Source organism: Halovenus amylolytica (assembly GCA_004015825.1).
In the GTDB taxonomy this organism is placed as follows: Archaea; Halobacteriota; Halobacteria; order Halobacteriales; family Haloarculaceae; genus Halovenus; species Halovenus amylolytica.
The window spans coordinates 112,428-156,813 of sequence record SAYS01000010.1 but is presented as its reverse complement, the minus strand read 5'-3'; the positions used below and the strand labels follow the sequence as shown (position 1 = coordinate 156,813).

General features: G+C 61.8%; 40 protein-coding genes and 1 pseudogene (1 of these 41 running past the window's edge). 21 read left to right on the top strand and 20 right to left on the bottom strand.

The features are described from left to right. Window positions 1-414 precede the first annotated feature (414 nt). The 5 genes from EOW68_RS10625 to EOW68_RS10605 form a co-directional block, all read right to left on the bottom strand. Entirely contained in the window at window positions 415-816 is a 402-nt protein-coding gene (locus tag EOW68_RS10625) for a DUF8055 family protein (RefSeq protein ID WP_128225134.1), read from the bottom strand. A gap of 3 nt (window positions 817-819) precedes the next feature. After that, the gene (locus tag EOW68_RS10620) at window positions 820-2,478 is read right to left on the bottom strand and encodes an FAD-dependent monooxygenase (protein WP_128225133.1); all 1,659 of its coding nucleotides are present in this window, start codon (window positions 2,476-2,478) and stop codon (window positions 820-822) included. After that, window positions 2,471-3,646 carry an electron transfer flavoprotein subunit alpha/FixB family protein gene (locus EOW68_RS10615; protein ID WP_431358865.1) on the bottom strand — a complete coding sequence of 392 codons (1,176 nt, stop codon included), beginning with the start codon at window positions 3,644-3,646 and terminating at the stop codon, window positions 2,471-2,473. The genes EOW68_RS10620 and EOW68_RS10615 overlap by 8 nt, the downstream gene beginning before the upstream one ends. Window positions 3,647-4,125: 479 nt before the next feature. Continuing rightward, window positions 4,126-5,007: an electron transfer flavoprotein subunit beta/FixA family protein gene (locus EOW68_RS10610; protein ID WP_128225131.1), complete on the bottom strand. Its 882-nt coding sequence runs from the start codon at window positions 5,005-5,007 to the stop codon at window positions 4,126-4,128. 171 nt (window positions 5,008-5,178) lie between these two features. Further along, on the bottom strand, window positions 5,179-5,517 hold the full coding sequence (locus EOW68_RS10605; RefSeq protein WP_128225130.1) for a 4Fe-4S dicluster domain-containing protein: 339 nt from the start codon (window positions 5,515-5,517) through the stop codon (window positions 5,179-5,181). Window positions 5,518-5,936: 419 nt separating this feature from the next. On the opposite strand from EOW68_RS10605, the gene EOW68_RS10600 reads away from it, so the two are divergent. The 8 genes from EOW68_RS10600 to EOW68_RS10565 all read left to right on the top strand — a co-directional run bounded on the left by EOW68_RS10600 (window position 5,937) and on the right by EOW68_RS10565 (window position 16,638). After that, window positions 5,937-7,229, top strand: a complete 1,293-nt coding sequence (locus EOW68_RS10600) for an RNA-guided endonuclease InsQ/TnpB family protein (protein WP_128225129.1) — start codon at window positions 5,937-5,939, stop codon at window positions 7,227-7,229. Window positions 7,230-7,296: 67 nt separating this feature from the next. Further along, window positions 7,297-7,821, top strand: a complete 525-nt coding sequence (locus tag EOW68_RS10595) for a DUF7549 family protein (protein ID WP_128225128.1) — start codon at window positions 7,297-7,299, stop codon at window positions 7,819-7,821. Between the two features lie 121 nt (window positions 7,822-7,942). Further along, window positions 7,943-9,589: a type II/IV secretion system ATPase subunit gene (locus EOW68_RS10590; protein ID WP_128225127.1), complete on the top strand. Its 1,647-nt coding sequence runs from the start codon at window positions 7,943-7,945 to the stop codon at window positions 9,587-9,589. A 9-nt stretch (window positions 9,590-9,598) separates the two neighbouring features. Next, the gene (locus EOW68_RS10585; protein WP_128225126.1) at window positions 9,599-12,064 is read left to right on the top strand and encodes a type II secretion system F family protein; all 2,466 of its coding nucleotides are present in this window, start codon (window positions 9,599-9,601) and stop codon (window positions 12,062-12,064) included. 66 nt (window positions 12,065-12,130) lie between these two features. Next, window positions 12,131-13,492, top strand: coding sequence for a bifunctional hydroxymethylpyrimidine kinase/phosphomethylpyrimidine kinase (thiD, locus tag EOW68_RS10580; RefSeq protein WP_128225125.1), 1,362 nt, complete (start codon window positions 12,131-12,133; stop codon window positions 13,490-13,492). An 87-nt stretch (window positions 13,493-13,579) separates the two neighbouring features. Next, on the top strand, window positions 13,580-14,275 hold the full coding sequence (locus EOW68_RS10575; RefSeq protein ID WP_128225124.1) for a P-loop NTPase family protein: 696 nt from the start codon (window positions 13,580-13,582) through the stop codon (window positions 14,273-14,275). Beyond that, on the top strand, window positions 14,262-14,561 hold the full coding sequence (locus EOW68_RS10570) for a DUF8156 family protein (protein ID WP_128225123.1): 300 nt from the start codon (window positions 14,262-14,264) through the stop codon (window positions 14,559-14,561). The genes EOW68_RS10575 and EOW68_RS10570 overlap by 14 nt, the downstream gene beginning before the upstream one ends. Next, window positions 14,545-16,638 carry a type B DNA-directed DNA polymerase gene (locus tag EOW68_RS10565; RefSeq protein WP_128225122.1) on the top strand — a complete coding sequence of 698 codons (2,094 nt, stop codon included), beginning with the start codon at window positions 14,545-14,547 and terminating at the stop codon, window positions 16,636-16,638. The genes EOW68_RS10570 and EOW68_RS10565 overlap by 17 nt, the downstream gene beginning before the upstream one ends. A gap of 15 nt (window positions 16,639-16,653) precedes the next feature. On the opposite strand, the gene EOW68_RS10560 is transcribed toward EOW68_RS10565, so the two are convergent. Then, window positions 16,654-17,307 (bottom strand): lactate utilization protein, encoded by a 654-nt coding sequence (locus EOW68_RS10560; protein WP_128225121.1) that lies wholly within the window; start codon window positions 17,305-17,307, stop codon window positions 16,654-16,656. 168 nt (window positions 17,308-17,475) lie between these two features. Between EOW68_RS10560 and EOW68_RS10555 the strand changes: the two genes are divergently transcribed. The 3 genes from EOW68_RS10555 to EOW68_RS10545 all read left to right on the top strand — a co-directional run bounded on the left by EOW68_RS10555 (window position 17,476) and on the right by EOW68_RS10545 (window position 21,896). Further along, on the top strand, window positions 17,476-18,465 hold the full coding sequence (locus EOW68_RS10555) for a ring-cleaving dioxygenase (RefSeq protein WP_128225120.1): 990 nt from the start codon (window positions 17,476-17,478) through the stop codon (window positions 18,463-18,465). A gap of 116 nt (window positions 18,466-18,581) precedes the next feature. Then, entirely contained in the window at window positions 18,582-20,726 is a 2,145-nt protein-coding gene (gene katG / locus EOW68_RS10550; protein ID WP_128225119.1) for a catalase/peroxidase HPI, read from the top strand. A gap of 141 nt (window positions 20,727-20,867) precedes the next feature. Then, window positions 20,868-21,896, top strand: coding sequence for a zinc-dependent alcohol dehydrogenase family protein (locus EOW68_RS10545; protein ID WP_128225118.1), 1,029 nt, complete (start codon window positions 20,868-20,870; stop codon window positions 21,894-21,896). On the opposite strand, the gene pyk is transcribed toward EOW68_RS10545, so the two are convergent. Next, complete coding sequence (pyk, locus tag EOW68_RS10540; protein ID WP_128225117.1) at window positions 21,893-23,662, bottom strand: pyruvate kinase; 1,770 nt, start codon at window positions 23,660-23,662, stop codon at window positions 21,893-21,895. The two genes, EOW68_RS10545 and pyk, sit on opposite strands and share 4 nt — an antisense overlap. 237 nt (window positions 23,663-23,899) lie before the next feature. Between pyk and EOW68_RS10535 the strand changes: the two genes are divergently transcribed. Beyond that, on the top strand, window positions 23,900-24,646 hold the full coding sequence (locus tag EOW68_RS10535) for a P-loop NTPase (protein ID WP_128225116.1): 747 nt from the start codon (window positions 23,900-23,902) through the stop codon (window positions 24,644-24,646). On the opposite strand, the gene EOW68_RS10530 is transcribed toward EOW68_RS10535, so the two are convergent. After that, window positions 24,643-25,089 (bottom strand): hypothetical protein, encoded by a 447-nt coding sequence (locus EOW68_RS10530; protein WP_128225115.1) that lies wholly within the window; start codon window positions 25,087-25,089, stop codon window positions 24,643-24,645. The two genes, EOW68_RS10535 and EOW68_RS10530, sit on opposite strands and share 4 nt — an antisense overlap. 152 nt (window positions 25,090-25,241) lie before the next feature. On the opposite strand from EOW68_RS10530, the gene idi reads away from it, so the two are divergent. Then, window positions 25,242-25,838, top strand: a complete 597-nt coding sequence (gene idi / locus EOW68_RS10525) for an isopentenyl-diphosphate Delta-isomerase (RefSeq protein ID WP_128225114.1) — start codon at window positions 25,242-25,244, stop codon at window positions 25,836-25,838. Between the two features lie 3 nt (window positions 25,839-25,841). On the opposite strand, the gene EOW68_RS10520 is transcribed toward idi, so the two are convergent. The 3 genes from EOW68_RS10520 to EOW68_RS10510 form a co-directional block, all read right to left on the bottom strand. Then, complete coding sequence (locus tag EOW68_RS10520) at window positions 25,842-27,536, bottom strand: histidine kinase N-terminal 7TM domain-containing protein (RefSeq protein ID WP_128225113.1); 1,695 nt, start codon at window positions 27,534-27,536, stop codon at window positions 25,842-25,844. 157 nt (window positions 27,537-27,693) lie between these two features. Further along, complete coding sequence (locus tag EOW68_RS10515; RefSeq protein ID WP_128225112.1) at window positions 27,694-28,020, bottom strand: DUF7977 family protein; 327 nt, start codon at window positions 28,018-28,020, stop codon at window positions 27,694-27,696. Then, window positions 28,013-29,059 (bottom strand): zinc-binding dehydrogenase, encoded by a 1,047-nt coding sequence (locus EOW68_RS10510; RefSeq protein ID WP_128225111.1) that lies wholly within the window; start codon window positions 29,057-29,059, stop codon window positions 28,013-28,015. The genes EOW68_RS10515 and EOW68_RS10510 overlap by 8 nt, the downstream gene beginning before the upstream one ends. Window positions 29,060-29,298: 239 nt before the next feature. On the opposite strand from EOW68_RS10510, the gene EOW68_RS10505 reads away from it, so the two are divergent. Next, on the top strand, window positions 29,299-29,502 hold the full coding sequence (locus EOW68_RS10505) for a hypothetical protein (protein ID WP_128225110.1): 204 nt from the start codon (window positions 29,299-29,301) through the stop codon (window positions 29,500-29,502). Between the two features lie 76 nt (window positions 29,503-29,578). Continuing rightward, window positions 29,579-31,309 carry a glutamate--tRNA ligase gene (locus tag EOW68_RS10500; RefSeq protein WP_128225109.1) on the top strand — a complete coding sequence of 577 codons (1,731 nt, stop codon included), beginning with the start codon at window positions 29,579-29,581 and terminating at the stop codon, window positions 31,307-31,309. 63 nt (window positions 31,310-31,372) lie between these two features. Here EOW68_RS10500 and EOW68_RS10495 read toward each other — a convergent pair whose 3' ends face one another. The 6 genes from EOW68_RS10495 to EOW68_RS10470 form a co-directional block, all read right to left on the bottom strand. Further along, a complete protein-coding gene (locus tag EOW68_RS10495) occupies window positions 31,373-32,134 on the bottom strand; it encodes a histidine kinase (protein ID WP_128225108.1) in 762 nt (253 codons plus the stop codon). A 47-nt stretch (window positions 32,135-32,181) separates the two neighbouring features. Further along, a complete protein-coding gene (gene phoU, locus EOW68_RS10490; protein ID WP_128225107.1) occupies window positions 32,182-32,856 on the bottom strand; it encodes a phosphate signaling complex protein PhoU in 675 nt (224 codons plus the stop codon). A gap of 56 nt (window positions 32,857-32,912) precedes the next feature. Next, window positions 32,913-33,401 (bottom strand): SRPBCC family protein, encoded by a 489-nt coding sequence (locus tag EOW68_RS10485; RefSeq protein WP_128225106.1) that lies wholly within the window; start codon window positions 33,399-33,401, stop codon window positions 32,913-32,915. Window positions 33,402-33,454: 53 nt separating this feature from the next. Further along, entirely contained in the window at window positions 33,455-33,874 is a 420-nt protein-coding gene (locus EOW68_RS10480; RefSeq protein ID WP_128225105.1) for a universal stress protein, read from the bottom strand. Window positions 33,875-33,915: 41 nt separating this feature from the next. Further along, a complete protein-coding gene (locus EOW68_RS10475; RefSeq protein WP_128225104.1) occupies window positions 33,916-35,172 on the bottom strand; it encodes a Glu/Leu/Phe/Val family dehydrogenase in 1,257 nt (418 codons plus the stop codon). Between the two features lie 133 nt (window positions 35,173-35,305). Next, window positions 35,306-36,145 carry an HpcH/HpaI aldolase/citrate lyase family protein gene (locus EOW68_RS10470; protein WP_128225103.1) on the bottom strand — a complete coding sequence of 280 codons (840 nt, stop codon included), beginning with the start codon at window positions 36,143-36,145 and terminating at the stop codon, window positions 35,306-35,308. Window positions 36,146-36,596: 451 nt separating this feature from the next. On the opposite strand from EOW68_RS10470, the gene EOW68_RS10465 reads away from it, so the two are divergent. Both EOW68_RS10465 and EOW68_RS10460 read left to right on the top strand, forming a co-directional pair. Next, window positions 36,597-37,061, top strand: coding sequence for a MaoC family dehydratase (locus EOW68_RS10465; RefSeq protein ID WP_128225102.1), 465 nt, complete (start codon window positions 36,597-36,599; stop codon window positions 37,059-37,061). A 47-nt stretch (window positions 37,062-37,108) separates the two neighbouring features. Then, the gene (locus EOW68_RS10460) at window positions 37,109-38,050 is read left to right on the top strand and encodes a CARDB domain-containing protein (protein ID WP_128225101.1); all 942 of its coding nucleotides are present in this window, start codon (window positions 37,109-37,111) and stop codon (window positions 38,048-38,050) included. Here the strand turns inward: EOW68_RS10460 and EOW68_RS10455 are convergent. Together EOW68_RS10455 and EOW68_RS10450 are read right to left on the bottom strand one after the other, a co-directional pair. Next, window positions 38,047-38,841 carry a class I fructose-bisphosphate aldolase gene (locus EOW68_RS10455; RefSeq protein ID WP_128225100.1) on the bottom strand — a complete coding sequence of 265 codons (795 nt, stop codon included), beginning with the start codon at window positions 38,839-38,841 and terminating at the stop codon, window positions 38,047-38,049. The two genes, EOW68_RS10460 and EOW68_RS10455, sit on opposite strands and share 4 nt — an antisense overlap. Window positions 38,842-38,979: 138 nt before the next feature. Next, a complete protein-coding gene (locus tag EOW68_RS10450; protein WP_128225099.1) occupies window positions 38,980-39,348 on the bottom strand; it encodes a DUF5518 domain-containing protein in 369 nt (122 codons plus the stop codon). A 213-nt stretch (window positions 39,349-39,561) separates the two neighbouring features. On the opposite strand from EOW68_RS10450, the gene EOW68_RS10445 reads away from it, so the two are divergent. From EOW68_RS10445 to EOW68_RS10430, 4 genes are all read left to right on the top strand, one after another. Beyond that, on the top strand, window positions 39,562-40,425 hold the full coding sequence (locus EOW68_RS10445; RefSeq protein WP_128225098.1) for a 3-hydroxyacyl-CoA dehydrogenase family protein: 864 nt from the start codon (window positions 39,562-39,564) through the stop codon (window positions 40,423-40,425). A gap of 57 nt (window positions 40,426-40,482) precedes the next feature. Then, window positions 40,483-42,390: an SLC13 family permease gene (locus EOW68_RS10440; RefSeq protein WP_431358864.1), complete on the top strand. Its 1,908-nt coding sequence runs from the start codon at window positions 40,483-40,485 to the stop codon at window positions 42,388-42,390. 65 nt (window positions 42,391-42,455) lie between these two features. Then, window positions 42,456-42,647: a hypothetical protein gene (locus EOW68_RS10435; RefSeq protein ID WP_128225097.1), complete on the top strand. Its 192-nt coding sequence runs from the start codon at window positions 42,456-42,458 to the stop codon at window positions 42,645-42,647. 136 nt (window positions 42,648-42,783) lie between these two features. After that, entirely contained in the window at window positions 42,784-42,975 is a 192-nt protein-coding gene (locus EOW68_RS10430; protein ID WP_128225096.1) for a hypothetical protein, read from the top strand. A gap of 388 nt (window positions 42,976-43,363) precedes the next feature. Here EOW68_RS10430 and EOW68_RS10425 read toward each other — a convergent pair. Beyond that, a pseudogene (locus EOW68_RS10425) lies at window positions 43,364-44,386 on the bottom strand (LAGLIDADG family homing endonuclease); its annotated part runs 4,377 nt beyond the window's last position; the annotation flags it as partial.

Below are 44,386 nucleotides of genomic sequence, written 5' to 3'. Positions count from 1 at the left end.
TGCTGGCGACGTGGCGCCAGCAGGGACGCAATCCCTACGACGAACTCAAGCGAGTCGCCCAAAACAACGAGATGCTTTCACGAGATCAGGCTGTGCCGGCCGTTGAGTCCTCGGAGTAAACACGTACTCTGCAACAATAGCCGACACACCGCCAGTGATGCCAGCTATCCCGAGAACGATAGTAAAGACGGCAAACGGCACCACCCCTGGTTCGTCCCACCGCCGATAGCAGTACACGGCGAGTGCACACAGCAACACGCCCGCGAGTGCAGCCACCCCGAACAGCCCGTCCACGAGAGGCGAACCCATTGTCTGCCAGTTCTATATCACGACTCAAAAAAGTGTAGTACGGTCTCTCTCTGTGAAACGCTGTCCACAGGAGTGAAACCTGCGACAGCCCGCTCCGACTGTTCGCTATGCAGTGCGATCCGGAACACCGGTCAGGATCTGTGCGACATCCCTGATGTTGTGGGTATCGACGAGCAGTTCCGCAGCTTCACGGACGGTGTACTCGGCCGTGATATCGACACCGTAACAGGCCGCGTACAGCTCCAGCCAGTCGTTCATCGCGCCTTCGAGAGCGTGATACTCGTCGGGGGGGAAATGCACCATCATCCCACCAGTCCGGGCCTCGACGTACAGCGAGATCGCCGGCCCGGCCCCATCCTGGAGATACGTCATCGCCCGCTCGTCGTCGGGAACCGACTCGGGCACCTCGAACGCTGCACAGTCCGCTGTTGCCCGGTCGGCGAGCTGGTGGATGCGCGCGGCGAACCGCTGTTCCGGATCTGTTTCCTCCGATTGTCCGTCCTGCATCGCTTAGCCTTGCTTGAACTCGACACCCTTGCCGCCGCTCGGGTGTTCCCAGTGCGTATCGGCGACGACCGCACAGGTGCCACACTCCACGCAGGGCTGGGTGTCGAGACTGACTTTCTTCTTCTCGCTACCGTTTGTCTTGATCGTCTCCTCGCGATAACAGCCGCCGCCGAAGCCTTGCGCGCTGACCGGGCAGGCCGTGACTGCTGTGCCGCTGGCCTCGAAGCTGTTGTCCAGCACCTCGATATGTGGGTCGTCGACGTTGTAGGTGAGATCGCCGATCCGGTCGTCGAGTTCCGGTGGCTCGATCTCGTTTTCGTCGACGACCTCGCTGCCGAGTACCTCGCCGATGCGGGTGGGGACGTCGACGTAGGTGAGCCGCGTATCGGGGATCATGCCGAGCAGGTACGGCGAGTTGTACGCCTTCTCGACGACGCTGCCGAACAGTTTGAGTCCGACACCGCCGACCGGGGAGTCGAGCAGTTTGCTGCCGATATTGCTCACAGCGTCGCTCTCCGAGAGCGCACGGGTCGCTCGATACCGCGGCGGTCGGAGTTTCTCCATGACGCCCTCAGCGTCGAGTTTCTGCTCGTACAGGTTACCAGCCGCGTCGGGGTTGCCACGCGCTTTCGCCTCGGCAAAGGCCTCGGCTGCCAGCCCGCCGGCGGTGACGGCGTGGTTCATCCCCTTGATGACCGGCCCCTGTGCCTGCATCTGGCCGGCGGCGTCGCCGACCAGCAGGAGTCGACCGCGGTGGGGTGAGGGGTGTGCGACCTTCTTCGAGTCCGGCACCAGTTTCGCCGAGTACTCCCGTTCCTCGTACTCGCCTTCGAACCACTGGTCCATCAGCGGATGCGTCAGGAGGTTATCGAGCAGTTCGTGGGGCTCGGCTCGTTCGTCGGCGATCGAATCCAGGTGGAAGACGGTCCCGATCGACAGCGACGACTCGTTCGTGTAGAGGAAGCCACCACCCCGGACACCGTCGAACAGATCGCCCGAAAAGAGGTGTGCGTCACCCTCGTCGTCGCTAATATCGAAGCGGTCGTTGATCGTCTCGGGGTCCATCTCGACGACGGCCTTGACGCCCTGGAACCACTCTTCTGGCTCGTCCCAGTCCATCAGGCCGGCGTCGCGTGCCAGTTCGGAGTTGACGCCGTCCGCGGCGATGATGATGTCGGCTGTGATCGGATCGAGTTCGTCCAGCGTGACGCCGACGATCTGGCCGCCCTCGCGGAGGAGGCCATTCACACGGACCTCCGTCAGCAGTCCGCCGCCGGTTTCGCGCGTTTTCTCGTGGACGCGCTGGGCGAGCCAGGAGTCCATCTTCCGTCGAAGGACGGCGTCACACCACTCCGTATCGTGGTGGTGAAGTTCGCCCAGATCGAACGTCTTCACCTTGTTGCCCGAGATGTTGTGGATGTAGTGGTCGTCGACCGGCCGCTCGGTCGCCGCCTCGCGGATGCCCGGGAAGACGTTGTCGATGGTGTAGGGTGCGGACTCCTCGGCGTAGAGCAGTCCGCCGGAGACGTTCTTCGAGCCGGCGTCGACACCACGTTCGAGCACCAGTGTTTCGACGCCCTGTTCTGCCAGCGTTGCTGCCGCCGTAGCGCCGCCGGGGCCGGCCCCGACGACGACTGCTTCGTAGTGTTCGTACTCAGTCATCGCTTACCTCCGCAACTGCACTCGCAAGCTCACCGTTTTCCAGTGCCTGTGTCAGCCGTGGCAGTACCTCGAACAGATCTCCCTCGATGAAGTAATCCGAGAAATCCCGGATATCCGCATCGGGGTCGGTGTTGATCGCCACGATGGTGTCGGATTCGTCCATGCCGACCTTGTGCTGGACGGCACCGGAGACACCCGCGGCGATGTACAGATCGGGCTCGACGACCTGTCCGGACTCGCCGATCTGGCGTTCCTCTGTGATGTACTGCTCGACGTGACCCTCGAACTCGTAGGAGGCCGTGATCACACCACGGGTGAGCCCGAAGGCCGCATCCTCGAAGGCATCCCGGAGTTCGAGGCCGAGTTCGATCCCCTCGGTCGGATCGACCCGGTCGATCCCGCGCCCCATGCAGACGACGACGTCGTGCCCGGAGAGGTCGACACCCTCGTCGAGCTGGTCGTACTCCGTCACTTCGATCTGGAACCACTCGGCGGGGAGGTCGATATCGTGTTCGACGATCTCACCCTCGCGCTCGTAGTCGGGCTCGGGCATGTCGAAGGTGCCCGGGATGACGCTCGCACCCTGTGGGTGGAAATCCCGGTGTGGCTTGTCGATACAGAGGATCGTCGAGTACTCGAAGCCGGAGAAATCCGGCCGGGGCATGTGGAGGACGCGTTCGAACTCCTTGCTCTCGCCGGCGGTCCCGGTCTTCGCCGGGTTCGAGATCATCGCCTCGTCGATGTACAGATCCGAACAGTCCGAGGCCAGCCCGCTGTCGAGTTCACCCTGGACGAGCGCCGAGAGGTCCCGACCGTTGTTTGTGGCCGGGAAGATGGCGTACCGAGGTTCGTGGTAGTCGCGCCACTCCTGATCGAAATTCCGGCACATGTGCACGACGATCTCGGTGTACGGTTTGTGCCTGAATCGGTGGAGACGGTCGTCTTCGTGGTAGACGACGCGGTCGGCACCGTAGGCAATCGCCTCCTCGGCGAGGTCACCGATGTCGTCGCCGACGATGACCGCGACGACATCCTCGGGGTTGCCGTCTTCGTCGCCGCCGTAGCCCTCGTCGCTGTTGTACTCGTCCATCAGCGTTCGTGCCTGGCCGAGCATCTCCTTCGAGACGTCCAGCAGTTCGCCCTGCTGGGTCTCGCAGTAGACCCACATGTCGCGGTATGTCTCCCCGGAGACGCCCTCGACGTACTGTTTGTCCGCGGTCGGATGGTCGAGTTCGGGATATTTCTCCTCCGGCGGGACGTACTTGACTTCCTCGGTGTCTTCCTCGTCCGTCCCGGCGACGGATTCGATCCGGCTCTCGATCTGCGAGACCGCACCCTTCCGTTCTTTCTCGTCTTTTTCACGCTCGAGGAGGTCTTCGAGCAGGTCGATATCGTCGATCTCGCGGACCATGTTCGCGATATCGGCGATCGTCATCTCTGACAGATCTGCCTCGCTGGGATCGACTTCCTCGTCGTCGTCTTCGAGACTCTCGATACGGCTCTCGATGAGCTGTTTGACCGGCATCCGATCCTCGTCGTCCTCTTCGAGGGCGAGCATCTCTTCGAGTTCGTCGAGATCCTCGATATCTTTGATCTTCGGTCCGAGTTCGGCGATTTCGTGTTCAGTTGGATCGAGTTCGACCATTATCAGTCACCTGCCGCGTACTGGTTCAGTTCTTCGAACACCGATTCCATCCCCGCCTCGTCGTCGGGATCGATCATCGTCGCCTCCCGCTCGGAGGGACCTTTCGGGATCGGATCGACGCCGGAGACGATCGTCGGCGAGCCATCCAGCCCGATGAAGTCCGGATCGAGGTTCAGATCCTCGTGGTTCCAGACGGTCACGTCCTCGTCGAGGTCGAGGTTCTCGGCGCGTTCCTGGGTCTCCTCGCGGAGATCCTTGTACTTCAGCCGGTGGTCGGCTTTCCTGTAGCTCGGTTCGAACTCCGGATCGGTGACGATAAACGCCGGCAGATCGGCTTCGACGGTTTCGATCTCCGAGATATCCCCTTCGACGAGTCGCTTCGCCCTGACGGTCTCCTCCTCGTCGTCGATCTCCAGCGAGATGACGTGGGTGATGATCGGCCGGTCGGTCAGATCCTCGTTGATGTCGATACACCAGTTGGTCTGGGGCCCGGTGTGGCCGGTCTCCCCGTCTGCGGTCTTGAAGCCGGCGAAGATGAGATCCGGCTCCTCCTCTAGCTGGTCGATCCCCGTCGCAATCGTCATCGCCGTCGCCCACGTATCGGCTGCCCCCATCTCCCGGTCCGAGAGGAGATACAGATCGTCGGCGTAGACGTCTTCCATCCCCTCCTGCAGTACTTCCTTGTAGCCCGGCGGCCCCATACTCATCAGCGACACCGTACCACCCTGCCGGACCTTGGTCTGGAGGGCGGCCTTGAGTGCAATCTTGTCGTTCGGATTCATCACCGTCGGTGTTTTCCCTCGTTCGAGGTGGCCATCCTCGTCGAAGGAGACTTTCCCCTCACGAAAGTCGGGAACGCCTTTGGTTAAAGTTACCATGTGCATTTTTATCACTACCCTAGTTGTGTTGCTGTCCCAGGGATTCCTAAGTGTTTTGTTAGCTACTTGACGGTCGACGAACAGAAGCGAATCGGTGGGGAAAACGGGCCGCTATATCGGGGGTTGGTAGTCGGACGGGAGCCGAGCTGGGCGGTCGTCAGATAGCCAGGTGGCCAGTCAGATCCGGCCCGCGCGGCTCGGGTCGACGTCGATCGCGTCGACCGGACAGACGTCGACACAGAGCATGCAGTCGATACACTGGTCCTCGTGGGTCGGGTCCGCCTTGATCTCGCTTTCCGGGTGGCCCGGTGTGTCGACCCACTCGAAGACGTCGACCGGGCAGTCTTCGAGGCAGGCGCCGTCTGCGAGACAGATGTCGAAATCGACGGCGACGTGTGTGCCGTGGATCCCCTGTTTCTCGGTCGTCGGCTCCTCACCATCCGGTGTCCAGACGCGGTGTCCCTCGTGGCGGTCAACTTCCTCGTAGTTCGTTTCGAACTCTGGATCGATAGCCATAGTTACATTAACCCACTTCTGGAGGGCACTTAAGTTTTGGAGTCGGGCTAGAAGTTTGTGGAATTTGGGGTGAAGATTCTTCTACTGGGAGGACAAAATGGGAGGAAATTTCACGAGGTGACGATATCCAGATTACCGCTCCGAACAGCCAGAAAGCCCCACCCGTATCGGTTGGCCAACCAGGCTACGGGTGGGACTGAAAGCGGACGGGGGCTTTCTTGCTGTTCGTAGTGGCGTTCTTGGGTTCGGTTCGAGCGAGCGCAAAGAGAGATAAATCGAACTATCAAACACAGCTAGCAGCGTCCGGGAGGTTTTATACTGGTCAGCGAAGCGAATACCCCGCGACCGTGGTCGGGGATGAAGCCGACACTCGCTGATACAAATCATTAAGTAAGCATATCTCTAATCAAGAGACAGCGATGGAATACAGTCACCGCTACCGCGCCTCCCCGACCGAGGAGGTAGCGGTCGGACTGGAACACCATCTGAACGTTCATCGCCAACTCTACAACCACGTCCGCTGGGACTACGAACAAGCCCCCGAGGACGACAAGCCAAGCGAGTACGACCAGAACAACAAACTCACCGAGTGGAAACGCAAGTGGTCAGTGTTCAGTGAACTGCACTCAAAAGCCGCACAAGCCACCGTCGCTCGCTTCCACCGCAACCTCTCGAACCTTCGCAAGAAGAAAGAGAAAGGGTACAACGTCGGTCGGCTCAAACGGCAAACACCCACCGATTACCGAAGCGTAACGTACAACCAGTCTGGCTTCAACCTCGATGAAAAGAGGGGCCACGACAAGTACGCCTACGTCCGCTTCAGCAAAATCGGCTGGGTCAAAATCCGGTACTCACGCCCGATTCCTGACCACGCCACCATCAAAGAGGTCACATTCAAGAAGGAACGAACTGGCGAGTGGTTCGTCTCGTTCGGTCTTGAAACCGACGACGCCAACCTACCCGAGAAACCCGGCGTGGACTCACTCAATACGAGCAACAGCGTCGGAATCGACCTCGGCATTCTCAACTACATCCACACCAGCGATGGCAAGACCGTGGATTGGCTCGACCTCCAAGACGACTACAAGCGTCTTCGCCGTGAGCAACGCAAGTTGTCTCGGAAAGAGAAGGGGTCGAACAACTACGAGAAGCAACGCCGAGAGGTGGCGAAGGTGAAGCGCCACATCAAGCGGAAACTGCTGGACTACCAGCACAAAATCACAACATGGCTGGCCAAGGAGTACGACGCCGTGTTCGTGGAAGACCTGAACGTCCAGAGTATGCTTCAGGGCGACGGCAACGCTCGGAACAAGCAGGACACGGCGTGGCGACAATTCATCACCCTGCTCGAATACAAAGCCGACCTGCACGGAACGCACGTCGTTCAGGTCGAAGCGCGAGGCACCACGAAAGAGTGTGCGTCGTGCGGTGTGGAGACAGCGAAACCCATCTGGGTCAGGGAACACTCCTGTCCGAGTTGTGGATTCGAGACGGATAGAGACGCAAACGCGGTCGTCAGACTACGTCTGACGGGCAGCAAAATCGCACGCGATTTTGCGACGGCGATGAACGTCCTCAAGCGTGGTTTTTCTGAATTAGGGCTGGGATGGCCCGAATCAACGCCTGTGGAGACTGTGGCCGCTACGGACACCGCTGATTTCCAGCGCGTGTCTGCACGTCACGTCGTCGAAACAGGAAGCCTGCTATCGTGAGAGCAGGATTCCCCGCGCCGCCGTGCGCGGGGTAACATTCAAACGGGTCGGCCTCTCCGGTGGAAGTATGTGGGTTCGATCGGAGTACGCGGGCGAACTCGCCGTACTCTCGACGTGGCTGTGTTCGCTGTTACCGTGGGCAGTCACCTACGGCGAGACAGAGGTGCTCGCACAGGAGACGAGTGTGTGGATTTTCTGGTTTCTCCCCCGCCGGTTCCTCTTTCTCCCGAGCATCGAGTTCGAGAGTGGCAGCGGCGTCCCCAACTGGCTCTGGGAGTTTCTCACCTCCGATATCGGGCTATACGGCGGCGAAACCTACGCGGTACTGTTCTGGGCTGCCGGAATGGTCCTCTTTCTCGCAGCACTGATCTTCAGCCTGCTGTATTACTTCGTAGAAGACCGAATCGAGGCGCTACAGTTCGACCCCGTCCGAGTGCTCGGTACTCTCCTGGTCGCGTCCGGCCTGCTACTCTCGGTCACCTTCCTCGGCCTCTGGCAGAACCACCCCGGAATTACGCTACCCGTCGGTGTCCTCTTCCAGCTCGTCTTCGGTGTGCTCTTGCTGAAAACCGAGCGTGTCGAACGGACGTGAACGCTGGCGGTCGTCACCCAGTTTTCATTTCTAGTTTTCACCGGGTGCCATTTAAGTAGTTGGCTGCGTTAGCAGCCTATTAACCGCACAGAGGCAGGGCGTTTGCTGTCAGAGGCAACCTATGGCAAAACAGGAACCGGACGAGGGTAGCAAGGAAATCACGAGTGTCGACGGAGAACGGAGCGGACTCCGTGGCTGGCTCTCACAGACAGCACGGGCACTGACTGGCTCGAACGTTGCCGTCACGGATTACGACCCGAAACGGCACGACCGCCTCGTCTCTTTCGACGGCCTCGATGGCTACGAAGAGATCGAACGCTACTGGGTCGACGCCCCCTTCGCGTTCGTTTCGATCAACTACAACCCAGAAGAGACTGAACACCTCTACCACGTCGTCGAACCCCAGCTCACCGAGTTCGAACAGGAGCTACTGGATCGACTGTTCGAGGACATCCGTGGCCCACTTCTCTACCGGGAGACCATCGCCGAGAACCCCGAGGCTGCACTCCGGGAAGAGCTGACCGACCGCCTGGAGGAGTACGGCGTCACGATTACTGACGAGACGTTCTACCGGCTGCTGTACTACCTCCACCGGTCGTTCCAGGGCTACGGCAAACTCGACCCACTGATGTACGATCCACACATCGAAGATATCTCCTGCGATGGGCCGGGCGTCCCCGTCTTCGTCTACCACGACGACTACACCGATATCGAGACGACGGTCCGCTACGAACGTGACGAACTCGCCGATTTCGTCATCCAGCTCGCACAGCGCTCGGGTCGACACGTCTCGGTCTCCGATCCGGTCGTCTCGACGACGCTGCCCGATGGCTCGCGGATCGAACTCGCCCTCGGTGAGGAGGTGACGCCGAAAGGCTCGGCCTTTACCATCCGGAAGTACGCCGACGAGCCGTTCACGCCGATCGATCTGCTCGAATACGGCACAGTCAACCGGAAGCTGCTCGCGTTCATGTGGCTGGCAATCGAGAACAACCGGTCGCTGATCTTCGCTGGCGGGACCGCGGCCGGGAAGACCACCTCGATGAACGCGATGTCGATGTTCATCCCGCCGCGGGCGAAGGTACTCACCATCGAGGATACCCGCGAACTCTCCCTGTATCACGACAACTGGCTGTCCTCGGTCACTCGCGAGCGGATGGGCGACGCCGACATCACGATGTACGATCTGCTCCGGTCGGCACTCCGCCACCGCCCGGAGTTCATCATCGTCGGCGAGGTCCGTGGTGAGGAGGCGATCACCCTCTTCCAGGCGATGAACACCGGCCACACGACGTTTTCGACGATGCACGCAGACAGCGTCCAGACGGTGATCAACCGGCTGGAAAACGAACCGATCAACGTCCCGCGGCCGATGGTCACCTCGCTGGATATCCTCTGGGTACAGGTACTCGGTCGCTCCGACGAAGAGCGTGTCCGGCGGGCGAAAACGATCGCCGAGATCGAGGGGATCGACCAGCGGACCGGTGAACTCGACTACTCGAACACCTACTCGTGGAACTCGACGGGCGATAGCTTCTCCGAGAACAACTCCGAACTGCTCGAAGAGATCCGCGAGGAGCGTGGCTGGAGCCAGTCCGAGTTGCTCACCGAACTCCGGAACCGCCAGCGGTTTCTGAAGTACCTGCAGGAAAACGGCGTCAACGATTACCGCCGATTTACCGCGATGGTCAACAAGTACTACGCGGACTCGGAGGCGGTCATGGATCGGATCGAACAGAACGATATCAGCGTCGACACCGGAGGGTAACCCCGTCGTATGAATCCGATCTGGGCGCTTCCACCACTGCTCCCGGTTCTGATCACTGGTGTGTACCTCGTCGCGAAGAGCAACGAGCGACTCGACCGGTCGCTCAACCGGATCGCACGCGTGCTGTTCGGACAGTTCGTCTCGGAGAACAGCGAGCGCGAACGCCGCCTCGAAGCCGCCTACATCAACACGACCTACCGGACCTACGCGGCGAAGACGCTACTTTTCACGCTACTTGCTTTCGCCGCCGGCGTCGTCGCCGGTGGCTATCTCGTCGCCGGCGTCCTCGCGGTGTTCGAGCCACTCGTTCGCGCACTCGCCGGCCTCCCCCGGACGATCACTCGCCCGTTCGGCATTCGACCTGACTACATCTTCGTGATTTCCTCGCAGGCGCGACTGTTCGTCATCGTCGCTGGCGGGTTCGTCATCGGTATCGTGTCGGCACTGCTCGCGTACGTCTTTCGCTGGCAACTCCCGGCCAGTACGGCCACTGTTCGGTCCCGTGGGATCGAGGAAGGGCTCCCACGAACGGCTGCATTCATGTACGCACTCTCACGCGGCGGGATGGAGTTCCCGGAGATTCTGCGCACACTCGCCCGAAACAGGGACGTCTACGGTGAGGCGGCAAACGAGATGAGCGTCACCGTCCGCGAGATGGATCTGTTCGGCCGGGATATGATCACCGCCCTCCGGCGGATGGCCAGCCGGACCCCCAGCGAGCAGTTCAAGACCTTCGCAGAGAACACGACGAGTGTCCTCCAGAGCGGGAGCGATCTCCCGGTCTTTTTCAGCGATCAGTACGAGCGCTTCCGCGACGAACAGGAAGAACGACAGGAGGAGATCCTCGAACTGCTCGCGACGATCGCGGAGGCGTACGTGACCGTCCTCGTCGCGGGAATGCTCTTTTTGATCACGATCTTGCTCGTCTTCGGGCTGTTGATCGCGGATACGCTCATGTTTCTGATGTTGTTGATCTACCTGATGATCCCACTCGGGAACGCGGGGTTCGCACTCATTCTCCAGCAGAAACTCGACGAACTCGGCATCGCCGAAAAAAGCGGGGCAAATCTGCTCTCGCATCTCACCGTTTCGACACCAGTTCGTGCCAGCCCATCGACCGACAGCCACCGTCCTGACGGCGGATTGCAGAACGAACAGGATAACCGCCGGATGCTCGAACTGTACGACAGGGTAAGCCGGCTCAAACGCTTCCTCCGGAACCCGCTTCGAGTCTTCCTCTGGAATCCGACGAAACTGCTGTGGGTGACCGTTCCGGTCGCACTCGTCGTCTTTCTGTTCCGACTCCCCACGGCGTTTCAGGCCGAAGGGATCGCTATTCGCACCTTCGACGACCTCGTCATCCAGTCGTCACTGTTCGTTCTCGTCGCCTACGCTATCGTCCGGGAGTACTACAAACGACGGATCGACCGGATCGAGGCCGCAACGCCGGAGTTCCTCCAGCGACTCGCGAGCCTGAACGAGGCCGGGATGTCCGTCGTCGAAGGGCTTGACCGCCTCCGGGAGAGTGATCTCGGTATCCTCTCGCCGGAGATCGACCGGATCTGGCGCGATATCCAGTTCGGCTCGAACGTCGACGACTCGCTCGTCAGGTTCGGTCGGCGCGTCCGGACGCTCGCTGTCACCCGTGTCGTGACGCTTCTGGCGAACGCGATGCGTGCGAGCGGGGATCTGGGCCCGGTGTTGCGGGTCGCAGCCGAGCAGGCCCGCGCCGAGGTCAAACTGAAACGCCAGCGCAGCCAGAAGATGATGACCTACCTCGTCGTCATCTACGTCTCCTTTTTCGTCTTCCTGGTGATCGTGATGGCGGTCAACGAGGTCCTCATTCCGAGTCTCCCCGAAGCCGTCCCGACGCCGGACGACGACGCTGCTGCCCGCATCCCCGGCGGTGCCAGTGCCTTCTCCCAGCTTGGAAACGTGAACAAGGCCGCCTACTCGCTCGTCTTCTTCCACGCGGCGATCATCCAGGCCCTCTTTGCGGGCTTTATCGCGGGACAGCTCGGCGAGGGCTCGGTCCGGGACGGCGCGAAGCACGCAGCTGTCATGGTGACGATTGGCTACGTTCTGTTTTTGCTCCTCAGTTCGCCGGTCGCCTCGATCGCGATCGCAGACACGGACACCGACGGCCGGAACTTCGAGGTCCAGGAGGTGTCCCTCTCCGAGGGTGGCTACGTCGCCATCTACGACTCGGACGGCGTCGAAGGCGAACTCCTCGGCTACTCCGAGTATCTCGCACCCGGCACCCACAGCAACCTAAATATCGCGTTACAGGAGGGCAGTATCTCCCGCGATCAGTCGATCCGGATCGTCACACACCAGGAGACGAACGGAAACGACCGATTCGACTTCCGCCCTGGCGGGAACCAGGCCGACCAGCCGTATCCATCACTCGGGCAGGCCGACCAGCCCGGTGTCGAAGTCGAGGCGACGCTCAACCAGACTGCTGCCTCCGCCTGACTAACCGGCCGTGCGACAGTGAGTGACTCCATCACTGATTTATAATACGAAGTGGTATTCTCGCCCATGACGCGACAGCAGGCACCAGTGACACCACCAGTCGTCTTGACGATCGCAGGCAGCGACTCCGGCGGTGGCGCGGGGATACAGGCCGATCTCAAGACGATCGAGGCAGGCGGCGGCTTCGGCACCAGCGCGATCACCAGCGTGACCGCACAGCACACGCGCGGTGTCGAGAGCACGCATCTGCTCCCACCCACCGAGATCGAAGCCCAGTGCGATGCGGTGACCGGCGATTTCGACGTCGCCGCGGTGAAGACGGGGATGCTCGCCACCAGCGAGATCGTCGAACTCGTCACCGAGCAGGTCGCCGACCTCGCCGCGCCGGCCGTCGTCGATCCGGTGATGGTCGCGACCTCGGGTGATCGGCTGCTCGACGAGGGTGCGGAGGCCGCCTACGAAGCGCTCGCCAGCGAGGCGACGCTGATCACGCCGAATGCAGACGAGGCGACCGTCCTCACCGGGATCGAGATCGAGTCGACCGCCGACGCCGAACGCGCCGGCGAACAGCTGGTCTCGGAGGGCGTCGAGGCCGCGCTGATCAAGGGCGGGCACGTCTCCGGCGAGGCAGTCACAGATCTGCTCGTCACCGAGACAGGGATCGAGAAAATCAGTCACCCGCGTGTCGACACCGAGGCGACGCATGGCTCGGGCTGTATGCTCTCGGCTGCGATCGCGACCCGCCTCGCCCACGGAGATGAGCTCTCCGAAGCGGTCCGGTCCGGCATCGACCTGCTCGGCCAGGCCGTCCGGTACGGCATCGACGTCGGCGAGGGTCCGGGGACGGTCCACCACATGGTGACCGCCAGAAACGACGCTGCACGCGAACCGACTGCCGAGGCGGTTACGGGCATCGTCCAGCAACTCGTCGAGGCGGATATCTCGCCGCTCGTGCCGGAAGTCGGGACGAACGTCGTCGGCGCGACGCCACACGCCGAAACCCCGACAGAGTGTGCCGCAGTCGAGGGCCGGATCGGCCGAACACTCGACGGCGTTGCTCCCACGGGTGGTGTCCGGTTCGGCGCGTCGAGTCACGTCGCTCGTTTCCTGCTCGCAGCCCGGGAGTACGAACCGGCGTTTCGGTTCGCGCTCAACTGCCGGTTCGACGACGACATCCAGACTGCACTCGATTCGCTCGACTGGGCGGTCGGCTCCTACGACCGCGGGAACGAACCCGACCCGGTGAAATCGGAAGCGGAACGGACGATGCAGTGGGGCGCAACGCAGGCCTTCGAGCATGTGGACGAACCGCCGGTCGCGGTGTTCGACCGCGGCGACCACGGCAAAGAACCGATCACCAAGATTCTCGCGACCGATCCGGCGACGCTCGTCGACCGGACGACGACGCTTCTCGACGCTGTGGCGTAGGCGGATGCGTTTCGACGCTGTGGCCGAACCCGGAAACCCGGAAGCGACCGCCTCTTGCTTTTCCCCCATCGGTCCAACTGCGTCCACATGGAACCGACCAACACGATTGCCACAGGAAATCTCACACCACAGCTGCCGGATCTCGACGGGGGCCTGGTCCTGCTCGAACTCGACGGCGCTGTCGAGCGTGCCGTCCACGCGCTTGCCGTCGATCACGTCCTCCAGTCCGGTGGCGACGCCTGCTGGATCGACCCGGGAACGAACGCGCAGACCGATCCGCTCGTCGAGCTTGCACCGTCGGATCGCATCCTCGACCGGATCGCCGTCGCTCGCGGGTTCACTGCCTTCCAGCATCTCGAACTGCTCCGCTCGCTTCCGGAAATCTGTCCGGCCAGCACCGAACTGATCGTCGTTCCGGCCATCGACCGCTACTACCGGGACGACGGACTGCTCGCAGACGAAGGCCGGGAGATGTTGCTCTCGGGGATCGCTGCACTCGCAGGAATCGCCAGAGAACGAGCGATTCCGGTCGTGCTCACCCGGACCGTGAGCGACGAGTTCAGCCAGCCTGTCGAATCGGCTGCCGACCACACGATCGCCTGCGAGAGGACACCGTTCGGTCCACGCTTCCGGACTGACGGGGAGGAGACACTGATCTACCCGGTCGACGGCGGCCGGTGGGTCCAGACGACGATCAGCTTCTGGGAGCGGATTCTCGCTGTCCGTGCGTCCGCCGCCAGCGAGCGCGCACAACCGGAGGTGACTGCGCGTGGGGCGAACTAACCCGACCTACCGGGACCGACTCGACAGCCTCGAACGGGAATGGCAGCCGTACCGCCGCGGGCTGCGAGTCAGCGAGCAGACCCAGTTCGATCAGCTGTTCGAACACGGTCGGACGTACGCGCACGCGGCGGGCCATCTGAACCACCCGAACCCGGAGATCCCGTTTCTCCTGTCGGTGCTGCTCGCCCAGCAGCGCCAGCTCGCGGAACTGACCAGCCGTCTGGGGGAGCTAACCAGCCGCCTGAACGAACTGGACGCGGACACCAGCCATGGCGTTCAAGATTGACTTCGAAGACGGTAACGCCGTCGAGTGGACAGCGACAGAGACAGGCCTTCGAGCCGAAACGCAGACCGACTACACACCGACGATCTACGCGAACGCGGATGCACCGACGCTCGACGAACTCGCGGCCGAACTCGCGGCCCGCTGCGATGTGGTCGCGACGGCTCGGGAGCACTTTCGGCCCGCGTTCCGGCGCGAGCCCACGACAGTGCTCCGGATCGACGTCGACTCGATCGACCGCATCCGCCCGCTCGGCGGCTGGCTCCGCCGGTCGCGCCGGCCCGGCGAGATCCGGCTGTTCAACGTCGACTTCTCACCGCAGTTCCGGTACTGTCTCGAAGAAGGCGTCGAGCCGGTCCCCGAGCGACCGCTTCGCGTTCTCGAACTGACCCATCCTGGACCCGGCGCACCCACCACACCTGTCGAACAGCTTCAGGTCGACGGTGAGCGAGTTTCTGCCGGACCCGCTGAACTTCTCGCACGACTCCAGGAGCGACTGGACGCGACCGATCCGGACGTGCTCGCGCTCTCGACGGGTGAACTCGTCCCGGCGCTGGTCGAGACCGCCGAGAGCGTCGATCAACCATTTCAGCTCGGCCGCCGTGCAGGGTACGAGCAACTCGCGAGCGCGTCGACCTACGGGAGCTACGGGCAGGTCGGCCACTCGCCAGCCCGGTACGACGTGCCCGGCCGAGTGCTCGTCGACCACTCGAACACGTTTTTCTACCGCGAGACGAATTTGGATGGTTGTCTCGACCTCGTCGCGCGCTCCCAGAAACCCCTTCAGGAGCTGTCCTGGGCCTCGATCGGCAACGTCCTGACGGCGATCCAGATCCGCGAAGCGCTGGACCGGGGCGTACTCGTCCCCTGGAAGAGCTGGCGACACGAGTTCCCGAAGAGCATGCGCCAGCTCCACGAGGCCGACCGCGGCGGCTTCACCTTCGCGCCCCAGGTCGGCGTCCACGAGGACGTCCACGAACTGGATTTCTCCTCGCTGTACCCCAACATCATCCGAACACGGAATATCAGCCCGGAGACGATCCGCTGTGACTGCCACGATAGCGCGGACGTGCCCGGACTGGGCTACAGCATCTGTGACGAGCCCGGCTATCTCCCGGACGTGCTGGGGCCGATCATCGACGACCGCGACGCGATCAAAGCCGAGATCAAGGCAACCGACGACCCCGAGCGGGAAGCAACCCTGGCGGGCCAGTCGGCGGCGCTGAAGTGGATTCTCGTCTCCTGTTTCGGCTACCAGGGCTTCTCGAACGCGAAGTTCGGTCGGATCGAGTGCCACGAGGCGATCAACGCCTACGCCCGCGAGATCATCCTGGACGGAAAAGAACGACTGGAAGCCACGGGCTGGCAGGTCGTCCACGGCATCGTCGACAGCCTGTGGGTGACCGCCCGCGAGGGGGCCGAGCAGACACCGCTCGATTCTGTCACCGCGACGGTGACCGACGAGACGGGGATCAGACTCGAACACGAGGCGGTCTACGACTGGATCGCCTTCGTCCCGCTTCGAAACAGCGAGAGCGGTGCGCTGACCAAATATTTCGGCCGGCGGCGCGATGGCAGCTACAAGTATCGCGGCATCGAGTGTCGCCAGCGCAGTACGGCACCGTTCGTCGCCGACTGCCAGCACGCGTTAATCGAGACCTTCGACCGGACCCGCGATCCCGAGGCCGTCTGTGGAGAACTCGCCCGCTGGATCGACAGACTCGACGCCGACGCTGTCGATCCGGACCGACTCACAATCACCAGCCGCACGTCGAAGGAACTCGACGAGTACGACCAGCGAACACGGACGACCGCCGCGCTCGAACGCCGACTCGCCGCGGGCTACGATCAGTTCCCCGGCCAGGACGTCTGCTACGTCGTCGTGGACGACACGAAGGCAGGTCGTGACCGGGTTCGGCTCGCACACGAGAAGGGAAGTGGCTACGACAGCGAGTTCTACCGAAATAGACTCCTCCGCGCGGCGGAATCCGTGCTCTCGCCGATTGGGTGGCGCGTCGCCGATATCGACGCCTACCTCGATGACCGCGAGGCGGCGACGCTCGGACGGTTCAGAACGTGAACTGCAGATAGGGAATTAGTAGCCCAGCTGTTCGCGGACGAGCACGACTGTCGTCCGGTCGTCTTCGAGTTCCCGTCGGAAGATGAGCTGTTTCGCGATGGCGCTCTCGACGCCGTAGGCCTCCTTGGCGCGTTCGTTCTCCAGCGGGTAGGCGACGGATTCGAGGCGGTCGAGTGCGTCCGAAAGCGTCGGCACGATCTTGTTCACGCCGCTGACGATGACGACGTTGCTGGCGGCGAAGGGGTAAGCACCGATCCGACTACCCGAGCGGTCGGCCGCGACGAGTTCGCCCGTCGCTGCGATAGCGTTGATGCCACCGAGGAAGTAATCGGCCGTCTGGGACTCCCGACGAGCAGCCTGCCGTTTTGCGTCGTCGTCGATACTCCAGATCTGGTCGGGGAGACTCTCCCAGTCGTGGTCACCCTCGGTGAGATACTCGGCGAATCCGATCTCTTCGAGCGTCGTCGAGTGGCCGTTCATCACGGAGGAATCGGCCGGGATGTGTGACTGGATCGTCTCCAGTGCGTCTGCCGCCGAGTCGACGACGACGACGTCGAACCCGTTCGCTTCGAGATTTTCGACGGCTTCGTCGATGGTCTCCTCGTCCGGTTGTTCGTCCAGTTCGTGCGCTACTTCAGCGTCGTCGATAAACTCTGATTTCTGAGACATTGTGGTGAAATTGTCGACAGTGGATAGTGGAGCGGATCGATGTTAAGCGCTCCTGGACACCGATGTCTGGTAGTTACATCAGTGATACTACTGTGAATTATCCAGCCGAAACGAAGGTGACATCGATGATAGCTCGAAGTGAAGTAGCCACAATCCATCTATTCTATAATGACAGATCCTACGCCAACACCGGGTATTCATCACGTCACCTGTGTCGCCGGTGACCCACAGCAAAACATGGATTTCTGGGTCGAGACGCTCGGACTCCGCCTCGTCAAGCGCTCGATTAACCAGGACGACCCCAGCACGTATCACTTCTTCTTCGCCGACGCCGAGGGGACGCCTGGCACGAGCATGACCTTCTTCCCGTGGGAGGATCTCTCCCAGGGCAAGGTCGGCTCGGGACAGGTCTCCCGGACGGCCTTCCGCGTTCCCGAAGGAAGTCTCGATTACTGGGAGGATCGCTTCGACGAGTTCGGTGTCGAGTACGACGACCGGGTCGAACGGTTCGGCGAGACTGTGCTTCCGTTCCGCGACCCCGACGGACTCCCGATCGAACTCGTCGCAGTCGAGATTCCCGACGACGATCCGACCGTCCCGTGGACGGAGTTCGTCCCCGCGGAGTATGCGATCCGTGGCTTCCACTCGGTAACCCTGTGGCTCGCAGACCCCCAGCAGACCGAGGATCTGCTCCGGACGATGGGACTGGAGGAGATCGGGACGGAGCAAGCGCAAGGCGACACACCGGGAGACGAGCGCACCCGCTTCGCGGCGACTGGCTCCGTGGGCAACTACGTCGACGTGCTGCCGACGATCCAGAGCGGTCGGCAGGGTCACGGGACGGTCCACCACGTTGCGTTTCAGACGCCGACCGACGAGGACCAGCAGGCGATGCGCGAGGCCGTCCAGTCGAAGGGACTGCGCCCGACGGCACAGATCGACCGCCACTGGTTCCGATCTGTCTACTTCCGGGAGTTCAACGGGATTCTCTTCGAACTCGCGACGAAGGGCCCGGGATACACGAGCGACGAACCGCTCGACGAACTCGGCGAAAAGCTCGTCCTCCCCGGGAAGTTCGAGGGCCAGCGCGACCAGATCGAGGCAGGGCTGACCGACGTGACGATCCCCCACGCCGAACCGATCGAGAGTGACGACTAGTCTTTTGTTGTATTGGCGCTGGTAAGTTGCTGGGTGGCGATAAAATCGAGCTTCGTCTATCAGTTCACACGGTAAAGTAGATAAATTTAATATGCAAAAATGACAACTTATTGGTGATGAGCAAGTCCAATCAAGACTGGTGGCCTGACTTGCTTGACTTGGCCCCACTCGACCAGAACGCACAGCAGTACCCTCTCGGTGAAGACTTCGATTACGCAGAGGAGTTTCAGAAACTCGACTTGGAAGCGGTGAAAACGGACCTGGAGGAGCTGATGACCGACTCCAGGGACTGGTGGCCCGCTGACTACGGCCACTACGGTCCGCTCTTTATCCGGATGGCCTGGCACAGTGCCGGAACCTACCGTACCACCGACGGTCGCGGTGGTGCATCCGGTGGTACCCAGCGGTTCGAGCCGCTGGGAAGTTGGCCGGACAACGCCAACCTCGACAAGGCACGACGCCTGCTGTGGCCGATCAAACAGAAATACGGTCGACAGCTCTCGTGGGCAGACCTCATCGTCCTGGCGGGCAACGTCGCCATGGAGTCGATGGGCTTCGAGACGTTCGGTTTCGCGGGTGGCCGCACAGATGCCTTCCAGCCCGACGAGGGCGTCGACTGGGGTCCCGAACAGAAGATGGAGTCGTGGGACCGTTTCGACGAGGACGACGAGCTCGCCGACCGCCTCGGCGCGACAGTTATGGGACTCATCTACGTCAACCCCGAGGGACCCGAGGGCGAGCCTGACCCCGAGTGGTCGGCCCAGCGTATCCGCCAGTCCTTTAGCCGGATGGCGATGAACGACAAAGAGACCGCGGCACTCATCGCTGGCGGGCACACCTTTGGAAAGGTCCACGGCGCCGACGACCCGGAGGAGTATGTCGGCCCCGACCCTGCGGCTGCCCCCATCGAGAACATGGGGCTTGGCTGGGAGAGCGACTACGGGTCCGGAAAAGGCGACGATACCATCACCAGCGGCATTGAGGGCCCCTGGAACGCCACGCCGACGATGTGGGACCTGTCCTACGTCAACAACCTGCTGGACTACGAGTGGGAACCCGAGAAAGGCCCAGGCGGCGCCTGGCAGTGGACGCCGACAGCGGAGAGCAAAATCGAGGACGCGCCTGCCGCCCACGACCCCGAAGACACGCAGACACCGATGATGCTGACGACTGACATCGCCCTGAAGAAAGACCCCGACTACCGCGAGGTCATAGAGGAGTTCCAGGACGACCCCATGGAGTTTCTGGACGCCTTCGCGCGGGCCTGGTACAAACTCATTCACAGGGACATGGGGCCACCCGAGCGGTTCCTCGGCCCCGAAGTCCCCGAGGAGACGATGATCTGGCAGGACCCGCTCCCGGACCGCAACTTCGCACCCATCGGCGACGACGCAGCCGAGTTGCTCAAAGCGGAGATTCTCGATTCGGACCTCTCGTGCTCACAGCTCGTCAAGACTGCCTGGGCCTCCGCATCGACCTACCGTGACAGCGACAAGCGCGGCGGCGCAAACGGCGCCCGCATCCGACTGGAACCCCAGCGTAGCTGGGAGGTCAACGAGCCGGACCAGCTGGAGATGGTCCTCTCGACGCTCGAAGAAATCAAGACGGAATTCAACGAGTCACGCTCCGATGGCACGGCCGTCTCGCTCGCTGATATCATCGTTCTGGGCGGCAACGCAGCCATCGAGCAGTCCGCGGCCGACGCCGGGTACGATATCTCCGTACCATTCGAACCGGGTCGCGTCGACGCCGAAGCGGAGTGGACCGACGAGGACTCTTTCGAGGCACTGAAACCCGCAGCTGACGGCTTCCGGAACTACGTCGGCGAGGAGTTCGAGAACCTCGACCGCAAGCCCGAAGAGCAACTGGTCGACATGGCGGACCTCCTGGATCTCACTCCCGAAGAGATGACGGTGCTGGTCGGCGGACTGCGCCAGCTCGGCGCAACCTATCAGGACACTGATTTGGGCGTGCTCACTGACGAGCCCGGTGTGTTGGCCACTGATTTTTTCGACAACCTGCTCAGCATGGACTACGAGTGGAAGGAAGCCGACGACGAGTACGTCTACGAGGGATACGACCGCGAGACGGGCGAACAGGTCTGGGAGGCGAGTCGTTTCGACCTCATCTTCGGGTCGAACTCGCGTCTACGGGCCATCGCGGAAATGTACGCCGCCGAGGACGGTGAAAAAGAGTTCGTCGAAGACTTCACCGACGCCTGGCACAAAGTCATGACCGCGGACCGTTTCGACCTGGAGTAGTAATTGTCGGAAAAACTAGTCAGATTATACCGGCAAGAACGTCCCACAGAGGTGTCGAATACGAGGATTGCCATTCTCGACGAACCACCCAGCAACTCATACTGGCGAAAGCGGCTTTTCTCGTCGGCCAGAAGATGAGGTATGCGCGCAGCAGTGTTCCGCGGCCCCGGCGAGATCGAGATCGAAAAGCGACCGAAACCCGAAGTCGAGTCACCACGCGAGGCAGTAATTCAGGTCACCCACACCGCGGTCTGTGGCTCCGATCTCTGGTTTTACCGCGGCGAGAGCGACCGCGAGGTCGGCTCACGTGTCGGCCACGAGCCGATGGGAATCGTCGAGGAGGTCGGCTCGGCCGTCCGGTCGGTCGAGCCGGGCGACCGCGTACTGGCTCCATTCCTCGTCAGCTGCGGTCGCTGTGAGTTCTGCCGCAAGGGACTGCACACCTCCTGTGTCAACGGCGAGTCCTGGAACGGCGCACAGGCCGAGTACCTCCACGTCCCCGAAGCCGACGGCACGCTCGTCCGAGTGCCGGATCGGTACGCCGACGACGAATCCGCGCTCGAATCACTGCTCCCACTGACGGACGTGATGGGGACGGGTCACCACGCCGCAGTCAGCGCGGGGGTCGACGCGGGTGACACCTGCGTCGTCGTCGGCGACGGCGCCGTTGGGCTCTGTGCCGTCCTGGCAGCCCGCCGACTCGGAGCCGAACGCATCGTCGCGATGGGCCACCACGAGGACCGACTCGAACTCGCCGAGGAGTTCGGCGCGACCGAGACGATCGCAAAGCGAGGCGAGGATGCAATCGAGCGAGCACAGGAACTGACCTACGGCGGCGCAAACCACGTCATGGAGTGTGTCGGCGCAGCCTCGGCGATGGAGACGGCAATCGAGGTCTGCCGACCGGGCGGCACCGTGGGCTATGTCGGCGTCCCACACGGCGTCGACGACGCAGGGCTAGAGCTGTACTCGCTGTTCGGCGACAACATCACGCTTCGCGGCGGGGTCGCACCGGTCCGAGCGTACGCCGACGACCTGATGGCCGACGTACTCGGCGGAACGCTCGATCCGTCGCCGATCTTCACAAAAACAGTCGATCTCGACGGCGTTCCCGAGGGCTACCGCGCGATGGACCAGCGGGAGGCGATCAAAGTGATGGTCCGACTCTAGCGGCCCTTTGCTCGATCCACGTCTGATTCGTCTTCCAGCCGATCCGCGTAGATGACGCCACGCTCGCCATCGAGCGTGATGACTTCTCCGTCCTCGATATCCTCGGGGACAGTCGCGTTGCTGATCATCGGGATTTCGAGTTCCCGGGCGACGATCGCTGCGTAGCCAGTCATTCCTTCGTGGGCATCGACGATGCCAGCGACTTTCGAGAGTTCTCCCGTGAACTCGCCATCGAAGGACTCCGGCACTGCGACGAGCGCGCCGTCCGGTACGTCAGAGAGATCCCCGTCCGAGACGCGATGGAGCGGGCCAGTTGCGAAGCCGGAGACGACCGAGCGGCCGGCAGCGAGGCGCTCGGAGGCGACGTGGACTTTCAGCATATCGGCCGTGTCGTAGCCGCCGTGGTCGGTCATCATCCCGGAGAGGACGACGACCGTGTCACCGCTTTCCGCACTCCCTGCGTCCAGTGCCGACTGAACCGTATTCCGGATCAGGGAGTCGGTGTCGTCGACGTACTCGACCTTTCGCGGGATGATCCCCCAGGCGAGCGTCAACTGCCGTTTGACACGCTCTGTCGGTGTCGCGGCGACGACGGGGATGTTCGGGCGGTACTTCGCGGCTTTCCGTGCCGTGTAGCCGGACTCACTCGCGACGGTGATGGCGGATGCACCGGTGTCACGGGCCAGATACCGGGCGGAGCGAGCCAGCGCGTCAGTGCGCGTCTCACCTGCTGGTGGCACTCGCTGTTCGAGCGTCTCGGCGTACTCGTCGCTCTCTTCGACGTCACGGACGATCCGATCCATCGTATCGACGACCTCGGCGGGGTGATCACCGATCGCCGTCTCACCCGAGAGCATGACAGCGTCGGTCCCGTCGAGGACGGCATTCGCCACGTCAGAGGCCTCTGCACGGGTCGGACGGCGGTTGTGGATCATCGAATCCAGCATCTCCGTCGCCGTGATGACCGGCACACCACCGCGCTGGCATTTCCGGATGATCTGTTTCTGGATGATCGGCACGTCTTCGAGCGGGATCTCGACACCGAGATCACCTCGTGCGACCATGATCCCGTCGGCGGCGTCGATGATCTCGTCGATGTTCTCGACGGCCTCGACGCGCTCGATCTTCGCGATGATCGGGATGTTCGCGTCGCGGTCTTCGAGTTCGGAGCTGATCTCGTAGATGTCGGCCGCAGAACTGACGAAACTCGCCGCCATGAAGTCGACCTTTTTGTCCGCAGCGACGTCCATCTCCTGGCGGTCTTTCTCCGTCACTGGCGGCAAGCCGAGATCGACACCGGGGACGTTCACCCCCTTCCGGCTCTCGAGGGTCCCACCAGTTTCGAACCGCGCGTACACCGTCTCACCGTCGACCCTGGTCACGGTCGCCTCGAGCCGTCCGTCGTCGAGCAAGATTCTGTCGCCGGCTTCGGCCGCGGAGAGATCCTTCGAGACACCGACCTGCTCGGGTGTCGTCTCCCCGCCCGGGACGAACGGGACTTCGTCACCCTCGTCGAAGACGGTCCCCTCTTCGGACTCTGCTGTCCGGATCTCGGGGCCCGGCATATCGTGCATGATCCCGATCGGCGTGCCGATCTCTTCGTCGACCGATCGGATCCGGTCGATCAGTTCCCGGCGCTGGTCCGGTGAGCCGTGGCTGGCGTTGAGTCTGGCGACGGACATGCCGCTGTTCGCGAGCGCGGCGATCGATTCTTTGTCGTCCGAGGCAGGGCCGAGCGTGCAGACGATCTTCGCACGTCGACTCACAGTCTACCCTCCAACTTCATTCTACAGATCATATGCTATGTTCTTCCCTCGGGTATAAAGAAAGTTTGTAGGAAGCGCTGACCGATCTGTCCACCCTCGTTGCCGATCAGTCGTCGGACCGTCCCGTCTTCTGGACTGGTTCGGCCAGTTCGTTCAGTTCTGATGGAGAGCACGGACTGTTCGTCTCTCGGCCCGTCTACGTGCCATATATATTGTTCGACCGCTTCGCTATGAGTGATGGGTAGTTACGTGTGTACGATTGCAGGCGGCAACGGCGGCGTTGGCAAGACGACAACAGCGATCAATCTCGCCGCGGTACTGGAATCTCGGGGGTACGATACGGCCATTATCGATGCGGATCTGGCGATGCCGAACGTCGCCGAGATGCTCGGTGTGGACTCCGACGCGTATCTGCACGACGTGCTCGCCGGCAACGCGACCGTCAGTGAGACACTGACTGACACACCGGCTGGTATGTCGATCATCCCGGGCGAACCGAGTCTCGACGCGTACGCGCAGACGGATCCGGACAAACTTCGACGGGTCGCGAGCACACTGAGCAACACCTACGATGTCGTTCTGATCGACACCGCTGCGGGACTCAGCAAGGAGACGACGGTCCCGCTGGAGCTGGCCGATGGCGTCGTTCTCGTCACGACCCCGGATCACGTCTCGCTGACTGATACCGGCAAAACCGGGACGATCGCCGAACTCGTCGACAGCGAGATCCTGGGGGCACTGCTCGTTCGCGCCACCGAAGAGACGCCGATCGCGGACATCGACGAGGAGTTCGCGTTCCCGATTCTCGGCGGGATTCCGAGCGATCTCGACGCTGCCGGAGACGAACCGCTCGTCAACACCAGCCCGGAGAGTCCTGCCGCAGCGGCGTTTCAGGAACTCGTCGATCAACTCGAACCAGTCTTTTTCGAGGGGGAAAACGGTGAAGCAGTCGATCTCGTCCCACAGGAGTGGGTCGACAACTAGTTTTCTGTCTGACCGCGCACGTTCTCCAGAAACTCACCGAAGACGGGTTGGCAGTTTTCACAGAGCGTGTAGTTCGCGTAGGCTGGTAGCTCGTCGCCGATACGCCGGTAGAGTTCGACCCCGAGGACTGGCCCGTCACAGCTGTTCGTACAGAAGCTGCAGGTCGACGCAATCGCCCGGTAGCCCTCCCCGATAGAGCGGTCGTCACCGACCGGTGGCTGTCCGTGGCGGTGCCAGCTCGTGATCAGCTCGACCACCTCGCTCGCGCAGTCCGGACACAGCGTGAGGCCGCCGTGGTCCGGGATGGCGGTCGGCAGTGTCGCCTCTGCGCCCGGATAGCTCTGGAGCGCGAGCAGTTGTTCGGTCAGCTGACAGTCACAGAACGTACACGAGAGGGGTGCCGACACGTCCCCAGTCGATCCCTGGCTCGGTTCGCTGCTCATGGGGCTGTCTACGGACAGCCTGTTCAAAGAACCGCGTCAGACAGCCGACAGCCGTCTGTCTGCCACACGTGAAGAACACGTGCGGTGACGTCAGCTGCAGTGTCGCAGGGCAAAACGAAGACGGTATCAACCTCCTGATCTAGTGCCATACCATGAGCACGAGCGACCCGCATGGGGGCGATCCGGACCACGAGGATGCGACCGATGCCGACCACAAAAATGCGATGCAGGACGTCATTGCCGTCGACGGTGACGACAACGAGCAGGGGACCGTAAACAGGCTAGATGCACACACTGGCGATGGAATTCGACATCGAGCGTTCACGACGCTTCTGTTCGACGAGGAGGGCCGGATTCTGCTGGCACAGCGCAGCCCCGACAAACGACTCTGGGACACCTTCTGGGACGGCACCGTCGCCTCACACCCTGTCGAGGGTGAGACGCAGGTCGAGGCCGCGAGCAAACGCCTCGACGAGGAACTCGGTATCTCGCCCGACCAGTACGACGATCTCCGGGTGACCGACCGGTTCGAGTACAAACGCTACTACGAAAACGCGGGCGTCGAACACGAGGTCTGTGCTGTCCTGAAAGCGACGCTGACGGACACCAGCATCGACCCGGACCCCGAGGAGGTCGGCGGCATCATGTGGGTCCCCTACGAGCGACTCCACGAACACCCGAGCTGGTATCGGCAGCTCCGGCTCTGCCCCTGGTTCGAGATCGCGATGCGCCGGGATTTCGACGACTGACGGTTACCCTTCTGTGTCGTCCACCGCTGCGCGTGGTAACCTGACACGAACGGTACAGCCGTCGTCGTTCTCGAAGGTAACTGTTCCACCGGCCCGTTCGACCACCCAGTTGACGAGCCAGAGCCCGACCCCACTGGAGTGCTGGAGTGCTGTTTCACGCCCCGAGAGAATCGTCTGTAGTTCCTGCTGTTCGATGCCCGGCCCATTGTCGCTGACTTCGATGACGGCGTGGCTGTCGCTCGATTCGGTCGCATGGAATCGGACGACGACGCGTGGCTCCTCGCTGTCGTTGTGCTCGATAGCGTTCGAGACGAGTTCCTCGAAGACGGCGACGAGTGCGCTCCCGCCGGTGACCGCGATCCGCTCGGGGAGGTCGAGCGTCACCTCGCCACCGGCCGGTGAGAGCCCACCCATCTGGCGTTCACCACGGAGCTCCGCTGCGATATCGATCCCGTCACCCTGTTCGGAGTCGAGCATTCGCGAGAGCCGACCGAGTTTGTCGCTCCGGTCGACGATACCGTCGACGGCACGGGTCGCAGTCTCCAGGCGTGCGATCGGTTCGTCGGCGTCGATATCTGTCCTGGCGAGTTCGATACTGCCACGGACGACGTTCAACTCGTTGCGGACGTTGTGCCGGAGCAGTCTGTTGAGTACGTCGAGGCGCTGTTCGCGCTGGCGCCGCTCGGTGATATCACGCAGACTCAACACCTGCCCCGAGACCGTTCCGTAGCCACGGTACAGCTCCGAGCGGCGCAGATCGTAGTAGCGGCGTTTGCCGTCGAGTTCGAGTTCGACCGGGCTCTGTGCTGTCGAACCGTCGAGCGCATCCGCAAGCGCTGGTGTGAGATCCACGAGTCCCCGTCCCAGACAGTCCGCAACCGGCTGGCCGAGCAGCGTCGCAGCGGCCGGGTTGACGTCGACGATCCGGTCGCTGTCGTCGAGGATGATCATCGCGTCTTCGAGTTCGGACAGGACTGCTCTGCGGCCGATCTGGCGGGTCGCAGGTGCGATCCCGAACAGTTCCGTTTCGAGGACGGTGACGGCGAGGACGACACTCGCGAGGACGTAGCTGATCGCTGTCGGGTCGATTCCGGGCGGGAGCAATCCGAAACTGTAGATCGCATTCGTACTCATGGGGACGAGCACGGCGACGAGCAGTGCGATCCCCTGCCACTGGTAGAGTCGGTTTGTCTCCAGCAGCATTCGGACGAGGATGAGAGCGCCGGCAGCGAGCAGGAGGGAGGCGTACACCTGGTGTGCCCAGTAGGCGAGTTGAAACTCGACAGCCAACCCGTCGAACGCACCGTAGCTGATTATTTCGCTTCCCGACCAGACGAGTTCGTGGGCGTCGTTCGTCCAGACTACAGAGAGGAAGAGGAGCGGTTCGACGAGCAAGGCGGCGAACAGCTGTCGCGTGAGTCGGCGCTCACTCCCGGTGTATTCGAGGACGAACAGCAGCCACGCCGGTGGTAACAGCACCGACAGCGAGAGTGCTGTTGCGGTCCAGAGCACCATCGTCTCCAGCCCGGTCTGTGCCACCCGCAACCCCTCGACGACCGCCCAGACGCTCGCGGTCCCGGCGAACACCGCGGCCGGTTTCGCCCCCGGCCGATCACGGTAAAATAGTGCAAACAGCGCGGTACAGACCCCAACCATCGCAGCGAGAAAGATCAGCGGGAAATACAGCGACTCGGTCATTCAGCAGTGTGAGGATACTTTACTCGGATGTATAAGTGTATCCGCCGTCTTCTGGTGATTCTCAGCCTGAATGAGACGTTTTGGCGACAAAACGGCAGGAAAGTCGGGCGGAGAGCCGAACCGGAACCCACGTACGACCCGCAGTATCTGGAGGTCGTTACTTTACTTGCGTACTGACCGCGGCCCACACCGAGATCAGACCCAGCACGATCGCGGGAATCATCGGAAAGACGAGATACGCCTGTCGCTGCGAGAAGCCGAGTGAGGCGATCAACCCGCTCATCTGCGGAATGAAGAGAACCAGCACCGGGATGATGAAAAAGGAGACGACGACTGCGCCGACGAGCAGCCAGCCCCGCCAGTCGATCTCCTCGGCCGTCTCGACGTGGTTCGGTCGGCCAGTCTGTTCGCCGATGGTGCCGCCATCGGGCCGTTGTTGCTCGGCCGACGGGGACTCCTCGGTCGCCGTGGTGGAATCACTCATTGTACGCGCTATCGGGCTTTAGCACTACTTTGCCAAAGCCTTCACGTTCTTCGAGCAGTTCGTGCCCGCGTGCGGTCTCACTCATCGGCAGCACCTCCCTGATCCGGGGTTCGAAGGTGCCGTCCCAGACCAGCCCCAGCACGTCGTCGACCTCGCCCGGCGTCCCCATCGTCGAGCCGATGACTTCGAGCTGATTCCAGAAGATGCGGTTGATGTCGGTCTCCGGACTGGGGCCGGTAGTCGCGCCGCAGGTGACCAGCCGGCCACCGCGGGCCAGACTCCGCAGCGACTGTTGCCAGGTCTGTGCGCCGACGTGGTCGACGACCACGTCGACGCCACGCTTTCCCGTCAGATCCTGAATCGCGTCGGCGAACTCCTCGGTTTCGTAGTTGATGGTGTAATCTGCGCCGATCTCCTCGGCGTAGTCGAGTTTCTCTGCGGAGCTTGCGGTCGCGTAGACGTCTGCACCTACGTAGTCCGCAATCTGGACTGCAGCGTGACCGACGCCGCCGCTCGCACCGAGAACGAGCACCGACTCCGTGGGGCCGAGTTCAGCGCGCGTGACGAGCATCCGCCAGGCAGTCTGGAAGACCAGCGGTGCGGCCGCGGCCGTCTCCCAGTCGACGTGCTCCGGAACAGACACCAGATTGTCCTCGTGGACGACCGCCTGTTCGGCGTGGACACCGCGGACGTGCTCGCCGAGGAGATGAAAGTTGACACACAGCGTGGGAGCGCCGTGCCGGCAGAACTCGCAGTCGCCACAGTTGATACCGGCAGACACCGCGACGCGATCCCCTTCCTCGAACCGACTCACCCCCTCACCCACCTCGACGACGACACCTGCGCCATCGCTGCCGGGGATGTGTGGCATCGCCAGATCTAACCCCGGAAGCCCTCGCCGTGTCCAGACGTCGAGGTGATTCAACGCGCCCGCACGGATATCGACGCGTACCGCCTCGCGACCCATCTCCAGATCCGGATACTCGCCGTACTCGATGACGCCCCTGTCGCCGTGACCGGAGAACTGAACGGCCTGCATACTGTCAATATCGAGGAGTGCGCTGAAAACGGTACTGGTGGCTGGCGATCAGCAGCCGTCGATTCGAATGCCCGGCCCTGTATGCTGTAAAACAGAAAGTGTAAATCGAAGAACGTATTATATGCTAACATGTGCCAATCAGAGGTCGTCCGGTTCCGACACCCGGAGTTTCGACACGCACCCAGTACGACCGTCCGACGGTGGTCAGTACCGGCAGCGTCACCGACGGAGCCACAGCAATGAGACACGACTACAATCTTCCGGCAGACTGGGCGGCGATGACAGACCAGGAACGGTGCAAATGGCTGACGCGGGATCGCTGTCTCCGACAGGCGCTCCGTCAGGAGACGCCGACGGCGAGACGGCTAAAAAAGGCGCGAGATAGATATCGCCGCCGGGCGAACGCCCGCGAGGGCCGCATCGACGCCGAGGCGAACCGGTAGCGGGCCAGCCGAGTGTGGCTGTCGGACGACCACAGACCGGCCCAGTTTTCACGCCCGGGTACCCAATCGGAGCATAATGGACGAAACGCTCGAAGCCCAGATCAAAGAGGAAGCAGAGGTGAGTGCGCTTTTCAACGCGATCAAACACGAAAGCGAGGCACAGGTCGGCGCGATCATGGGCCCACTGATGGGCGAAAATCCCGAGTTCCGGGAGTACGGCGACGAGATCCCCGGCATCGTCGCGCCGGTCATCGAGCGGGTCAACGGGATGAGCCACACCGAGCGCCGCGAGCGCCTCGGCGAACTCGCACCCGGACGCCTCGAAGAACTCGACGAAGAGGAGGAAGACGACGACCAGGTGCTGCCCGACCTCCCGAACGTCGACGACTACGACGGGATTCGGATGCGTGTCGCACCCAACCCGAACGGCCCCTGGCACATCGGCCACGCCCGGATGGCCGCCGTCGTCGGAACCTACAAAGAGCTCTACGACGGCTCCTTCGTCTGCCGATTCGACGACACCGATCCCGAGACGAAACGACCGGATCTCGACGCCTACGACGCGATTCTCGACGCGATCGAGTATCTCGACTTCGAACCCGACGAGGTACTCAAAGCGAGTGACCGGGTCGAGACCTACTACGAGCACGCACAGGAGTTGATCGACGAGGGTGGCGCGTACACCTGTTCGTGTCCGGGCGAGGAGTTCTCGAATCTCAAAAACGCCGGCGAGCCCTGCCCCCACCGCGGGAAAGATACCGAGCAGATCCACGAGGAGTTCGAGCGGATGGTCGACGGCGAGTACGGCGAGGGTGAGATGGTGCTGCGCGTGAAAACTGATATCGAGCACAAGAACCCTGCACTGCGGGATTTCGTCGCCTTCCGGATCATCGAGACACCCCATCCGCGGGCAGAAGCCGCCGACTATCGCTGCTGGCCGATGCTCGATTTCCAGAGCGGGATCGACGACCACCTCACTGGCGTGACCCACATCATCCGCGGGATCGATCTGCAGGACTCCGCGAAACGCCAGCAGTTCGTCTACGACTACTTCGGCTGGGAGTATCCCGAGGTTATCCACTGGGGGCACGTCCAGGTCGACGCCTACGACGTGCCGATGTCGACCTCGACGATCAAGCAGTTGATCGACGACGGCGAACTCGACGGCTGGGACGATCCGCGAGCGCCGACAATCGCCAGTCTTCGACGACGTGGCATCCGCGGCCAGGCGGTGGTCGACGCGATGACCGGCCTCGGGTTGTCAACCTCGAACGTCGACCTCGCGATGTCGACGGTGTACGCGAACAACCGCGAACTGATCGACGAGGAGACCGACCGGGCATTTCTGGTTCGGGACGACGAGCGGGCAGTGGAGAAATCAGTGATCGACGGTCCCGAGGCCGGCCATCCGGCGGTCCATCCGAATCACGAGGATCGCGGCAGCCGGGAGATTCCCGTCGAGACGGGAGTACTCGTCGAACTGGGCGATCTGCCGCCCGTCGGCGAGCGTGTCTGGCTGAAAGGCTATGGCTGTGTCCGACATACCGACGATGGGTTCGAATACACGGGGGACGATCTCGATGTCACCCGTGAGGAGGGTGTCGATATCGTCCACTGGGTACCCAGCGACGACAACGTCGACGTTCGACTCCGGACGATTGACGGCGATATCTCGGGCTACGCCGAGCCCGGGATTCTGGACTACGACCCCGACGATCTGCTGCAGTTCGAGCGTGTCGGCTTCGTCCGTATCGACTCGCTTCCAACGGAGGAGACGGGACTCGTCGCGTACTTCACCCACCCCTGAGAGTGGTCGTTGGGGTTATTTTCGTGGCCGAACCACATCGCAGTGGGAGAAGAGAGTTCGCGGCTAGAGATTCTTCCGGATATACGCGGTAAGCTCGTCGACGATGGACTGGTCGTACGTCCAGAAGCCGTCCCAGACACCGTCGTCAGTTTCGATGGCGAGCAGGGCCGCGCCACTTCTGTCCGTCTGCTCCGCTGGCGGATTGTAGATCACGAACCAGGAGTGTCTGAAATCCCACTTGTAGCCGCCGTGCATCGTCACGTCGAACTGCTCTGATGGCGTCCAGTCGGGTCTGCCGTAGACGTGTACGTCGACGTCTGTCCCCGCAACAGTATCGTACACCTCCCGTGTTCCCTTCTCGTCTTCGATGCGGGAGAGTCGCTGGAACGACGACCGCAGCCGGCCAACACCCGCGTCGTAGGCCAGCCGCTCGATATGCCGGGAGATGAGGATCAACAGTAACTTTTCCGTGTTGGATTCGGGATACCCACGGAGTGTGAACGGGACGTCTGTCAGTCCGTCGATCACGTCCGGGACAGTCGTCGCGTCGAGCGTTCGTGTCCCGGTGCTGAACAGATCGGAGTTGACCATGAGAATCGCATCCGAGAGCGCCTGCAAGGGCGAGGTGGCGACCACTGCCCCGTCTTCCACCAGCAGGACCGTGTTCTCGTCGTACTCGGTTTCGACAGACTCCGTGACGGTAATCTCCTGATCGGTAAACAGCTTTTCGAGCATCCGCTGGAACGGTTCGGGCTCTGTTCGGTTCGCGACGACGAGCGACCGGGGTGGGCCGTCTGGAACGTCCAGAAAGCGATCGAGAGGCATAGACAGCTTCTGAGAAAATAACGGGTGGGTCTGTTTGAATCTACCGGCTAGTACAGGAGGTCGTCGTCGGACTCGACCATGTACAGCGTTCGCGCGGCGATGTTGACGGCGTGGTCGCCGACACGTTCGAGATCACGGATCGTCAACAGCAGGCGGTAGACATCCTGCATCGTCTCCTGGATCTGCTCTTCGGAGGTGATCCCCTCACGTTCGATCAGGTCACGGGCGACGAGTTCGGAGGCAGTCTCACACATCTCGTCGATATCGTCGTCGCGCTCGGCGATCCTGTAACACATCTCCGTATCCTCGTCGCCGTAGGCGATCATCGACTCCTCGATCATCTCGATGGTGGCGGCACCGATCTCCTGGACGTCGACGTCGGGGAACGTGTCCTGTCTGGCATCCAGGGTGTACTCACCGAGATTGGTCGCGAGATCGGCGATGCGTTCGAGATCAGTGATGATCTTGAACGAGGCGGCGATGAATCGGAGATCACCGGCGACGGGCTGTTGGAGTGCGATCAGATCGATACAGTCCTGTTCGAGATCGAGATACAGTTCGTTGATCTCGTGGTCACCGTCGATCACCTCTCGAGCGAGTTCCTCGTCTTTCCGTTCGAGTGAATTGAGCCCCATCTGGAGGCGGTCGACGACGATCTCGCTCATATAGAGCACATCCTCGCGCAACGATTTGAGGTGGTCCTGATACTCGTCTCTTGGCATATGTAGGGATGCGCCGTCGGTGCTTTTTTATCTTGTGTGTTGCAAACAACTCGTTCCTACGACTCCGATTCGAGCAGTTCTCTGGTTCGTCGATGGCGGTATCGGAACATTGGCTCGAAGCCAACCACTGCAAGGGGGCCGACAGCACGGCCGACCGCCCCCAAGGGGAGTTCGTACGCGACACTGTCGCGGATAATCGTCTCCTCGCCGTCAGCATAGAAGGAGTGTGTATGTGTCCACTCGGCGAAGGGGCCGTCAGTCATCACGTCCCGAAAATAGGCGGAGCCACCCTCGCGCTGGCGTGCGACGATCTCCGAAACCCAGCTCTGTCGCGGGCCGATACCGAACGGTCGCACGGAGGAACGGATGATCGCGCCGGTTTCGAGAACGTCCGGGTCCTGCTCCCCGTCGGGACCCCGAACGTCTTCGATCTCCAGGTGCATCCAGTCCGGCGTCAGTGCGACGAGTCCGTCCTCGGTCGAGTGAAACTCCCAGACGTCCTCGAAGGGGGCGCGAACCCGCACAGAGCGCTCGTAACGTTCCATACCCGAGTATCGGCCTAGAGAGGGAAAACGATACCGAGGGAAACAGGACGGTGTCACCGGACGACGGTGACTGGAACTGGTGACTGCCGGAACACCTTATCGGCGACGTTGCCGACGAACAGGCGGTCGGCCAGCGAGCCACCGTGTGTCCCGAGCACGACAGCATCGAACCCCTCGGCCTTGTCGACGATCGCTCGCGCGGGATGGCCGAACTCCACGTCCGTCTGAATTGTTGTATCGTGGTCGTGGGCGATTTCGCGTGCCCTGTCGAGCACAGCAGTGGCATCCTCCCGGGCATCACCCTGGACATCTTCGGACAGCGCCAGCCCGATCGCCTTGCCCATCATCCCGCTGGGCGTTCCGACGACGTGAAGCACGGTTATCTCTGCGCCCGGATGATGTTCGAGTGCGAATTCGAGTGCTTTCTCCGCGACTGCCGACTCGTCCATCGCAACGAGGATCTGCGATGCCATACTGATACTAGTGGCGCCTTTGGTATAAAGTAGCACAGGGGTCAGGGCCAGATGCCGGACTCCTTGCTGGCCCGTGCGACCCGTTCGAGGGCAACAGTGTACATCGCGACCCGGAAGTTCGGAACCGACCTGTTCTCGTAGGCGTCGATCATCGACTCGAACGCCTCGACGATGTACCGTTCGAGTTCGTCGTTGACCCGCTGTTCGGTCCAGGCAAAACGCTGGCGGTTCTGGACCCACTCGAAGTAGGACACAGTGACACCGCCGGCGTTTGCGAGAATATCGGGGACAACGGCCACATCTCGCTCGGTGAGGATATCGTCGGCCGGCGGCGTGAGCGGCCCGTTTGCCGCTTCGACGACGAGGTCGGCCCCGGTCCGTTCGGCGATATCGGCGTTGATGGCGTTTTCCAGCGCGGCAGGAATCAGTACGTCGACGTCCATCGTCAGCAGGTCGTCGTTCGAGAACTTCTCGGTCGCCCCGTCGAATCCCGAGAGTGAGCCGGTCTCCGTTTTGAACTGCTTTGCCGCCCGCGTGTCGAGGCCATCCTCGCTGTACACCGCGCCGCTGGAGTCCGAGACGGCGACGACATCGACACCGAGATCGTCGAGCAGTTTTGCGGCGACCGAGCCCGCGTTGCCGTACCCCTGTACTGCGACAGTTGCCTCCTGGATATCCCGGTCGAGGTAGGCACAGGCTTCACGGGTCGCCAGCATGACGGAGCGCCCGGTCGCCTCGACGCGCCCGGCACTGCCGCCGCTTTCGATCCCCTTTCCGGTGACGACGCCCGGTTCGGTGGTCCCTTCGAGTGTCTCGTAGGTATCCTTGATCCAGTTCATCTCCCGCTGACCGGTGTTCACGTCCGGGGCAGGAATGTCACGGTCTGCACCGATGATCGGCCGTAACTCCTTAGCGTAGGCGCGTGTGATCCGCTCTATCTCCGACGCCGAGTAGTTCACCGGATTGATCGCGATCCCACCTTTCCCGCCGCCGTAGGGGATGTTGACGGCGGCACATTTGTAGACCATCCACCCCGAGAGTGCCTTCACCTCGCTTCGGTTGACCCGTGGATGGTACCGGATCCCGCCCTTGTACGGCCCGCGGTCGCCGTTGAACTGCGATCGGTAGGCGTCGAACACTTCGACCGATCCATCGTCCATCTTGACGGACAGAGACAGTTCGAGGATCCGCTCCGGGTTGGTCAGCCGTTCGACGACACCGTCGTCGAGGTCGATCTCCGCGGCTGCTTCCCGTACCTGTTGCTGTAGACTCTCGAATGGATCGGTCGCATCACCCATAGTTTGAAGCGAGGTACACGGTATTAAAAAGCGTATCGCCGTACGCTCGTCAACCAGTCGACAACACCGTTGTCGAGACCGATCACAGCAACCGGAGAGGCCATCGAATCGGTATTGCAAACGTGATCTGGGATTACTCGTCGCCAGTCGTGGTCCGGGCCCGTTCGAGAATCTGTTCGGCCTGGGAGAGCAGTGGTGCGTCGATCATCTCGCCGTCGACAGCAAAGACGCCGCGCCCGTCCGTGTCCTCGCGTGCAGCGAGCACGCGACGCGCCCAGTCGATTTCGTCCTCGTCGGGCACGAAAATCTCGTTGATAACGCCAACCTGCCGGGGATGGATCGCCATCTTCCCGTCGAATCCGAACTGAACCGCGCGCAGTGTGTCGGTCCGGAGCAGTTCGGTATCCTCGAAGTCGGTGACGAGCGTATCGATCGCGTCGATCCCAGCATGGCTGGCTGCGAGGACGACCCGCTGGCGAGCGTAGCTCACCTCCTCACCTGCCGCAGTTCGGGTCGCGCCGATATCCGCGGCCAGATCCTCCGCCCCCAGCAACAGCGCGTCGACAGCTTCCTGGGCGGCGATAGCTGGTGCGTCGAGGATGCCGCCGGCAGTTTCGAGCAAGGCGAGAACCGGGATCGAGTCGTTTTCTGGGAGGTGATCGCGGAGTGTCCGCACCTGCTCTGGACTGGAGACTTTCGGGAGCATGATGGAATCGACCGTGGCCCGTTCGGGGAGGATGGCGTCGAGATCGGCAGTACCACCAGAATCGAGTGGGTTGATCCGGACACAGAGTTCGCACTCGGGATCGATATCGCCGAGGACCGAACGGAGGTCATCGCGTGCAGTCGCTTTCTGGGCAGGGAGGACTCCGTCTTCCATATCGAAGACGACGACGTCGGCACCGGTAGCCGGTGCTTTCCGGAGCAGTTCGGGCTGATCGGCCGGCGAGAAGAGCACGCTCCTGCGAACCATACGCCGAGTTTGGGTGGAAAGTGCAAAACCGTACCGGCAGTCCGAGTTTTATTTGGTGTGATACTGTCGGCTGTAAGAAACTGAAGAATTGCGCCACCCCGGGGTGGCGCATCTCTTTCCGAATGTACAGCCGGCAGTATGAGATGTGAATTTGGTGTGAGAAGTGCCGGATCGGAGAAAATCAGTATGAACAGCAAGAAAGTCCCGCCAGACGTGGTTTTCCAGGCCGGGTGGGACTGAAAGGGGCGGCTGGCTACGCGAACCCCGACGACGTAAGCACCGCAACAAAGTGAGGAGCGCAACGAGTCGCGGGAGCGTAGCCAGCCGGGGCTTTCTTGCTGTTTCAAATACCTCTAGCAGGAATTTCGAGCAATACAGCAACACCCCCAGTCCAGCAGTCACGTCCCAAGTAACGCAGAGCTATTTCAATCTCCACAGTCTCTGAACAATCATGACTGGACTGTACTACGAGGAGTTTTCGGTCGGCGAGACGATCGAACACGACCGGCGGCGGACGATCAGTGAATCCGACAACCAGCGCTTCTGTGATATGACGATGAATCAGCAACCGCTGCACCTCGACGCCGAGTTCGCCGCGGGGACACAGTTCGGCGAGCGCATCGTCAACGGACTCTATACGATGTCACTGGCAGTCGGACTGACACTCCCAGAAACGACGGACGGCACAATCGTCGCGAACCTCTCCTACGACGACGTCGAGCATCCTGCACCGGTCACACACGGCGATACGATCCGGGTGGAGACGACAGTACTCGACAAACGCGAAACGAGCGACGGCGAGCGAGGCATCGTCCAGCTGCAAGTCGAGGCGTTCAACCAGCACGACGAACTCGTCTGCTCACTCGAACGGACCGTCATATCACTGAAACGAGATCCCCCACAGAACAACGAGTGATAATTGGCGGCTGGATTTATATTCGCGTATCAAGTACTCACGGGACGATGAATGTTCGTCGGTGGCTGGGGGTCGGTATCGCAGTCGCTGTCTGTCTGATCCTCGTCACCAGTGGTGTGACTGGCTCGGTCCCCGAACCGTCAGAATCCGGATCGCTCGAATCGCCAGGGGAGACGACGGGCCAGATCAACGAGCCGTTCGATCCACGGCCGGGAACGTTCACTGTCACAGAGGTGAGCCCCGGCAAGACGACAGCCGACGTGGGCGAAACCCTCACAGTACGGGCAATAATCGATAGCAACCAACAGGGACCAGTCGGTGTCAGCGTGACGCTGACAGCCAACGACCAAGAAGTGGAGACGCAAACGACGGGGATGGTTCCGCAGTCGAAGTTCCCGCTTACAGCACTCTTCGAGTGGACGCCACAGGAGCCTGGCGTCTATCAGATCGCAGTCAACGACGTCGAGGCGCGCAGCCAGGTCGTCGTCGGTGACGTTGCCCGGAACACGAGTGACGATGACGACGACACCGAGGAGCCCGAACCCCCGGCCGAGCCCGATCAGTTCTCGGTCGTGAACGTGAGTCTCGACGAGCCCGAAATCGCGCCGGGTGAGTCGACGACCGTCGTCGCAGATATTCGAAACGACGGCGACGAAGCGGGTGATTACGAGGTGACCCTCGAAGTCGACGGTGAAGCAGTCCAGACCGAGAGGGTACCGAATATTCAGCCACTCATCGAGGTCGGTGCACAGGGTCGGTTCAATATCGCCCCCAACGAGACGGGAACGTACACGATCAGTGTCAACGGTGTCGAGACCGATCGACAGCTCGTCGTCGAGGAGTCCGGCGGCGGTGGCCTGTTTAGCTTCCTGGGCGTTCTCGGCTTCCTCCCACTTGGTCTGCTCCGAACAGTCCTCCTCTTCGTCGGACTCCCGATACTGCTCGTCTTTCTGGCCCTGAAGGGAGCCGCGATTTATCTGGGGTACTAATCGAGCTGTGACAGTGCGGTGTCGAGTGGCGCTTCCTCGAAGATGATCTGTTCGAGCGCGTCGAGCAACTGTTCGGGGTTCTCGCGCTGGAAGACGTTGCGCCCGACAGCGAGCCCCGCTGCGCCGGCATCGATCGCACCCTTGACGTCCGACAGGAACGCCTCGTCAGTGCGTTTCGATCCCCCGGACATGATGACCTTCATCCCGCCAGCCATGTCGACGACATCTTTCATCGCCGCCGTACTCCCGGGATACTTGACTTTCGAGACGTCCGCGCCGAGTTCGAGTCCCTGTCGAGCAGCGTAGGCGATCGTCTTCGGTTTCTTGTCGTTTTTCACCCCCTGACCACGGGGGTACGACCACATGACGACCGGGAGCCCCTGTGCCCGGGCGGCCTCCTGGATTTCACGGAACTCCTCGGCCATCCCGACCTCGTTGTTCGCGCCCCCATACAGCGTGAATCCCACTGCGTCGGCACCGATCTCCGCCGCGTACTCGACCGAACAGTTGACAGCCGAATTCGGCTCCCCCATCCAGAGATTCGACGTCCCATTGAGTTTCGCGAGCAAGGTCACATCGTCCGCATACGATGGATAGTAGCCCTCGGCGATCCCCTTCTGGACGGCCAGACTCGTCACTGCCGGGTGTTTGGCGATCTCGAAGACGTGATCCGGGTCCGCACTCTCCGGCACGGCCCCGAAATCGACGGGGCCGTGTTCGAGCCCGTGGTCGTAGGCGAGAACCAGCACCTTTCCATCCCGTGTGAGCGGCGTATCTTTGATCGGTCGCATAGCCATCTATTGCTCCGACGAGCACTTGTAAATTTATGCGGTGACTACTCGTGTCGTCGGCTGTACGAGCCGAAGAATGTTTAAATGATTTCGACCCCTATGGGATCGAATATTTTGACGAATGTATCGCCACCAGCATCAGTTGAGCAACGCGCCGATCGCACCGGCGGCCGCACTTTCCAGCGCCGCGATCATCGTCAGGATGACGACCACGACGAAGGTACCGAATCCAGCGAGCCCGCCGGCTGCGCCACCCACGGGACCGAAGGCGAGCCCGATGACAGAGATGGCAACAAAGAGAAGCGTACCCACGACGATACCGCCGAGACTGCCGGCGAGCAGCCCGTGCCAGAAGCCCCGGAGGAGCCCGCCACCGGCCAGGTAGCCTGCGACGAAGCCACCGACCAGTCCCGCGACGAGCTGTCCGATTCCGGGGATGATGAGGCCGACTGTCCCGAGAACGAGAATCACAAGGAAACCGATGAGCACGGCACGCCAGTTAGTCATACAGTACCTCCAGCGGTCCGGCGATCGAACCGCGAGTCGTAGCAACTGGTCTGGACGGTACGGCGTTCGACCGAGGACCAATCGGGAGAGCAATACATCATACTCGTTCGAGGGTGCGTAGCTACTTGATTACGCGGTCCTTATTTATCGACAAAAGGGGTTCGAGAGGGATCCGACACCAAACTTAAGCGACAGGCACGACGACCGCAACACATGCGCGAACGCTCCGATATCGAAACGGTCGGCGTCGTCGGTGCGGGCAACATGGGAAACGGGATCGCGCAGGTCGCAGCGACGTACGGTTACGAGGTCGTAATGCGCGATATCGAACAGCAGTACGTCGAGAATGGCCTCGAAGAGATAGAGTTTAGCCTCGATCGGCTGGTCGCCCGAGAGACACTTACCCGGGAAGAAGCCGACGCTGCACGCGAGCGGATCACTGGAACGACCGAACTGTCTGATATCGCAAAGGTGGATCTCGTCGTCGAGGCGGTAATCGAGGAGATGGACGTAAAGAAGGAGGTGTTCACCGAACTCGACAGGATCACCGACGACGACGTCGTCCTCGCGACGAACACGAGTACGCTCTCGATCACGAGCATCGCCGCCGCAACCGACCGCCCCGAACTGGTCGTCGGCCTCCACTTCATGAACCCGGTGCCGATCATGGACGGTGTCGAGGTCGTCGTCGGCGAAAAAACCGCCGACGGCGTCGTCGATCTGGCCCACGGCTTCGCCGCGGATCTGGAAAAAGAAACCTGGGAATCCGAGGACAAACCCGGCTTCGTCGTCAACCGCGTACTCATCCCGTGGATCAACGAGGGGATCCGAGCCTACGACGAGGGCGTCGCCTCGAAAGAAGATATGGACAGGGGGCTAAAGCTCGGCACGAACGTCCCGATGGGGCCGCTTGAACTGGCCGATCACGTCGGACTGGATATCGTCCTGCGGGCGAGCGAGACCCTCCACGAGGAACTCGGCGACCGGTACAAACCGGCTTACCTGCTGAAACGGAAAGTCGAGGCCGGCGATCTCGGCAAGAAAACGGGGAGTGGATTCTACGAATACGGGGAGTAGCTGGCGACTCGATCGCCATCAGTGCGTTTTTTATCCGAGCCTGTCGACTGGCTGAACGTGTTCGCGTCGCTCCTGCAGTCCGTCGGGACGCCGCCGGCAGATGCCCTCGTCGTCTTCGCGATCATCGCTGTGGCGCTCGTCTTCTTCCTCTGGGAGCCAGTACCGATCGACGTGACCGCGATCGGTGTGCTCGTCGCGCTGATCGTCCTCGAACCCTGGACACAGATCGATCCCGAGACCGGGATCGGTGGCTTCGCCAGTCCGGCGACGGTCACGGTGCTCGCGATGTTCATCCTGAGCGAGGGGGTCCGCCGGAGCGGCCTCGTCAACATCATCGGAGCGGGGATCGCCGACCGGTTCGGGGATAGCCCGCTCAAACAGCTAGTCGCCGTGCTCGGACTCTCGGGTGGCTCTGCGGGCTTTGTCAACAACACGCCGGTCGTCGCGATCATGATCCCGATGGTAAATCAGATCTCGAACAAAACCGGGATCTCACCGTCGAAACTACTGCTCCCGGTCTCCTACGTCGCGATGCTGGGTGGGATGTTGACGCTGATCGGTACCTCGACGAACATCCTCGCCTCGGATCTCTCCGGACGGTTGCTCGGACAGTCGTTCAGCATGTTCGAGTTCACACAACTCGGCGTGATCGTCCTGTTGACCGGCACCGTCTATCTCGTCACCGTCGGACGGCATCTCATCCCCGAGCGGATCGCAGTCACCGACGGTTTCCTCGACGAGTTCGAGATGGCGGAGTATCTCACCGAGGTGATCGTCGAACCGGAGTCGGGAATGGTCGGCAACACTGCCCAGGAGATACTGGCCGAACTGGATCTGGACGCGGATATCGTCCAGTTGATTCGTAGAAAGCGGGCACTCTCGGAGCCGATCGACAGACGGCAGCTGCAGGCCGGCGATGTCATGATGTTGCGTGCCGACCAGGAGACGCTGTTTCAGCTGATCGAAGCGGAGGGGCTCGGGCTGGCTCCGGATGCCGAGGAACCGATATCAGAAGACCAGCTCGACGAGACAGTCGACGGAACGACACCGCCGATCGAGACCGGCTCGACCGCCGCCGAACGAACCAGCGAAAACGATGTCGACCCCGAGGAACAACGACTCGTCGAGGTCGTCCTCTCACCGGAGGCCTCGATCATCGGCAAGACCCTGGAAACCCTCTCCTTTCGCCAGCGCTACGACGCGACAGTGCTGGCGATCCGCCGTGGCGGGAAAGTGATCCACGTCCGGATGGACAAACGCCGCCTCCGGCCGGGCGATACACTCCTGATCCAGGCCAGCGAGCAGACTGTGACCCGATTCAGCAACGACCGGGATTTCATCCTCGCACGCGAACTCACCCGCCCCGATTTCCGGACCGAGCGGATTCCGGTCGCGCTGGGTATCATCGCGGGAGTGGTGGCGCTAGCTGCGCTGGATATTCTCCCGATCGTCGTGAGTGCGCTCGGCGGGATCGTCGCGACGGTGCTGACTGGCTGTGTCAAACCCGAGGAGATGTACGATGCCGTCGACTGGAGTGTGGTTTTCCTGCTCGCGGGGCTGATCCCGCTGGGCGTCGCGATGGAGCGCACCGGTGGCGCGGCGTGGCTCGCCGACGGGATCGTCGCAGCCTCGGGTGGACTCCATCCAGTGCTCGTCCTGGGGATCTTCTATCTGTTCACGGCGCTGATCACGAACGTCATCAGCAACAACGCGAGCGTCGTACTCATGATTCCGGTCGCCATCGACACGGCGCAGGCGATCGGAGCCGAACCCTTCTCGTTCGTGCTCTCGGTGACCTTCGCCGCCTCGACTGCGTTGATGACACCGATCGGCTACCAGACCAATCTCATGGTGTACGGCCCCGGTGGCTACAAATTCGGGGACTTCGTCCGGGTCGGCGCACCCCTACAGCTGATTCTGACTGTGGTGACGACGCTCGGAATCGTCTTCTTTTTCGGAATCTGAGAGTGGGCTGACCGATACAGCGGGTATCGCTACGCTCATATTCCTGGCTCCGAGAAGGGAGAGTAATGAGCGAGCGACCGACACTCGATACCCTCGATTACGCTGCAGGAGTGTCCGTGATCGCATTACTCGTGCTCGGCTACGTCATCTACCCCGACACCGTCTTCCAGTACGGGATCTGGCTGGCTATTTTCGTCATCTGGATGGCCTGGTTCGTCTACTACGGCACGAAGTGGATGTACGGGCTGGAAAGCTGAATAGAGTGACTGTATTGAAGGGTCGTGATCGGTTTTGGTTCGGGAGCGGTGACTACGAACAGCAAACCGATCGCCACTCCAGAGATCCGCCTCGAAGTCGCTACCCATTTATTACTCGCAGAGTTACAGTCCGCCAATGGTCGGTCTCCTGTCCCCGGATCGGTACGATCTCGCGGTTCTTTTGAGTACAATTGGACTACTCCTGATCGGCTACGTCATCTATCCGACTCATCTCGTCCGGACCTCGGCCTGGTTTACGATCTTCACGATCTACGTCTGTTACACAGGGTTTCTCGCCTACAAGTTGACCTTCGATACAGAGGTGTGAACGACCAGTCGAGGGCCACGGAGCCAGCGAGATAGCCAGCACTGGCGTCCGTATCGGAGCCCGACATACCCGGGGCTGACGACGCAACGAACAAAAATCGAATCGCCCCGTTGCAGGAACAGAAACAGCGAACGGCTCCGTAGTGTCGATCAGTCAGTCAGCACTCCGACCAGCCACAGGATTCGCAGGTCTTGCAGCCTTCAGAGTAGTACAGCGACAGCGAGCCACAGTCGGGACATTCGGGGCTTTCGCCGGCCTCGATAATCGACTGCTGGTCAGCCTCGACGGAGGAGTCGCTCGCGTCGTTCGCGGAGACGGCGCCACCGTCAGTTTCGGGCTCTGTTTCAGCCACTGCATCGGTTTCGTCGGCATCCTCTGCGGTCTCTTCGAGCGTCTGTTGCTGTGGGTAGGCGCGCTCGATATCGCCATCGAGGTAGCGACGCATCGCGGTCCCGATCGCGTCCGGGATCGACTGGATCTGCTCGCCTTTGTCCCAGGCGACTTTCGGTGAACGGATGCCCTGCAGTTCGTCGGCGATCTCGTTCGGATCGACACCCGACCGAAGCGCCGTCGAGATCGTCTTCGCGAGTGCCTCCGTGAAGGAGGCAGTGAAGCCGCCGGAGTTGCCGATGTTGGCGAACAGTTCGAACGGTCGCTCCCGTTTCGGATCCTCGTTGATGTTGACGTACAGCTTGCCGTAGCCGGTGTCGATGCGCTGGGTGATCCCGTGCAACACGTCGGGTCGGCTCTGTTTCTCGGCGAACTCGGTCTGTTCGCCGTCGGCTGTTGCGAGCAGTTCTTCGACCTGCTCGTCGAGGGCTGCCTGGACCGCCTCGTGTTCGAGGAAGCCTTCGATGCCGCCGAAGACCTCCTCGATCTGGGCGACGAGTTCACCCTCGTCCATATCCGCGAACTCGGTGTTCTGGGCGCGCGTCGTGAGCACCTGCTTCGAGCGGGTGCCGTCACGGTAGTAGGTGACACCTTTCCCGCCGTGATCGTAGATGTACTCGAAGACCTCCTTCGCGTCCTCGACCGTCGAGTCGTTCGGGGCGTTGACCGTCTTCGAGATGGCGGAGTCGACACCCTGCTGACAGGCGGTCTGGACACTCGCGTGCTGTTTCGCCGAAAGGGAGCCGGTCGTGACGAACAGTTCACCGATCGCGTCCGGAACCGTCGTCAGGCCGGTGACGCCGTCGAACTCGTTGTTGGCCATCTGCTCCTGGGCCTCCTCTTTGACCGCGTCGACGTCGATATCGTTGTCCTCCAGCGTCCGGAGGAAGTAGTCGTCAAACTCGACGAGCATCTCGTCACCCTGGACGTCGTCGGAGACGTTCTTGTAGTAGGCGACGTTGTAGATCGGCTCACAGCCACCCGTCGTGTTGCCGATCATCGATGTCGTGCCCGTCGGCGC

Bases quoted from the DNA above. Each gene is read 5' to 3' on its own strand.
- EOW68_RS10555 (WP_128225120.1), top strand. From the start codon at position 17,476: ATGACAGATCCTACGCCAACACCGGGTATTCATCACGTCACCTGTGTC.
- EOW68_RS10620 (WP_128225133.1), bottom strand. From the start codon at position 2,478: ATGACTGAGTACGAACACTACGAAGCAGTCGTCGTCGGGGCCGGCCCC.
- EOW68_RS10495 (WP_128225108.1), bottom strand. From the start codon at position 32,134: ATGCCTCTCGATCGCTTTCTGGACGTTCCAGACGGCCCACCCCGGTCG.
- EOW68_RS10615 (WP_431358865.1), bottom strand. From the start codon at position 3,646: ATGTGGGTCTACTGCGAGACCCAGCAGGGCGAACTGCTGGACGTCTCG.
- EOW68_RS10470 (WP_128225103.1), bottom strand. From the start codon at position 36,145: ATGGTTCGCAGGAGCGTGCTCTTCTCGCCGGCCGATCAGCCCGAACTG.
- EOW68_RS10585 (WP_128225126.1), top strand. From the start codon at position 9,599: ATGAATCCGATCTGGGCGCTTCCACCACTGCTCCCGGTTCTGATCACT.
- EOW68_RS10480 (WP_128225105.1), bottom strand. From the start codon at position 33,874: ATGGCATCGCAGATCCTCGTTGCGATGGACGAGTCGGCAGTCGCGGAG.
- EOW68_RS10475 (WP_128225104.1), bottom strand. From the start codon at position 35,172: ATGGGTGATGCGACCGATCCATTCGAGAGTCTACAGCAACAGGTACGG.
- EOW68_RS10505 (WP_128225110.1), top strand. From the start codon at position 29,299: ATGAGACACGACTACAATCTTCCGGCAGACTGGGCGGCGATGACAGAC.
- EOW68_RS10515 (WP_128225112.1), bottom strand. From the start codon at position 28,020: ATGAGTGATTCCACCACGGCGACCGAGGAGTCCCCGTCGGCCGAGCAA.
- EOW68_RS10445 (WP_128225098.1), top strand. From the start codon at position 39,562: ATGCGCGAACGCTCCGATATCGAAACGGTCGGCGTCGTCGGTGCGGGC.
- EOW68_RS10460 (WP_128225101.1), top strand. From the start codon at position 37,109: ATGAATGTTCGTCGGTGGCTGGGGGTCGGTATCGCAGTCGCTGTCTGT.
- thiD (WP_128225125.1), top strand. From the start codon at position 12,131: ATGACGCGACAGCAGGCACCAGTGACACCACCAGTCGTCTTGACGATC.
- EOW68_RS10430 (WP_128225096.1), top strand. From the start codon at position 42,784: ATGGTCGGTCTCCTGTCCCCGGATCGGTACGATCTCGCGGTTCTTTTG.
- EOW68_RS10450 (WP_128225099.1), bottom strand. From the start codon at position 39,348: ATGACTAACTGGCGTGCCGTGCTCATCGGTTTCCTTGTGATTCTCGTT.
- EOW68_RS10520 (WP_128225113.1), bottom strand. From the start codon at position 27,536: ATGACCGAGTCGCTGTATTTCCCGCTGATCTTTCTCGCTGCGATGGTT.
- EOW68_RS10575 (WP_128225124.1), top strand. From the start codon at position 13,580: ATGGAACCGACCAACACGATTGCCACAGGAAATCTCACACCACAGCTG.
- EOW68_RS10435 (WP_128225097.1), top strand. From the start codon at position 42,456: ATGAGCGAGCGACCGACACTCGATACCCTCGATTACGCTGCAGGAGTG.
- EOW68_RS10605 (WP_128225130.1), bottom strand. From the start codon at position 5,517: ATGGCTATCGATCCAGAGTTCGAAACGAACTACGAGGAAGTTGACCGC.
- EOW68_RS10560 (WP_128225121.1), bottom strand. From the start codon at position 17,307: ATGTCTCAGAAATCAGAGTTTATCGACGACGCTGAAGTAGCGCACGAA.
- EOW68_RS10625 (WP_128225134.1), bottom strand. From the start codon at position 816: ATGCAGGACGGACAATCGGAGGAAACAGATCCGGAACAGCGGTTCGCC.
- EOW68_RS10465 (WP_128225102.1), top strand. From the start codon at position 36,597: ATGACTGGACTGTACTACGAGGAGTTTTCGGTCGGCGAGACGATCGAA.
- EOW68_RS10455 (WP_128225100.1), bottom strand. From the start codon at position 38,841: ATGCGACCGATCAAAGATACGCCGCTCACACGGGATGGAAAGGTGCTG.
- EOW68_RS10500 (WP_128225109.1), top strand. From the start codon at position 29,579: ATGGACGAAACGCTCGAAGCCCAGATCAAAGAGGAAGCAGAGGTGAGT.
- EOW68_RS10530 (WP_128225115.1), bottom strand. From the start codon at position 25,089: ATGAGCAGCGAACCGAGCCAGGGATCGACTGGGGACGTGTCGGCACCC.
- EOW68_RS10510 (WP_128225111.1), bottom strand. From the start codon at position 29,059: ATGCAGGCCGTTCAGTTCTCCGGTCACGGCGACAGGGGCGTCATCGAG.
- EOW68_RS10595 (WP_128225128.1), top strand. From the start codon at position 7,297: ATGTGGGTTCGATCGGAGTACGCGGGCGAACTCGCCGTACTCTCGACG.
- phoU (WP_128225107.1), bottom strand. From the start codon at position 32,856: ATGCCAAGAGACGAGTATCAGGACCACCTCAAATCGTTGCGCGAGGAT.
- EOW68_RS10485 (WP_128225106.1), bottom strand. From the start codon at position 33,401: ATGGAACGTTACGAGCGCTCTGTGCGGGTTCGCGCCCCCTTCGAGGAC.
- idi (WP_128225114.1), top strand. From the start codon at position 25,242: ATGAGCACGAGCGACCCGCATGGGGGCGATCCGGACCACGAGGATGCG.
- EOW68_RS10535 (WP_128225116.1), top strand. From the start codon at position 23,900: ATGGGTAGTTACGTGTGTACGATTGCAGGCGGCAACGGCGGCGTTGGC.
- EOW68_RS10610 (WP_128225131.1), bottom strand. From the start codon at position 5,007: ATGCACATGGTAACTTTAACCAAAGGCGTTCCCGACTTTCGTGAGGGG.
- EOW68_RS10565 (WP_128225122.1), top strand. From the start codon at position 14,545: ATGGCGTTCAAGATTGACTTCGAAGACGGTAACGCCGTCGAGTGGACA.
- katG (WP_128225119.1), top strand. From the start codon at position 18,582: ATGAGCAAGTCCAATCAAGACTGGTGGCCTGACTTGCTTGACTTGGCC.
- EOW68_RS10600 (WP_128225129.1), top strand. From the start codon at position 5,937: ATGGAATACAGTCACCGCTACCGCGCCTCCCCGACCGAGGAGGTAGCG.
- EOW68_RS10590 (WP_128225127.1), top strand. From the start codon at position 7,943: ATGGCAAAACAGGAACCGGACGAGGGTAGCAAGGAAATCACGAGTGTC.
- EOW68_RS10545 (WP_128225118.1), top strand. From the start codon at position 20,868: ATGCGCGCAGCAGTGTTCCGCGGCCCCGGCGAGATCGAGATCGAAAAG.